Here is a 53,852-nt window from a genome sequence, read left to right as displayed (position 1 = left end):
ACCGCCGCCGCGAACGGCGCGATCTTCGCCTCCGCCAGCGCACGCACCGACTCCCGGAGCATGTCGTGCTCCTCGGAAGGCCGATACAGGTCGAAGTCCTTGCCCATGATGTGGAGCTCCCCTAGACGCTTGTGGCACTGAGTACCCTCAGCAAAGCACACTCAGTGCCACAAACGCCAGAGCGCCCCGACGCGTCATGCGTCGGGGCGCTCGGAGAACCGCGCGGTCGATCGTGTCAGCGGGAGGACGCCGTGAGGTTCTCGCCGTCCTCGGCGAACCGCTTCTCGTCGTACTCGACGGCGAGCCTCCGTGCGTGCTCCTCGGTCATTTCCAGGCGGATCAGCACGGCCGGGGTGCATATGGTCGGCAGCACGTACCGGAGCAGCACCAGAACCCGATGAGTGAGGTCATTGCGGTCGCACAGGATCTGGGACATCGCCTGAATTCCGGAGAAGGACCCCGCGAAGAGTTCGGCCGTGTCCGTCACGTTCACGTGGAGGAGGAGTTCCCCCCGCACCTTCGCGACGGTGAGGATCTCCGCCACCTGGTCGATCCACGCCCGGAAGGGAGCGGCCCGGTCGACCCCGGTGGCGCCGCTGTCCAGGGCCAGTGCGACGCTCGCCCGCACCAGCGGATCGCGCTGCAGCCGGTGGGTGAGCAGGAAGGCCTGGTCGACCAGCTCCTGGAGCTTGACGGGCTGCGGGGTGAGCGGTTCGTCGAGCATCTGGGCGTCCAGCACGCCGAGGGCGAGGTCCTCCTTGGAGGCGAAGTGGAAATACAGCGCCCCCTTGGTCACCCCGGCGCGCACCAGGATCTCCCCGATGGTCGTCCGCTCGTAGCCGCGCTCGGCGAAGACCGCGGCAGCCGACTCCAGGATGAGCCGCCGGGTCCGGATTGCACGCGCTTGCTGCGCCAAGGCGCCTCCCGCTGTCTCGCTGTCTGTGCTCACTCTGTGACGTGAAGCATTGAAAAGAAAACCGCGTTCTACGTACCCTACGCCGGACGGATTTGCCGTTCGGGGTGTGCAGGGACTGCGAGGGGAAGCCATGGAACAGCACCACCGCGGGGGAACGACACCCGTCCCGGGGGAGTTCGTCCATCGGGCCGACCCCGCCGACATCATTCCCACGGCCTGGACACAGGTGCGGGAGAACCGTTACTCCGTCTCCGCTCGCTGGCCTGCTTCGCATCCCTTCTTCTCCCCGGTGGCAGGTGACCGGCACGACCCCGTGTTGGTGGCCGAGACGATACGTCAGGCCACCATGCTCGTCCTTCACGCCGAACTCGGGGTACCCGTGGAGGATCAGTTCGTCATGTGGGAGCTGAACTACACCGCCGATCCCGCCGAACTCGCCCTCGACGGACCCTCGTCGGAGATCGTCGCCGAGATCTCCTTCCCCGAGCTGGAGCTGCGCGCGGGCAGGGTGCGCGGCCTGCGCACCAGCGTCGTCATGACCCGCGACGGCCGGCGGGTCGCCACCGGCGACAGCACGGCGCGCTGCACCCCGGGCCCGGCGTACCGCCGGATGCGGGGCGAGCGGATGGCGGCCCTCGGCCGCCCGGTCCCCCTGATACCCGGGGTGGACCCGCGCCTGGTCGGCCGCGAGGACCCCAAGGACGTCGTCCTGGGCCCCGGCGACCGCCCCGACCGGTGGCAACTGCGGATCAACACCGCCCACCCCACGCTCTTCCGCCGCCCGAACGACCACGTCCCCGGGATGCTCCTCCTCGAAGCGGCCCGGCAGGCGGCGATGCTGGCGACCGGCGACACCGCCTACCTCCCCGCCGCCATGGAGCTCTCCTTCTCCCGTTACGTGGAACTCGACAGCCCCTGCTGGATCGAGGCCGAGGTCCTGACCGCCGCCGGTCCGGCGACCGCCGTCCGGATCACCGGCCACCAGGACGGCACGCCCGTCTTCCTCTGCACGCTCACCTCCCCGTCCCGGGAGCCGGCGGTGGCCGGACTCGGCCCCGCCGCCCGGTCGGCGGGCTGACCCGGAACGCACGATGGGCCTCCGCATCCTGATCACCGGCGCGTCCGGATTCATCGGCGGCCGGGTGACGGCCGCCGCCATGACGACGGCGGAGGCCGGGCACGTACGCCTGCTCGCCCGCCGCCCGCTCGACGTCCCGGCCACCGGGCCGCAGGGGACTCCGGCGGTCGAGACCGTCCGGGGCGACCTCCGGGACCCCGACTCCCTGCGCCGGGCCTGCGAGGGCGTCGACGTGCTGATCCACTGCGCCTCCGCGATCGGCGGCGACGAGGAGACGGCCCGCGCCGTCAACGACGAGGGCACCCGGGCCCTGGTCGACGCCGCCGTACGCGCCGGGGTGGGCCGGATCGTCGCCCTGGGCACGGCCTCGGTCCACGGCCGCGGCCCCTTCCGCGGCGCCGCCCCCGGCACCCTGCCGATCGCCCCCGCCTCGGCGACCAGCCGCACCCGCGCGGCGGGCGAGCGGCACGTCACGGAGGCGGGCGGGACCGTCCTGCGCCCCCACCTCGTATACGGGGCCGGGGACCGGCAGATGGTGCCGGGCCTCGTCAAGCTCCTCGGCGCCCTGCCCGGTCCGCTCGACGGCGGGGCCTCGCGCCACTCCCTGATCGACGCGGACAGCCTGGCGGGCGTCCTGCTCGGCGCGGCGCTCTCGCCCCGGACCCAGGCCGGCCCGTACCACGTCGACCACCCCGAACCGGTGCCGGTCGCGGACCTCCTCGCGGCGGGCGAGGAGCTGCTCGCCCACCGGGCCGGACCGCGCCGGGGCCCGGCGGTGGACATCGCCGAGGCGCGCGCCCTCCTCGCGGCCCACCCCTTCGCCCTCCACCACCTCGACATGCTCGCCACCGACCACTGGTTCGCCGACGACCGCACCTGGCGGGACCTTGGCCGCGACCCGGGTCCGGCCTTCACCGAGGGGTTCGCCCGTCACGCGGAGTGGTACCGGAGCTTCCTCGGCCCCTCCTGAACGGAACCTCCCGTCCCTCCCGAACAGAAGCCGTCCGCGCCCGAGACCCCCTCGCACGCCCCTCCTCCGGGCGGTTCCCGGTGGATAAGGTGGGCCACGATGACACGTTTCCGCGAGAGCGTCCGCTCCCTGCTGCGCGAGCAGGTGCTCGACGCCGCCTACCGCCTCGTCGCCGCCGAGGGCTGGAGCGGGCTGCGCATGACCTCCGTCGCGCGGGCCGCGGGCATCAGCCGCCAGACCCTCTACAACGAGTTCGGCTCGAAGGAGGCCATCGGCAACGCCCTGGTCCAGCGCGAGCTGGAGGGCTTCCTGATCGGCATCGAGCGCGAACTCGACGCCCACCGGGGCGCGTTGGAGGAGGCCGCGACGGCCGGCGTCGGCTACACGCTCCAGCAGACCGTGGACAACCCCCTCATCAAGAGCGTCCTGGTCGCGGCCCGGGGCGGCGAGGACGACCTCCTCGCCTACCTCACCACCCGCACGGAGCCGGTCTTCGGCACGGCGATGGCGATGCTCCACGCGTACGCGGTCGAGGCCTGGCCCGACGTGGACGAGGAGTCGCGCGGCCTCGCCGTCGAGACGGTCGTGCGGCTCACCGTCAGCCACATCGTCCAGCCGGTGGCCTCCCCGGCGGAGACGGCGACGCGCATCGCCAGGATCACGGCGAGGATCGCGTACCCGGGCGGCGCCTGAGGCGCACCCCGCCCGGGCCCGGAGGCCGTACCCCGTTCCGGATCGGACGCCGTACCCCGTCCCGGCCCGGACGTGCGACGAGGCCCGGTGCCGAACACGGGGGATCTTCGGCACCGGACCTCTGTTGAAGATTCTACGAGATCCTCCGGGGTGCTCGCGCACGGCCGCCGGCCGACGGGCGAAGGGCGGGCGGACGGGGTACACCTCCCCTGAGACGCGGACCCGGCCGCACCCGGCCGGGACGACTCCCGCCCGCGTCGCCGACGCCGAGGAGGAGGCCGCCGTGGAAAGCAGGAGCAAGGGTTTCGTGCAGTCCTTCAACCGTCTCGGGGGATACGGGTTCGTCGTCCCCGTCGGCTCCGAGGACCAGGTCTGGTTCAGCGCGGAGGACATCGAGGACGAGAGCCGGACCGTCTCGGAGGGGCAGCAGGTCTCCTTCGTCCTGGTCCTCGGGGACGGCCGCTTCGAGGCCAAGGAGCTGCGCGTCTGACGCCCCCCGCGCCCCGGGGCACGCCCCCGGGCCGGTGGTACTGTGCCGGGGCCAGTCGCACCTTTGTACGCACCCGAACGGGTGCGTGCACGGGTCAGGGAATCCGGTGCGAGACCGGAACTGACGCGCAGCGGTGAGGGCGACGGGCGGAGCATCGGCCACTGGGCGGCGACGACGGCCCGGGAAGGCGCCCCGTCCGGCTGACCCCGAGTCCGAAGACCTGCTGGCGGCCCCGGCGGCACGCCCGCCCGGGGAGCACCGTACGACAGGCTCCGCGTATGAGCCGTGGCCGCAGAAGGAAGTCCCGTGCCGCTCGCACACCCCGTCCGCTCCGCCGTGCTGTTCCTCACCGGCGCCCTGCTCCTGACCGCGACCGGCTGCGGCACGGGCACGACCCCCGCCCCCGGCCGGCCCGCGGACGGCGCCGGGGAGGCGAAGACCGGATACCCCGTCACCCTCGACGACAACTGCGGACGGCCCGTCCGCGTCGAGCGCGCGCCGGAGCGGGCCGTCGCCCTCGACCAGGGCGCGGCGGAGATCATGCTCTCCCTCGGCCTCGCCGACCGCATGGTGGGCACCGGCACCTGGACGGACCCCGTGCTCAAGGGCCTGGAGGAGGAGAACGCCGGGGTCCCGCGCCTCGCCGACCGCTACCCCTCCTTCGAGAAGGTCCTCGACACCGAACCCGACTTCGCCGCCGCCTCCTTCACGTACACCCTAGGCAAGGGCGGGGTGGCGCCCCGCGAACGGTTCGAGCAGCTCGGCGTCCCCACCTACCTCTCGCCCACCGACTGCGTCGGCAAGGACAACAGCGGCGACGGCGACGGCGTCCGCGTCCGGCCGCTCACCATGGAGACGGTCTACGGCGAGATCCGCGACCTGGCCCGGATCTTCGGGGTCCGGGAGCGCGGCGAGAAGCTCGTCGGGGAGCTCAAGGGCCGCGTGGCGAAGGCGACTTCGGGCGGCGGCTTCGAGAACGCCACGGTCCTCTACTGGTTCGCCAACTCCGAGGCGCCCTACATGGCGGGCTGCTGCGGCGCCCCCGGCATCGTCTCCCGCGAACTGGGCGCGAAGAACGTCTTCGACGACACCAAGGAGGAGTGGCCCCAGATCAACTGGGAGACCGTCGCCGACCGCGACCCCGACGTCCTCGTCATCGGCGACCTCACCCGCCGCTCGCAGTCGGCCGAGAGCGCCGCCAAGAAGATCGAGTTCCTGGAGTCCGACCCCGTCACCCGCAGCATGACGGCCGTGAAGAACAAGCGGTACGTCCTCCTCAGCGGCCAGGCGCTCAACCCCACGATCCGCACGGTCGAGGCCGTCGAGAAGGTGGCGGCCGCCCTCCGCTCCCACGGTCTCGCCAAGTGACCCCCGTCCCTCCGGCGACCGCCCCGGTACGGAAGGGAGCGACGGCCCTGCTGGGGACGGCGGCCGGGCTCGCGCTCCTGGCCGCCTCGGTGGCCGCGGCCATCACCATCGGCCCGGCCCGCATCGGCGTGGCCGACGTGTGGTCGACGGTCGCCGCCCACCTCGGCGGGGGTGCCCCGGCGCTCTCCCCGATCCGGGACGGGATCGTGTGGGACCTGCGGCTTCCCCGCACGCTCCTCGCCGCCGTCTGCGGCGCCGGCCTCGCCCTGTGCGGCGCGGTGATGCAGTCGCTGCTGCGCAACCCGCTGGCCGACCCCTTCGTCCTCGGGGTCTCCTCCGGTGCCTCGACCGGCGCGGTCGCGGTCGTCGTCCTCGGGATCGGCGGGGGAGCCCTCTCCGTCACCGGCGGCGCCTTCCTCGGGGCGGTCTGCTCCTTCGCGCTCGTGCTGCTGCTCAGCCACACCCTCGGCGGCTCGACGGACCGCGTGGTCCTCTCCGGGGTCGCCGCCATGCAGCTCTTCTCCGCCCTCACCTCCTTCGTCGTGATGACGGCCGCCGACGCGGAGACCACCCGGGGCGTCCTCTTCTGGCTGCTCGGCTCGCTCGCCGGGGCCGGCTGGACCGACGTGTGGGTGTGCCTGGGGGTCCTCGCGGCGGCCCTGGTGATCTGCGTCGGCCACGCGCGGACCCTGGACGCGTTCGCCTTCGGGGAGGAGGCCGCCGCCTCGCTCGGCGTCGCCGTCGTCCGGACCCGGCTCGTCCTCCTGTGCGTCACCGCGCTCCTGACGGCCGCCCTGGTCTCCGCCGCCGGGGCCGTCGGCTTCGTCGGGCTCGTCCTGCCGCACGCCGCCCGCGCCCTCGCGGGCCCCGGACACGCCCGGCTCCTGCCGGTCACCGCCCTGGCCGGAGCGGTCTTCCTGGTCTGGGCCGACACCCTCGCCCGTACCGTCCTCGACCCCCAGGAGGTCCCGGTGGGCGTGGTCACCTCGCTGGTCGGCGTACCGGCCTTCGTCCTCGTCCTCTACCGCACGCGAAGCGCACGAAGCACGTGAGGCGCACGAAGCACGTGAGGCACACGAAGCACGTGAGGCACACGAAGCACGAGGAGCACGCGATGATCCCGACGCCCCCCGGGACGGAAGGCCTGCGCGCCGACCGGGTCTCGCGCACCGCCGGCGGCACCCTCGTCCTCGACGGCGTCGGCATCGCCCCGGTCCCCGGCACCGTCACCGGCCTCCTCGGCCCCAACGGCTCCGGCAAGTCCACGCTCCTGCGCCTGCTCGCCGGCGTCCTCGCCCCCGACTCCGGGGTCGTCACCCTCGACGGCGAGCCGCTGTCCGGACTCGGCCGCAGGACCGTCGCCCGGCGCCTCGCCACGGTCGAGCAGCAGTCCGACACCCAGACCGACCTGACCGTCGTCGACGTCGTGCGCCTCGGCCGCGTCCCGCACCGCAGGGCCTGGACCCCGCCCTCGGCGGCGGACGAGGCCGCCGTCCGCTCCGCCCTCGCCCGCACCGGGCTCGCCGACCGCGCCCGCCAGCCCTGGCGGACCCTCTCCGGCGGCGAGCGCCAGCGCGTCCAGATCGCCCGCGCCCTCGCCCAGGAGCCGCGCGAGCTCCTCCTCGACGAACCCACCAACCACCTGGACGTCCAGCACCAGCTCGACCTCCTGGAGCTCGTCGCCGGACTGCGCCTCACCGCCGTCGTCGCTCTGCACGACCTGAACCTCGCGGCGATGTACTGCGAGCGGCTCGTGGTCCTCTCCGGCGGCCGCGTGGTGGCCGGCGGCACGCCGGACGAGGTGCTCACCGAGGAGCTGATCGCGGACGTCTACCGGGTCAGGAGCGTCGTGACCCGGCCGGACCCCGGCGGCCGCCCCCACGTCCGCTTCCTGGGGACCGCCGGGCCCCCTCACTCCCCTTCGCCGGGCTCCGGCGTCAGCGCGTCCATGAAGGAGCTGACCGAGAACACCGCGCGGCCGGGACCGGCCGGACCGTAGCCGGGCGGGGCGGTGAGGTCGTTCTCCCGGAGCGTCTCCGTGTACGCCTCCAGGAGCCGCAGGTGGTATTCGAGCGGGGCGCCGTCCGGGTTCTCGCGGCCCAGCGGCGTCGTCGGCTCCGGGCACCAGGTGGTGAACCGGGGCGTGATCCCGCGCGACATGAAGAACCGCAGGCCCTCCCGGGTGGAGGCGATGGCCTCGTCCACGGTCAGGAAGCCCGAGGGGCGCGCCATCTCGACCCCGGCGACGAAGTTCGGGATGACGTTGCGCGGCCCGAAGACCTCCGCCGAGTCCAGGATCCGGCGGTGCCACTCGTCCCGGCCGATGTAGCGCTCCTTGCCGGGGCAGTACAGCTCGAACAGGCGCCGGTCCCACACCTCGTAGTTCGGGTGGTAGATCCGGATGCCGTAGTCGTGGAAGCGCCGCACGTCCTCCTTGGGCAGGGCCTGCGCGACGACCTTGCCGATCCAGCGGCCGGGGAAGCGCTCCTCGATGGCCTGCGCGTACTGCCCGTAGAAGTCGGCCTCGTCCTTCCCGCCGACCTTCGAGGTGACGGCCCCGCCCGTCAGGGTGTAGGCGGTCGACGCGCGGGCCGTGTCGTGCCGGTCGATGATCTCCAGGGCCTCCAGGACCTCGTCCACCGGCTTCACCCCGGTGTACGGGCGGCCCGCCGCCTTGTGCTGGCGCCAGTTGTGGTTGATGTCGCAGTACTGGCACTCCTCCTTGGCACCGAAGTACTGGCACACCCGGAAGACCGTCAGGTAGATCAGGTAGCCCCACTGGATCGTCGGCGCCACCTCCATCACGGACTTGCCGTTCGACAGCGGGTGCCGGTAGTACTCCGGCATCGGCGGCAGACCGACGTCCGCGATCCGCGCCCCGTCCAGGAAGAGGGCGAGCGCCCCGTCCTCGCCCGGCGCGACCCGGTACGGCGAGGACGGGTTGACCCGCACCGACACCACCGTGCGCCGCAGCCCGTACGGGCCGCCGGTCAGCACGATCTCCTCCGGCGGGCGGTTCAGCGCCGCCTCCCCGAGCTCCGGCAGCGTCCGGTGGTCGAAGGAGAAGATGAAGTACGACTTCGGCTTCACCTCGCCCCCTTCGTTGCCGGACAGGGCGGCGGGGTCGAAGGCGACCCCGCCGCGCAGCAGGTCCTCCTTGAGCACGGCCTCCCGGGGAATCCCCGGGAAGCGCTCCATGAGGGACTCCACGACGGACGTGCGGGTGGGTGCGACGCTGGACACAGGCGGGTCTCCGGAGGTGAGGGGGCTCTTGGAGCCGACGTGTACCCCACGCTACGCGCGCGTAGCGGTGACGGGGCGGCCGGGGCCGCTCGACTTGATAGGCAAGTGAATGCTTGCCTATGCTGGCGGGGTGACGGACGACGTTTTCAAGGCGCTGGCCGACCCGACCCGCAGGCTCATCCTCGACGGGCTCGTCGAACGGAGCGGCCAGTCCCTGTTCGAGATATGCGCCCGACTGGCCTCCCGGCACGGCCTCGGCATGTCCCGGCAGGCTGTCAGTCAGCACCTCGCCGTCCTCGAAGCCGCGGGCCTCGTCGTCACGCGGCGCGAGGGGCGCTACAAGTTCCACGACCTGAACACCGAACCGCTGGAGCGCATCGCGACGCGATGGCTCGTGCCGGAGAAGCCGGAGAACACGCCATGAGGATCCACCTGTCCAGCGTCTTCGTCGACGACCAGGACAAGGCCCTGCGCTTCTACACCGACGTGCTGGGCTTCGTGAAGAAGGAGGAGGTCCCGATCGGGGAGCACCGCTGGCTGACCGTGGTCTCGCCGGAGGACCCCGACGGCACCGAACTGCTCCTGGAGCCCGACGCCCACCCGGCCGTCAAACCGTACAAGGACGCCCTGGCCGGGGACGGCATCCCGGCCGCCTCCTTCGCCGTGGAGGACGTGCGCGCCGAGTTCGCCCGGCTGAGCGGGCTCGGGGTCCGCTTCACCCAGGAGCCCGTGGACATGGGCCCGGTCGTCACCGCCGTCCTCGACGACACCTGCGGCAACCTGATCCAGATCGCCCAGCGCGTCTGAGGCCCGGACCGCCGGGTCCGGGGCGCGCGGCCCCGGACCCGGCGGCGGACGCCGTCACGAGCCGGACAGCTCCTCCCGCACGGTGCGGGCGGCGGCGACCAGGTTCTCCAGGGAGGCCCGGGTCTCCGGCCAGGCGCGGGTCTTCAGACCGCAGTCCGGGTTGACCCACAGCCGCTCGGCGGGGATGGCCTCCAGGCCGGTGCGCAGCAGGGCGGCCGCCTCCCCGGCGCTCGGCACCCGGGGCGAGTGGATGTCCCAGACGCCGGGGCCGGCCTCGCGCGGATAGCCGTGGGCGGCGAGCTCCCGGGCCACCTGCATGTGGGAGCGGGCCGCCTCCAGGCTGATGACGTCGGCGTCGAGGTCGTCGATCGCCTGGACGACGTCCCCGAACTCGGCGTAGCACATGTGGGTGTGGATCTGGGTGTCCGGCCGCACCCCGCCGGTGGCCAGGCGGAACGCCTCCGTCGCCCAGTCGAGGTACGCCGGGCGGTCGGCGGCCCGCAGCGGCAGCGTCTCGCGCAGCGCCGGTTCGTCCACCTGGATGACGGAGGTGCCGGCCGCCTCCAGGTCGTTCACCTCGTCGCGCAGGGCGAGGGCGACCTGCCGGGCGGTCTCGCCCAGCGGCTGGTCGTCGCGGACGAACGACCAGGCGAGCATGGTGACGGGGCCCGTCAGCATCCCCTTGACGGGCTTGGACGTGAGGGACTGGGCGTACGAGGTCCAGCGCACCGTCATCGGCTCGGGCCGCGAGATGTCACCGGCCAGGATCGGCGGGCGGACGTATCGGGTGCCGTACGACTGGACCCAGCCGTGCCGGGTGGCGAGGTAGCCGTCGAGCTGCTCGGCGAAGTACTGCACCATGTCGTTGCGCTCGGGCTCGCCGTGCACCAGGACGTCGACACCGGTCTTCTCCTGGTACGCGACCACCTCCCGGATCTCGTTCCTGATCCGCTCCTCGTACCCGGCCGTGTCGGTCCGGCCGGCCCGCAGGTCGGCGCGGGCCGCGCGCAGCTCGTCGGTCTGCGGGAAGGAGCCGATGGTGGTGGTCGGGAGCAGCGGGAGGCCCAGGTGGGCGCGCTGGGCGGCGGCCCGCTCGGCGTACGGCTGCGAGCGGCGGGCGTCGGCCCCGGTGACGGCCCCGGCGCGGGCCCGCACGGCCGGGTTCCGGGTGATGGGGGAGCCGGCGCGGGAGGCGAGGGCGGCGCGGTTGGCGGCCAGTTCGCCGGCGATCGCGTCGGTTCCCCGCGACAGGCCCCTGGCCAGCGTCGTGATCTCGGCGGTCTTCTGCTTCGCGAAGGAGAGCCAGCGCAGGATCTGCGGGTCGACGTCCTTCTCGGCCGCCGCGTCGAGCGGCACGTGGAGCAGGGAGCAGGAGGCGGAGACGTCGACCCGGTCGGCCAGGCCGAGGAGGGTGCCGAGGGTGGCCAGCGACTTCTCCAGGTCGTTGACCCAGATGTTGCGCCCGTCCACCACACCGGCGACGAGCCGCTTCCCGGGCAGTCCGCCGACGGCGGCGAGCCCCTCCAGGTGGGCGGCGGCCGGGCCGGTGAAGTCGAGCGCGAGGCCCTCGACGGGCGCCTCGGCCAGGACGGGCAGGGCGTCGCCGAGCCGGTCGAAGTACGAGGCGACGAGGAGCCGGGGCCGGTCGGTGAGCGCGCCGAGGTCGCGGTAGGCGCGCGCGGCGGCGTTCAGCTCGGCCGGGGTCCGGTCCTGGACGAGCGCGGGCTCGTCGAGCTGCACCCACTCGGCGCCGGCCGCGCGCAGGTCGGCGAGGACCTCCGCGTACACCGGCAGGAGCCGGTCGAGCAGGGTCAGCGGGTCGAAGCCGGCGGCCGCGCCGGGCGCGGGCTTGGCGAGCAGCAGGTAGGTGACGGGTCCGACGAGGACCGGACGGGCCGTCAGCTCCAGGGCGAGGGCCTCCCTCAGCTCCGCGACCTGCTTCGAGGAGTCGGCCGAGAAGACCGTGTCCGGGCCCAGCTCCGGCACCAGGTAGTGGTAGTTGGTGTCGAACCACTTCGTCATCTCCAGCGGAGCGACGTCCTGGGTGCCGCGCGCCATGGCGAAGTAGCCGTCCAGCGCGTCGGCGGCGACGGCCTCGCGGTGCCGGGCCGGGATCGCGCCCACCATGACGGTGGTGTCCAGGACGTGGTCGTAGTACGAGAAGTCGCCGGTCGGCACCTCGTGGACGCCGGCGTCGGCGAGCTGCCGCCAGTGCGTGCGGCGCAGTTCGGCGGCGGTGGACCGGAGGGCGCCGGCGGTGACGCGGCCCTTCCAGTAGCCCTCGATCGCCTTCTTCAGCTCCCGGTCCCGGCCCTGACGGGGGTGGCCGTACACGGTGGCCCGTGCTGCCGCGGCTGCGGACTTCGTGGTCACGGAGATCTCCTTCGCGAGATGAATCCCTGAGGTCCCGGGGACGGGACGAGGACGCGAAGGGGCGACGGACCGGACGGTACGGGTGCGCGCGACGGGGCGCGGTCGTCCGTCGGTGTGTACGCCGACCCGCCCTCGAGGTCACCGGGATGTCCGCGCGCGGAATCGTCCGCGTGCGGGCAACGGGCAGGTCTTCGGACTCGCGGGCACGTCGCGCTGTACGCGACTCCTACTGGCCGTCGCTTCCCAGACCCTTCCCGGGCCCAGTGCGTATGACGGCGGTCGTTCCCACTCACCGCTGCGGGGCAGTCCCGGATTCCCACCGGGTTCCCTCTTACGACGCGTCCCGCCTGGCGGACGGGGCGAACCAGTTGCCCGGCCAGACTACGGGGTCCGCCCCGGGAGCGGGGGCGGGTATCTCGCCATTCGGACGAGGGGATGGGACGTGCGGGTGAACGACCGGCCGGGCGGGCGGGAGGCGCGGGGCGTGGGGGACGGACGTTCGGGGTGGACGGACGGGGCGGGCGCGTGCGGCGGGCGCACGGCAGCGGGGCGTGGGGCACGCGGGGCGGGCGCACGGCAGCGGGGCCGGGGACGGCACCACCCGTCCCCGGCCCCTCGCCGTACCGCCGCCGGGTCCTCTCCCGGGGCCCTTCGACCGGGCCCCTTCCCCGGCGGCGGGCGCCGGTCCCCTCAGACCGGCCGTCCGGGCGTCTCCGCCCGGTCGTACACGTGGAACCCCCGGCCGGTCTTCCGGCCGAGCAGCCCCGCCTCCACCATCCGCAGGAGCAGCGGCGGCGGGGCGTACAGCGGCTCCTTGAACTCCTCGTACAGCGAGTCCGCGATGGAGGCGACCGTGTCGAGCCCGATCAGGTCCGCCAGCCGCAGCGGCCCCATCGGGTGGGCGCAGCCCAGCTCCATGCCGCGGTCGACGTCCGCGGCGGTGGCGAAGCCCGACTCCGTCATCCGGATCGCGGACAACAGGTACGGGACGAGCAGGGCGTTGACGACGAACCCGGCCCGGTCGCGGGAGCCGATGGCGGTCTTGCCCAGGGTCACGGTGGCGAACTCCGTCACCGCGGCCGTCGTCGCCGCCGAGGTGTGGAGGGTCGTGACGATCTCCACGAGCGGCAGCACGGGCACGGGGTTGAAGAAGTGCAGCCCCACGACCCGGTCGGCGTGCTCGGTGGCCATGCCGAGCCGCATGACGGGCAGGGAGGAGGTGTTGGTGGCGAGGACCGCCGCCGGGTCGGTGACGATCTTGTCGAGCGCGGTGAACACCCGGGTCTTGACGGCGGCGTCCTCGACGACCGCCTCGACGACGAGCTGCCGGTCCGCGAGGTCGGACAGTTCGGCGGTGGCCGTGATCCGGTCGAGCGCCGCCTCGGCGGAGGGGCGGTCCAGCTTGCCGCGCCGGACGGCCCGTTCGAGGGAGACGGCGACGCGCTCGCGGGCGGCGCGCGCCGCCGGGCGGTCGGCCTCGCAGATCACGGTGGAGAGCCCGGCCCGCGCGCACACCTCCGCGATGCCCGCGCCCATCTGCCCGCCGCCCACGACCCCGACGCGCCGGATGCCGCCGCCCGGACCGGGACCCGTACCGGCCCCCGCGCCGCCGCTCACACCGTCACGTCCGCGGTCGCGACGGTCCGGACGAGGTGGCGGGAGTACGCCTCCGGGGTGAAGAAGAGGGGCAGTTCGGCGGCGAGCGCGGTGCTCTCGAAGAGCTCCCGCACCTCGTCGAGCGCCGCCCAGGGGAACTCGGCGCCGAGCGCGGCCAGTTCCCGGTCGAGCAGTTCCAGGACGGTGTCGCGCTCCAGGACCCGGCGCCGGAGCCACTGCCAGATCTGGACGCGGGCGATCTCGGCGGTCGCGGCGTCCTCCACCAGACCGTCCAGGGCGACGGCGCCCCGGCCCCGGATCCAGGCGTCGTAGTAGCGCAGCACCACGGCGATGTTGGCGCGGACCCCCTCCTCGGTCGGCGGGCCGCCGATCCGCCGCACCGCGAGCAGGTCCCCGGGCGTCACCCGCACGTCCTCGCGGGTCCGGTCGAGCTGGTGCGGGCGATCCCCGAGGACCCCGTCGAAGACCTCGCGGCAGACCGGCACCAGACCCGGGTGGGCCACCCACGAGCCGTCGAAGCCGTCCTCCGCCTCCCGCTCCTTGTCCAGGCGGACCGCGGCGAGCACGGCCTCGTGCGCCGCCGGGTCCCCGGCGGGGACCTGGGCGGCCATGGCGCCGATCGCGTGGGCGCCGCGCCGGTGGCAGGTCCGCACGAGCAGCTCGGTGTACGCCCGCATGAACGGCGCCGTCATCGTCACCTTCGCCCGGTCGGGCAGCAGGAAGTCGGAGCGGTGGCCGAACGTCTTGATCAGGCTGAACAGGTAGTCCCAGCGGCCCGCGTTGAGCCCGGAGCTGTGCTCCCGCAGCTCGTGCAGGATCTCCTCCATCTCGAACGCGGCCGTGATCGTCTCGACGAGGACGGTGGCGCGGACGGTGCCCCGGGGGACGTCCAGGAGCTCCTGGGCCAGGAGGAACACGTCGTTCCAGAGGCGCGCCTCGTACCGGTTCTCCAGCTTGGGGAGGTAGAAGTACGGGCCGTACCCGGCGTCGATCTGCCGCCGGGCGCAGTGGAAGAAGTACAGGCCGAAGTCGACGAGCGCGGCCGGCACCGGGCCGCCGTCGAATTCCAGGTGCTCCTCGTCGAGGTGCCAGCCGCGCGGCTGGACCACGATCGTGGGGAGCCGGCCCTCGCGGAGCCGGTACTCCCGGCCCTCGTCGGTGGTGAAGTCCAGGCGCCGTCCGATCGCGTCGAGCAGGACGATCTGCCCCCCGATCACGTTCTCCCAGGTGGGCGCGGTGGCGTCCTCGAAGTCCGCCATCCACACACGGGCACCGGAGTTGAGCGCGTCGACGGCCGCCCGCCGCTCCGGCGGGCCGGTGATCTCCACCCGGCGGTCGGCCAGTCCGGGCGCGGGCGGGGCGATCCGCCAGCCCGGGTCGGCGCGCACGGCGGAGGTCGTGAGCGGGAAGTCGAGCGGCGAGCCGGTGGCGAGCCGGATGGCCTGCCGGCGCCGCTCCTTCAGGAGCCACCGCCGGCGCTCGGTGAAGGCGGTGGCGAGACGGCCGACGAAGTCCAGGGCGTCGGCGGTGAGGATCTCGTCGTGGCGGTCGCCCGGGGCCGCGAGCACGCGGACCTGGCGGGTCGGGACGGCGCTGGTGGTCATCGGTGTCTCCTGAGGGGGAGCGGAGGAGCGGGGTGGTGCGGGGAGGGGTGCGGGGACGGGTGACGTGGACACCCGCCCCCGCGGCGCGGGAGGCCCTAGTGGAACTGCTCCTCCTCCGTGGACCCGGCGAGCGCGGTCGTGGAGGAGGTGGGGTTGACGGCGGTGGAGACCAGGTCGAAGTAGCCGGTGCCGACCTCGCGCTGGTGCTTGACGGCGGTGAAGCCGTGCTCCTGCGCGGCGAACTCGCGCTCCTGGAGGTCCACGTACGCGGTCATGCCGTGCTCCGCGTAGCCGCGGGCCAGGTCGAACATGCCGTGGTTGAGCGAGTGGAAGCCGGCCAGGGTGATGAACTGGAACTTGTAGCCCATGGCACCCAGTTCACGCTGGAACTTGGCGATCTGGTCGTCGTCCAGGGCCGCCTTCCAGTTGAAGGACGGCGAGCAGTTGTACGCCAGCATCCGGTCGGGGTGCTCGGCGTGGATCGCCTCGGCGAACTCGCGGGCCTGCGCCAGGTCCGGGGTGCCGGTCTCGACCCAGATGAGGTCGGCGTACGGGGCGTAGGCCAGGCCGCGGGCGATGACGGGGCCCATGCCGTTCTGGACGTGGTAGAAGCCCTCGGCGGTGCGCTCGCCGGTGACGAAGGGGGCGTCGCGCTCATCGATGTCGCTGGTGAGCAGGGTGGCGGCGAGGGCGTCGGTGCGGGCGATGATCAGGGTCGGGGTGCCGGCGATGTCGGCGGCGAGCCGGGCCGCGTTGAGGGTGCGGACGTGCTGCGAGGTGGGCACGAGCACCTTGCCGCCGAGGTGGCCGCACTTCTTCTCCGAGGCGAGCTGGTCCTCGTAGTGGATGCCCGCCGCACCGGCGGCGATCATCGCCTTGGTCAGCTCGAAGGCGTTCAGCGGACCGCCGAACCCGGCCTCGGCGTCGGCGACGATCGGCGCGAGCCAGTCGGTCGTGTCGGTGCCGCCCTCGGCGGTGGCGATCTGGTCGGCGCGCAGCAGCGCGTTGTTGATCCGGCGGACCACCTGCGGCACCGAGTTGACCGGGTAGAGGCTCTGGTCGGGGTAGGTGTGGCCGGCCTGGTTGGCGTCGGCGGCGACCTGCCAGCCGGACAGGTAGATCGCCTGGAGCCCGGCCCGGACCTGCTGCACGGCCTGGCCGCCGGTCAGCGCGCCGAGCGCGTGGACGTAGTCGAGCTCGTGCAACTGCCGCCACAGGCGCTCCGCGCCGCGCCGGGCGAGGGTGTGCTCCTCGCGGACGCTGCCCGAGAGGCGGACGACGTCCTCGGCGCCGTAGGTGCGCTCGATCCCCTTCCAGCGGGGGTCCGTGGCCCACCGCCGCGCCAGCTCTTCGGCCGCCTGGTTTCCTGCCTGCGCCATGATGGTCTCTCCCGGGGAGTGTCGAACTTTGCGAAGTCCCGCGAAGGCTCGCGAAGCTCCGTGCGAGGTGACGGGCGGCCCGCCGGGCCCCGGGCGGAGACGACCGGGTCCTACGACGTCAGGGCATGAGCCGCGCCCCGAACTCCGCCTCCTGGTGGGGCACGGCGGGCCGTGGTTCGACTTTCGCAGTGGCACTCCGTGCCATCAACCATGGCCGCGTGCCAACTTCTGCGAATCTTCCGACCCGGTTCTGCCAAGTTTGCGAAGCCCCGTGCGGACGCGGATTGACCTAGGGTGTGCCCCACGTACGACCCGAGGGAGAACGGCCGTGAGCAAGATCTACGCGGGGGCCCGGCTGCGACGCCTGCGCGAGGAGCGCCGGCTGAGCCAGGCGGACCTGGCCAGGGTGCTCAGGATCTCGCCCAGCTACCTGAACCAGATGGAGCACGACACCCGCCCCCTCACGGTCCCCGTCCTCCTGCGGGTCACCGAGTCGTTCGGCGTCGACCCCGACTTCTTCTCCGAGCGGGACACCGGCCGGCTCCTGGCCGACCTGCGCGAGACCTTCGCCGACGAGCTCGACCGCGCCGCCCTCTCCGCCGCCGACCTCGCCGAACTCGCCTCCCGCCTCCCGCACGTGGCCGCCGTCCTCCTCGACCTCGGCCGCGGCCGCCAGGCCCTCACCGAGCGCCTCGCCGCCCTGACCGGCGACCGCGACGACTCCCCCGCCCCGGACGCGGCGCGCGCCCGCACGCCGCACGAGGAGATCCGCGAGTTCTTCTACCGGCGCCGCAACTACCTCCACGACGCCGACCTCGCCGCCGAGGAACTCGCGGAGGAGATCGGCGTCCGCCCCGGCGAGGTGCGCCGGGCCCTCGCCGCCCGGCTCGACGAGCGCCACGGCGTCCGGATCGCCGCCGACGCCGAGGCCGACCGGCAGCTCCACCGCTACGACCCCGCCGCCCGCATCCTGCACCTCTCGCCCCGGCTGCGCCCCGGCCAGCAGGCCTTCCGCATGGCCACCCAGCTCGCCCTGCTCGAACAGGACGCCCTGCTCTCCGCGTACGCCTCCGAGGACTACGAGGAGGGCTCCCGCACCTGGTCCCTGGCCCGCATCGGCGTCGCCCACTACCTCGCGGCCGCGCTCGTCCTCCCGTACCGCGCCTTCCACACCGCCGCGGAGGAGACGCGCTACGACATCGAGCGGCTCACCGACCGCTTCGGACTCGGCTACGAGACCGTCTGCCACCGCCTCAGCACCCTCCAGCGCCCGCGCCTGCGCGGGGTCCCGTTCTCCTTCGTCCGGGTGGACCGGGCCGGGAACATGTCCAAGCGGCAGTCCGCCACCGGCTTCCACTTCTCCCGCGCCGGCGGCACCTGCCCCCTCTGGAACGTCTACGAGGCCTTCGCCGCCCCCGGCCGCATCCACGTCCAGGTGGCGGCCATGCCCGACGGACAGCGCTACCTGTGGACCGCCCGCACGGTGACCCGCCACCGCGGCGGCTGGGGCGACCCCGGCAAGACCTTCGCCATCGGCCTCGGCTGCGAACTGCGCCACGCCTCCCGGCTCGTCTACTCCGACGGCCTCGACCTCGACAACAGGGCCGCCGCCACCCCGATCGGCATGGGCTGCCGCGTCTGCGAACGCCTCGACTGCCCCCAGCGGGCGGTCCCCCCGCTGGGCCGCACCCTCGCCGTCGACGAACACACCAGCACGTTCGTGCCGTACGCGGTGGAGGGGTAGGGCCCGCCCGACCCCGATCCGCCGGACGGGACCCAGGTCCCGTCCGGACCGGATACTGTCCGGACGATCTCGGAACGGTGGGGGACACGGTGGACTGGACGACGCTCCTCGGCGGGGTGGCCGCCGGGCTGCTGATCTCCGTCGTGACCGCCCCGGCCGGGGTGTCGGGTGCGGTGTTCCTGCTCCCGGTCCAGCTCAGCGTCTTCGCCGTGCCGAACCCGTCCGTCACCCCGACGAACCTGCTGTTCAACGTGGTCGCGGGCCCCGGCGCCCTGTGGCGCCACAGCAGGACGGGCGCCCTGCGCGGACCGCTCGTCCGGCACCTGGTGGCGGGCACGCTCCCCGGGGTGGTGATCGGCGCCGTCGTGCGCGTCTTCGCCCTCCCGGGCCCCACCGTCTTCCGCGCCCTCATCGCCGCGCTCCTGCTGCCCCTGGGCGTGTGGCTGTGCGTCCGCACCCTGCGCCCCGCCCGGAAGCGGCCCGCCGCCGAGCCCTCGCCCCGCACCGTCACCGGACTCGCCCTGGCCGTCGGGGTGGTGGGCGGGATCTACGGCATCGGCGGCGGCTCCCTCCTCGGCCCGGTCCTGGCGGGCCGGGGCGTCCCCGTCGCCCGCGTGGCCCCGGCCGCCCTCGCCGCCACCTTCACCACCTCCGTCGTCGGGGCCGCCACCTTCGCCCTGCTCTCCCTCACCACCACCGAGGCCGCCGCCCCGGACTGGGCCCTGGGCCTCGCCTGCGGCCTGGGCGGCCTGATCGGCGGCTACCTCGGCGCCCGCCTCCAGCCCCACCTCCCCGAAACCGCCCTCCGCCTCCTCCTGGGCACCCTCGCGACGACCCTCGGCGGGCTGTACGCGGTCCAGGCACTGTTCTGATCGGGGGAAACGGAAGGCGGCGCGCGCATCGGACCGGAAGGCGCGGGTAACAGAGGTCACCTCTACCGCATTCCGGGAGGAACCGCGCATGGCCGAGATCACCGCCCACCACGGGCTGTTCCGCGACACCGCACTGCACGTGGACGACACCGGCGGGCCGGGCCGGCCGGTCGTCCTGATCCACGGCTGGCCGCTGTCGGGCGAGTCGTGGAAGTACCAGGTGCCGGCCCTCGCCGAAGCCGGGTACCGCGTGGTCACCTACGACCGCAGGGGGTTCGGCCGCAGCGACAAGCCCGTCCTGAACTACACGTACGACACGCTGGCCGACGACCTGAACGCCCTGCTGACCGAGCTGGACCTGCGCGACGTCACGCTGGTCGGCTTCTCGATGGGCGGCGGCGAGGTGGCGCGCTACGTCTCCTCGTACGGCACGGACCGGCTGCGCGGCGTCGTCCTCGCCTCCGCCGTGACGCCCTACATGCTCCAGACCTCCGGCAACCCCGACGGGCCCCTGACCAAGACGGAGGCCGCGAAGATGGGGGCCTCGCTCACCAAGGACCAGGACGCGTTCTACGACGGGTTCATGCGGGACTTCTTCTCGGCCGACGGCGAACTGAAGGTCACCGAGGAACAGCTCCGCGAGGCCCGCGCCCTGTGCGACCAGGCGGACAAGAAGGCCGCCCTGGCGTGCATGGGGCTCTTCGGCACCACCGACTTCCGCGACGACCTGGGGAAGTTCGGCACGCTGCCCACCCTGGTGCTGCACGGGGACGGCGACGCCACGGTCCCGTTCGAGGGCTCCGGCGCCCGGACCCGCGACGCGCTGCCCCACAGCCGCGTCCACCTGGTCCCGGGCGGCCCGCACGGCGTGAACGTCAGCCACGCGGCGGAGTGGAACCGGGTGCTCCTCGACTTCCTGGAGTCCTGAGCCCCCCGGAGCCGTAAGGGCGCCCTACGGCAGCGCCCCCGCCCTCCGCGCCGCCACCACCGCCTCCATCCGGGTGTGCGCCCCCAGCCTCCGCATCGCCGAGCGCAGATAGCCCTTCACCGTCTCGGGGCGCAGCCCGAGCCGCGCGGCCGCCGTCGCGTTCGTCGCGCCCGAGGCCACCGCCGCCAGGACGTCCGTCTCGCGCGGGGTGAGGGTCACGCCCGGGAGGGAGGCGGGGAAGGCGGAGGCCGTCTCCAGGCGGCCGCAGACCGCGAGGAGCCGTTCGCGCAGTTCCGGGTCCGCGACCTTCGGGGCCAGTGCGCGCAGTTCGCCGTACGCCTGCCGGACCTCCTCCCAGGAGGGGCCCGGCGGGGGCGGGGCCAGGAGTTCTCGGACCTCGTCCCGTACCGCGAGCGCCTGTTCCACGTCCCGGGCCGCCGCGACCGCCGCGTCGAAGACCCGCTCGCCGACCGGCAGCGCGTCGCGCAGCGCCCCGTACAGCACGCCGCGCACCTTCCGGCGCACGACGACCGGCACCGCGATCACCGACCGCAGCCCCTCCGCCGACACCGGCCCGTCGTACTCGTGGGTGATGTGCCGCGCCGAGCGGTAGTCCGTCACCGCGCACGGCCGCCCCAGCGCCAGGCACTTCCCGCCGAGACCGGACCCCGCCGAGATCGCGAGCCCGTGCAGGGCCGGCGTCGCCGCGCCGTTCAGCTCCCCGATCCGCAGCCCCCGGGTCTCGTGCAGCAGCCCCCCGAAGACCACCGGGAGCCCGGTGGCGCGGCGCAGCCTCAGCAGCGCCCCGCGCAGCTCCACCGACGATTCGACGTGCTCGCGCACCGTGCTCTCCTTCATGGCCGCCAACCCCGTCAGCCCCAGGGGGTGTCCGCCGGTTCACCCCCGAACGGGGGTAGTGAGACCCGGGTCACTGATTACACGATGTCCGTGACCGGTCCCGCAACGAGGAGGACACATGACGGCAACCAGCGCGACCGAGGAGTTCCGGGCCGCCCGGGACTTCCTCCTCGCACACCGGGAGGACTACGAGGCGGCCCGCGCGGGCTTCGCCTGGCCCCGGCCCGAGCGGTTCAACTGGGCGCTCGACTGGTTCGACGTCGTCGCGGAGGGCAACGACCGCACCGCCCTGCACATCGTCGAGGAGGACGGCTCCGAGACGAAGGCGTCCTTCGCGGAGATGTCCGCCCGCTCGAACCGGGTCGCGAACCGGCTGCGGTCCCTGGGCGTGCGCGCCGGCGACCGGATCGTGGTCATGCTCGGCAACCAGGTCGAGCTGTGGGAGACCGTCCTCGCCGCGATGAAGCTGCGGGCCGTCGTCATCCCCGCCACCCCGCTCCTCGGCCCCGCCGACCTGCGCGACCGCGTCGACCGGGGCCGCGCCCGCCACGTCCTCGTGCGCGCCGGGGACACCGCCAAGTTCGACGACGTCCCCGGCGACTACACCCGGATCGCGGTCGGCGGCGACGGGACGGGGGAGTGGCTGGAGTACGAGCCCGCCGCCCGCGATTCCGCCGCCCGCGCGTCCGCCGACTTCGAGCCGGACGGCGACACCCTCGCCGACGACACCCTGATGCTGTACTTCACCTCCGGCACGACCGCCCGCCCCAAACTGGTCGAGCACACCCACACCTCGTACCCGGTCGGCCACCTCGCCACCATGTACTGGATCGGGCTCAAGCCCGGCGACGTGCACCTCAACATCTCCTCGCCCGGCTGGGCCAAGCACGCCTGGTCCAACCTCTTCGCCCCGTGGAACGCCGAGGCGACCGTCTTCGTCCACAACTACACGCGCTTCGACCCGGCCCGCCTCATGGACGAGATGGAGCGGAACGGCATCACCAGCTTCTGCGCCCCGCCGACCGTGTGGCGGATGCTGATCCAGGCCGACCTGGGGCAGCTCAAGACCCCGCCGCGCGAGGTCGTCGCCGCCGGCGAACCGCTCAACCCCGAGGTCATCGAGGCCGTCCGACGCGCCTGGGGCACCACCGTCCGGGACGGCTTCGGCCAGACCGAGACCGCCGTCCAGGTCTCCAACAGCCCCGGCCAGCGCCTCAAGGAGGGCTCCATGGGCCGCCCCAGCCCCGGTTACCGGGTCACCCTGGTCGACCCGGTGACCGGCCGCCCGGACGCCGACGAGGGCGAGATCTGCCTCGACCTGTCCGACCGCCCGGTGGGCCTGATGGCCGGCTACCACGGCGACCCGGAGCGCACGGCGGAGGCGATGGCCGGCGGTCACTACCGCACCGGCGACATCGGAGCGCGGGACGAGGACGGTTACATCACCTACATCGGGCGGTCCGACGACGTCTTCAAGGCCTCCGACTACAAGATCAGCCCGTTCGAGCTGGAGAGCGCGCTCCTGGAGCACGAGGCCGTCGCCGAGGCCGCCGTCGTCCCCGCCCCCGACCCGCTGCGGCTCGCCGTCCCCAAGGCGTACGTGGTCCTCGCGGCGGGCTGGGAGCCGGGCCCGGAGACCGCGCAGGCCCTCTTCGCGCATTCGCGCGCGGTCCTCGCCCCGTACAAGCGGATCCGGCGGATCGAGTTCGCCGACCTGCCCAAGACCGTCTCCGGCAAGATCCGCCGGGTGGAGCTGCGCCGCCTCACCGCCGAGGGCGGCGGCACCGAGTACACGGAAGGGGACCTCGCGTGAGCACGCCGAAGGAGATCGCGTACGCCCACGGCACCTCCACCACCCCGCTCCTCGGCGACACCATCGGCGCCAACCTGGACCGGGCCGTCGCCGCCTGGCCCGACCGCGAGGCGCTCGTCGACGTCCCCACCGGACGCCGCTGGACGTACGCGGAGTTCGGCGCGGACGTGGACCGGCTCGCCGGGGCGCTGCTCGGCAGCGGCGTCCGCAAGGGCGACCGGGTCGGCGTCTGGGCGGTGAACTGTCCGGAGTGGGTCCTCGTCCAGTACGCCACCGCCCGTATCGGCGCCGTCATGGTGACCGTCAACCCGGCGTACCGCGCCCACGAGTTGGCGTACGTGCTGAACCAGTCGGGCGTCTCCCTGCTCTTCGCCTCGCTCGCCCACAAGACGAGCGACTACCGGGCGATGGTCGAGCAAGTGCGGGGAGAATGCCCGGGGTTGCGCGAGACGGTGTACTTTGGGGACGCGAGCTGGGACGCGTTCCTCACCCGGACGGCCGGGGAGCTGCGTCCGGAGCCGCTCTCCTGCGACGAGCCCGTCAACATCCAGTACACCTCGGGGACCACGGGCTTCCCCAAGGGGGCCACGCTCTCCCACCACAACATCCTCAACAACGGTTACTTCGTCGGGGAGACGATCGCCTACGACGAGCGGGACCGAATCTGCGTCCCGGTCCCGTTCTACCACTGCTTCGGCATGGTCATGGGCAATCTCGCGGCCACCTCGCACGGCGCCTGCACGGTGATCCCCGCCCCCTCCTTCGACCCCGCCGCCACCCTCCGGGCGGTCCAGGAGGAGCGCTGCACCTCGCTGTACGGGGTGCCGACGATGTTCATCGCGGAGCTGAACCTCCCCGACTTCGCGGCGTACGACCTCTCCACCCTCCGCACCGGGATCATGGCGGGCTCGCCGTGCCCGGCGGAGGTGATGAAGCGGGTGGTCACCGAGATGAACATGGCGGAGGTGTCGATCTGCTACGGCATGACCGAGACCTCCCCCGTCTCCACCCAGACCCGCCGCGACGACGACCTGGAGCGCCGCACCGGCACCGTCGGCCGGGTCCTGCCGCACGTCGAGGTGAAGGTCGTCGACCCGGCGAGCGGACTGACCGTGGAGCGCGGCGCGGCGGGGGAGCTGTGCACCCGCGGCTACGGCGTGATGCTCGGCTACTGGGACGAGCCGGAGAAGACCGCCGAGGCGATCGACCCGGGCCGCTGGATGCACACCGGCGACCTGGCGGTGATGCGCGAGGACGGCTACGTGCGGATCGTCGGCCGCATCAAGGACATGATCATCCGGGGCGGGGAGAACGTCTACCCGCGCGAGATCGAGGAGTTCCTCCACGGCCACGCCAAGATCGCGGACGTCCAGGTGGTCGGCGTCCCCGACGAGCGGTACGGCGAGGAGATCCTGGCCTGCGTGATCCCGCGCGACCCGGCCGACCCGCCCACCCCGGAGGAGATCACCGCCTTCTGCCGCGACCGCCTCGCCCACTACAAGGTCCCGCGCCGGGTGGAGATCCTCGCGGAGTTCCCCATGACGGTGAGCGGGAAGGTGCGGAAGGTGGAGCTGCGGGAGCGGTACGCGGAAGGCTAGGGGCGCGGTCAGGAGGCGTCGGTGAGATCCCTGCGCATGCAGACGCGGGGCCAGGCCGCCAGGCCGTGGGCCGCCTCCGCGCGGGCGATCGCGCGCAGGCCCTCCGTGAGCGCCGGGTCGGAGCCGGCGAGCGGGCGGAAGCCGAGCCGGGCGTAGTACGGGGCGTTCCAGGGCACCTCGGCGAAGGTCGTCAGGGTCAGCGCCGTCAGGCCCTCCTCCCGGGCGACCGCCGCCAGGTGCTCGATCAGCGCCCGGCCGACGCCCCGGCGGGCGGCGTCCGGATGCACCGACACCTGCTCGACGTGCGCGGCGCCGTCGACCGCCTCGGCGAGCAGGTACGCCACCGGGCGGTCGGCTTCGTCCACCGCGACCCAGACCCGGCCCGCCCGGCGGTACGCCTCCAGGGCCTCCAGGGACGGCGGGTCGTCGTCGGCGATCGCCGCCATGCCGAGGGAGCGGAACGGTTCGCCCGCCGCCCGCTCGATGTCCTGGAGCAGCGGGAGTTCGGCCGCGACGGCCGCTCTGATGCGCATACGACAGTATGGCCCGGGACCCCGGGACGGGTGCGGCGCGCCCCTCAGGGGCGGACGGCGCCGCCCGGCGGCGGCCGGTTCCGGTCGGCGTCCCCGGGCCGGTCGAGCAGCCCGCCGTCCCGCGAGAAGCGGGGCAGGAACAGGGCGAGCGCCGGGTCCCCGTACAGCGCCACGTAGAGCTGGACGAGGCGCCCGTCCGTCACCTCCCGCCGGTGGGCCGGCAGCGGGTACCGCTCCCGCAGCCCGGCGAGCAGCCGCCGCGCCGCGCCGGTCGTGACGGGCAGCCGCAGCAGCACCGCCACCGCCCCGAGGACCGGCGGAACCCCGACCGCGAGGACCCCCGGCAGGTCCGCGCCGGCCGCCCCGGTCGCGAACGGCCCCACGAGGACCGTCAGGACGACGCAGCCGAGCAGCGCCCGCACCACCCACAGTTGCGCGACCGGCCGCAGCAGCCCGGCCCCGCGCAGCTCGCCGCTCAGCGCGTCCACGGGCCGCCGCGTCTCGGGGCGCTGGGTGAGGTCCCCCAGGGCGAGGGCCCGGCGGAGCGCCCCGTGCACCCCGAGCTGCACGGGGTCGCGGGTCCGGCCCGGTCCGCCGTTGGCCCGAATCGTATGTTTGCGGCCCGCCGCGACCGCTCCGCGCTGGTGCAGCGCCACGAGCGCCACGGTGACGGCCGCCCGCCGCCCGCCGCGCAGCAGCGCGAGCGCCTGCGGCGCCGGCACGGCGTCCGCGTCCGGCGCCCCGCTCTCCCGGCTGCACGTTCGCATCAGCGCGGCGGCGAGCAGGAGTTGGGTCCAGGCCGCTCCGATGAACCACCACATCCCCGTCGGCATGACGCCCACCCCCCAAGGGAGTTGTGCCCGGTGGAGTGTGCTCCTCACGCGTGAATGGCCGATTTCGGATGCCGAGGTGTTGTGGGGGGAGGCCGGGGGCGCGCTCCGGCGAGACCGGGCGCCGGGCGCGGGCGCGGAGGAGCGCGGGCGCGGGGTCAGGCGCCGCCCGCGGCCAGGCCGTCGGCGGCGCGGTTGACCGGCTGCGGGGTGCCGGTCAGGTCGAGGACGAAGAGCGGGAGCCCGATCTCGGCTGCGCGCGCACGGGCCTCCGGGGTGTAGCCCGCGAGCGAGAAGAACACGCTCGTGGCCGAGGCGCTCAGACCGTTGAGCCAGAGGCACTCGACCGCCCGCGGCCCGGTGGGACGGGTGCTCGGGTCCACCTGGGCGACGAGCCCCGGCGCCCGCAGGTCCACCCCGGACGGGGGCCGCTCCTCGGGCTGGACGACGTCCCGGAAGCCGAGCCAGCGCAGGTACCCGGCGGCTGCGGCCACCGCGTCCCGCCCGGTCCGGATCGTCACGGGCCGGAAGGCGCCCCGCACCGGGGCCGGGGCCGCGGGCGGCGGCGGGACGTGCGCGGGGTAGCGCTCGGCGAACGGACGGTACGGCTTCGCGCGCGGCGGCACTCCGGGCCTCCGGGGGCCGGCGTCGCCGGAGCCCGTACGGCTTGGGTCCGTACAGCCGGATTCCGTACCGGAGAAGCCTTGGTGCGGGCCGTCCGGCCGGGACGGGCCCGGACCGTGCCCGCTCGCGCCGGGACCCGCCGTCCGGGGCGGGGCCGCGCCGGGGTACGGGCCCGCGTCCGGACCGTCCTGAGCACCCTGAGCACCCGGAGCATCCGGAGTACTCGAAGCGCCCGGAGCGCCCGGAGCGCCCGGAGTGTCCGCCGTCCGGACCGGTACCCGCAGGACCGCGCCGCACTGGCAGCCGAGCTCCGGGTGGGGCCAGTCGTCCTCGCGGCCGCAGGCGCCGCAGCGGACGGTGACCCACGCGTCCGTCCAGTTCCGGTGCGTGATCGGCTCCGCCACCGCGTCCGCCGCCACCGTCGGGGCCACGGGGCTCCCGCACGCGCAGGGGAAGACGGGTGCCGCGTACGCCTGCGTGCTCAGGCATTCCGGGCAGCGCACCGGTACCGAATCGCCCACGGTCCAACCCCCTGTCGTCCGCTCCCATCGTCCACCCATCCCCCACGCCGGGGGAGGGTGTTCGGCCACTTCGGCCGCCCGGAAACGCCTCCGAACCGTCCTCGAACCGCCCCCGAACCGTTCCGGCACGCGGACCTCCCTTGACGGTTCTTCGCCACCCCACCTACATTGCTTCCACATAGCAGAACAGCTTTTCCGTATTACGGAAACGAGCGGTGAACCTCCGAGACGAGAGGGAAGCCCGCCCGGTTCCGCCCGGCCGAAGCAGGAGCACTCCCATGCCTCGTATGACCGCCGCCGCAGCGGCCGTTGAGATCCTCAAGCGCGAAGGCGTCACCCAGGCGTTCGGCGTCCCCGGCGCGGCGATCAACCCCTTCTACCGCGAGCTCAAGAACGTGGGCGGCGTCGGCCACACGCTCGCCCGCCACGTCGAGGGCGCGTCCCACATGGCCGAGGGCTACACCCGCGCCAAGGCCGGCAACATCGGCGTCTGCATCGGCACGTCCGGCCCCGCCGGCACCGACATGATCACCGGCCTGTACTCGGCGATCGCCGACTCGATCCCGATCCTCTGCATCACCGGCCAGGCGCCGGTCTCGAAGCTCCACAAGGAGGACTTCCAGGCCGTCGACATCGCCAGCATCGCCAAGCCGGTCACCAAGGCCGCCACCACCGTCCTGGAGGCCGCGCAGGTCCCCGGCGTCTTCCAGCAGGCCTTCCACCTCATGCGCTCGGGGCGCCCCGGCCCGGTCCTCATCGACCTGCCGATCGACGTCCAGCTCACCGAGATCGAGTTCGACCCGGAGACGTACGAGCCGCTGCCGGTCTACAAGCCGCGCGCCACCCGCGCCCAGGCCGAGAAGGCCCTGTCCTTCCTCCTGGAGTCCGAGCGCCCGCTGATCGTCGCCGGCGGCGGCATCATCAACGCCGACGCCTCCGACCTGCTCGTCGAGTTCGCCGAGCTGACCGGCGTCCCGGTCATCTCCACCCTCATGGGCTGGGGCACCATCCCGGACGACCACGAGCTGGCCGCCGGCATGGTCGGCGTCCAGACCGCGCACCGCTACGGCAACGCGACCTTCCTGGAGTCGGACTTCGTCCTCGGCGTCGGCAACCGCTGGGCCAACCGCCACACGGGCTACAACCTGGACGCCTACACCAAGGGCCGGAAGTTCGTCCACGTCGACGTCGAGCCCACCCAGCTCGGCAAGATCTTCGCCCCGGACTACGGCATCGCCTCCGACGCCAAGGCCGCCCTGGAGCTCTTCCTGGAGATCGCGAAGGAGTGGAAGGCGGCCGGCCGCCTCCCCGACTTCACCGCCTGGGCCGCCTCCGCGCAGGAGCGCAAGGCCACCCTCCAGCGCCGCACGCACTTCGACAACATCCCGATGAAGCCGCAGCGCGTCTACGAGGAGATGAACAAGGCCTTCGGCCCGGAGACCCGGTACGTCACCACCATCGGCCTCTCCCAGATCGCCGCCGCGCAGTTCCTGCACGTCTACAAGCCGCGCCACTGGATCAACTGCGGCCAGGCCGGCCCGCTCGGCTGGACCATCCCGGCCGCCATCGGCGCCGCCACCGCCGACCCGGAGACCCCGGTCGTCGCGCTCTCGGGCGACTACGACTTCCAGTTCATGATCGAGGAGCTGGCGGTCGCCGCCCAGCACAAGGTCCCCTACGTCCACGTCCTCGTGAACAACGCCTACCTGGGCCTCATCCGGCAGGCGCAGGGCGGCCTCGGCATCAACTTCGAGGTCAACCTGGAGTTCGAGAACATCAACACCCCGGAGATCGGCGTCTACGGCGTCGACCACGTCAAGGTCGCCGAGGGCCTCGGCGTCAAGGCCATCCGCGTCGAGGACCCGGACAAGCTGGGCGAGGCCCTGGAGCAGGCCAAGAAGCTGGCCGTCGAGCACCGGGTTCCGGTCGTCGTCGAGGCGATCCTGGAGCGCATCACCAACATCGCGATGAGCAAGACGGTCGACATGAGCGACGTCACCGAGTTCGAGGACCTGGCCACCGAGCCCGGCCACGCGCCGACCGCGATCAGGGCCCTCCAGGTCTGATCCCGGAGCCGTGAGACGGCCCCCGCCCCGAGGAGCACCGGGACGGGGGCCGCTTCACGTCCCTTCCGGGCCTCACGCCCCTCACGTCCCTCCCGCGTCCCGCGCCCCTCCCGCGCCCTGCGCCCGTACGAGCACCGCGCCCGCCTCCGTCCACTCGTACAGGACCGACCGGCCCGCCCGTCCCCGCCGGACGAGACCCGCCTCCCGCAGCACCTTCAGGTGCCGGCCCACCGAGCCGAGGCCCTGTCCGGTCAGGGCCACCAACTGGCTGGTGGACTTCGGCGTGCCCAGGCGCACGAGCACCCCCGCCCGTCCCGGTCCGAGCAGCGCGCCCAGCGCCTGCGGCACGACCGGGCCCGAGGCGTCCGCCAGGACGCCCGCGCAGGGGTACACCACCGCGAACCGCGCCGCGCCCTCCCAGGACACCCAGCCCGTCACCGAGGTCACCGGCACGAAGAGCAGACGGCCGCCGTCCACCGAACGCGGCGGATAGGACCGGGCGTTGACCTGGAGCCGGCCGTCGCCGAGCCAGCGCGTCCGGCCCGGGTCCAGTTCGTCCAGGGCCGCCGCCCAGCCACCCCGCCCCAACCGCGCGGTCCGCGCCGTCACGTCGGCCTCCAGGATCCGCCGCCGGCGGGGCCACTCCGGAAGCACCGTCTCCCGCCACACCCACGTCAGGACCTCCGCCATCCGCCCGGGCAGGTCCCGCGCCGAACGCAGCGGCTCCGGCACGGGCCCGCCGAGCGCGACGGCCAACTGCGGCACCGCGTCGGCCGGATCGGCGGCGCGGACGGCCTCCACCTCCTCCTCGAAGGGGCGCTCGCCCTCGCCGAGCGGCGTCGGCGTCAGGAAGTCCGCGTTCCAGGTGGGGCCGATCGCGGCCCGGACGAGCAGGGCGTCGAGCGGTTCGGCCGCCAGGCGAGCGCGGTAGGCGGGCAACGCCGCGGTCAGCCAGGCCCGTTCGCCCGGGTGGCTCGCGGCGGCCGCGTGCAGGACCTTGAGCGCGGCGATCGCCTCGGCCAGCGGCGACACCACGAAACGGCCGCCCGCGAGCGAGTCGGTCCCGATCCGCCACCAGCCCATTCCGCCGCCCTCCCCCGCCCTTTCGCCCGCTCTCCGGGCGCATTGGTTTCGCCCCCGCGCGAAACGGTAACGGCATGCGCCGGGCGCCCCCGAGACTCCCCGCATGTCCCGCCACCGCTCCCGTCACGACACCCGTCAGGGCCCCCGCTACCGCACCCTCTTCCGTACCCCCGAATTCACCCCGCTCTTCCTCACCGGCTCCGCCCACACCGCCGCGCAGACGGTGGCCGGGCTCGGGCTCGCCACCCTCGTCCTGCGCACCACCGGCTCGCCGTTCCTCTCCGCCCTCGCCCTCTTCGGGCCCTCGCTCGCCCAGTTCCTCGGCGCGACCACACTGCTCTCCGCCGCCGACCGGCTGCCGCCGCGCGCCGCGCTCTCCGGGATCGCCCTCCTCTTCGCCGCGGGCACGGCCGTCCTGGCGATCCCCGCCCTGCCCACCTGGGCGGTCTTCGTAGTCCTCTTCACCGAGGGGCTCGCGGCCTCGCTGGGCGGTGGGGTGCGGTACGGCCTCCTGAACGAGATCCTGCCGCGCGAGGCGTACCTCCTCGGCCGCTCGGCGACGAACATGGCCACCGGCGCCTGCCAGATCGGCGGCTTCGCGGCCGGCGGGCTCCTCGTCGCCCTGCTCTCGCCGCGCGGCGCGGTCCTCGTCGGCGCAGGGCTCTATCTCGCCGCCGCCCTCCTGGCCCGCCTCGGCCTGGGCGCGCGTCCGCCGCGCGCCGGAGGGCGGCCCTCGGTCGCCGCGACCCGGCGCGCCAACGCCCTGCTCCTGTCCGTGCCCGCCCGCCGCCGCTGCTACCTCGCCCTGTGGGTGCCCAACGGGCTGATCGTGGGCTGCGAGTCGCTGTTCGTGCCGTACGCCCCCGAGCGCGCCGGACTCCTCTTCGTCTGCGGGGCGTTCGGGATGCTGGTGGGGGACGTCGTCGTCGGCCGCTTCCTGCCGGAGCGGCTGCGCGGCCGGCTCCGCTTCCCGCTCCAGGCGCTGCTCGCCGCCCCGTTCCTCCTCTTCGCCCTCGACCCCGGCCTGCCGCTCGCGCTCGCCGCCGTGACCGTGTCGGCGGTGGGGTACGGGGCGACCCTGCTGCACCAGGAGCGGCTGATGGCCCTGGTGCCGGAGGAGGCGAGCGGTCACGCCCTGGGCCTGCACTCCTCGGGGATGCTCGCGTTCCAGGGGGCGAGCGCGGCCCTGGCCGGCGCCCTCGCCCAGTACACCTCACCGCGGACCGGGATGGTGCTCCTCGCCCTGGCCTCGCTCGCCGTGACGTTCCTCCTCGCGCGGGCCGGCCGGCGGGAAACGAAGAAGAGCGCGGAACCAGGGACCGTAAACCTGGTTCCGCGCTCTTCCGTCTGATGACCGCCCGACGGTGCGAGGCTGGCGCGACAGGACGTTCGCGCCGCCGGGCGGAGTCTCGGGATTCCCCTCCGGAGAGGGGGCGTTGGGACCGCGGCGGTACCGACGGGCGGGGCGGCCGTCCCTTCCTTCAGGTCAGGAAGGGGGCCGTCGCCCTTACCACCGCACTGGCTCGGAGCCGCCGCGGTCCTCACGCTGTCCGGTCCACCGGCCACCCCTCATTCGGGCCGGTGATCCGGACCGCGTACGGCGCTGACCTCCCGTCAAGTGCCGTACGCAGCTCGGGTGCTGCCGTGGATCAGTCGCGCAGGGCGGCGACCGCCTCGGCCACGCGCCTGCCGTACTCCGGGTCGGCGGCGGCGAAGTGCGCGACGTTCTTCTCGACGACGTCCTCGCGGGACACCTGGGAGAGGCTGCCGGCGATGTTGGCGACCAGACGGGCCTTCTCGTCCTCGGACATCAGGCGGTAGAGCTCGCCGGCCTGGAAGAAGTCGTCGTCCTTGACGTGCGCGGGCGCCTCGTGGGTGCCGGTCCAGCCGTGGATCGCGAGCGGCGCGGAGAGCGCGGCGTCGGTCTGGGCCGGGCCCTGGTACGAGTTGGGCTCGTAGTTCTTGTCGTGGCGCGAGCCGTTGCGGGTGGCCATGAGGCCGTCCCGGCCGTAGTTCTGCGCCGTGGTCGCCCTGGGGGCGTTCACCGGCAGCAGGGTGTGGTTCACGCCGAGGCGGTAGCGGTGGGCGTCCGCGTAGGCGAAGAGGCGGCCCTGGAGCATCTTGTCCGGCGAGGGACCGATGCCCGGGACGAAGTTGTTCGGGGAGAACGCGGCCTGCTCGACCTCGGCGAAGACGTTGTCCGGGTTGCGGTCGAGGACCAGGCGGCCCACCCGCTGGAGCGGGTAGTCGGCGTGCGGCCACACCTTGGTGAGGTCGAACGGGTTGAAGCGGTAGTCCACCGCCTCGGCGGCCGGCATGACCTGGACGTAGAGGGTCCAGGAGGGGTTGACGCCCCGCTCGATCGCCTGGAGCAGGTCGGTCTGGTGCGAGTTGGCGTCCTTGCCGACCAGCTCGGCGGCCTGCTCGGCGGAGAGGCTGCGGATGCCCTGGTTCGTCTTGAAGTGGTACTTGACGAAGAAGGCCTCGCCCGCCTCGTTGGTCCACTGGTAGGTGTGCGAGCCGAAGCCGTGCATGTGGCGGTACGAGGCGGGGATGCCGCGGTCGCCGAAGAGCCAGGTGATCTGGTGGGTGGACTCGGGGGAGTGCGCCCAGAAGTCCCAGACGTTGTCCGGCTCCTGCTTGCCCGTGAACGGGTCGCGCTTCTGCGAGTGGATGAAGTCGGGGAACTTGATCGGGTCCTTGATGAAGAACACCGGGGTGTTGTTGCCGACGAGGTCGTAGTTGCCCTCCTCGGTGTAGAACTTCAGCGCGAAGCCGCGGGGGTCACGCACCGCGTCCGCGCCGCCGAGCGAGTCGGCCACGGTGGAGAAGCGGATGAAGGTCTCGGTCCGCTTGCCGACCTCGGAGAGGAAGGCCGCCTTCGTGAAGCCGGTGACGTCGTCGGTGACCTCGAAGTACCCGTACGCGCCGGAGCCGCGGGCGTGCACCACGCGCTCCGGGATCCGCTCACGGTTGAAGCGCGCGAGCTTCTCCAGCAGGTGCTGGTCCTGGAGGAGGAGGGGGCCACCGACGCCGGCGGTGGCGGAGTTCTGGTTGTCGGCGACGGGGGCGCCGGACTCGGTCGTAAGCACGCGCTTCGACATCGTGACCTTCCGTACGGGAGCTGCACTGAGTGACGGTGCCAGGAGCGTAGGTACGCCCTCCGAAAAACGTCAACAGTTTGTTGAAAATGAAGTGTGGTGTTCCGGTCGGCGGCGGCGCCTGGGCGCGACAGGACAGTTGTCAGCGCCGCCGCCGACCGGAAATCGGGGGCCCCGGGGAAGCGGGGGCGGGGTCAGACCTGCTGGCCGGAGAGGCGCTCGACGGCGCGCAGCAGGGCCGAGTGGTCCAGGCCGCCGTCACCCTGCGCGCGCAGGGAGGCGACGAGCTGGGCGACGACCGCGCCGACCGGAAGGGCGGCGCCCACGTTGCGGGCGGCGTCGGTGACGATGCCCATGTCCTTGTGGTGCAGGTCGATGCGGAAGCCCGGCTTGAAGTCCCGGTTCAGGAAGTTGTCCTTCTTGCGGGTCAGCACGGTCGAGCCGGCCAGGCCGCCGTTGAGGACGTCGAGGGCCGCGGTGAGGTCCACACCGGACTTCTCCAGGAAGACCACGGCCTCGGCGCAGGCCTGGATGTTGACCGCCACGATGAGCTGGTTGGCGGCCTTCACCGTCTGGCCGGAGCCGTGCGGGCCGCACAGCACGATGGTCTTGCCGAGGGCCTCCAGGATCGGCAGGGCCTCGTCGAAGTCAGCCCGCTCGCCACCGACCATGATCGAGAGCACGGCCTCGATGGCACCGGCCTCGCCGCCGGAGACCGGGGCGTCGATGACGCGGATCCCCTTCTCGGCGGCGTTCTTGGCGAGGTCGACCGAGGTCTGCGGGGTGATCGACGACATGTCGATGATCAGCGCGCCCTGCCTGGCGTTCTCCAGGATGCCCTCGGGGCCGTAGGAGATCGCCTCGACCTGCGGGGAGGCGGGCACCATCGTGATGACGACGTCGGCGTCCTCGACGGCCTCGGCGATCGAGCCCGCGGCGGAGCCGCCGGCCTTGGCGAGGCGGTCCAGCTTGTCCTGCTCCAGGGTGAAGCCGGTGACCGAGTAGCCGGCCTTGAGGAGGTTCTCGGACATGGGGGAGCCCATGATGCCGAGGCCGATCCAGGCGATCTTGGGGAGGTTGTTGCTCATGGTGAGGGTGCCTCTCGGGAAACTCTGGTGGTACGGGGGAGGGGGCGCGGGTCGGCCGGTCAGCGGGCCGCGCGGGCCTCGGCCGGGAGCCACGCGAAGGACGCGGCGGCGTCGGCGGCCTTGTACTCCAGGCCGACCCAGCCGTCGTAGCCGGCCTTCTTCAGCTCGTCGAGGAGCTGCTCCAGGGGCAGGTCGCCGGTGCCCGGCGCGCCGCGGCCCGGGTTGTCCGCGATCTGCACGTGGCCGGTCTTGTCCGCGTACTGGGCGATGACCGCGCTCACGTCCTCGCCGTTCATCGACAGGTGGTAGACGTCGAGCAGGAACTTGGCGTTGCCGAGGCCGGTGGCCGCGTTGACCTTGTCGACGACCTCGATCGCGGCGGGGGCGCTCACCAGCGGGTAGAGCGGCGATTCCGGCTTGTTGAGGGTCTCGACCAGGAGGATCGCGCCGACGCGGTCGGCGGCCCGGGCGGCAAGGACCAGGTTCTCCAGGGCGAGGGTGTCCTGGATCTGCGGGTCCACGCCCTCGACGCGGTTGCCGTAGAGCGCGTTGAGCGCCTTGCAGCCGACCGAGGCGGCGAAGTCGGCGGCCACGTCGATGTTGGCGCGGAAGCGGTCCGACTCCTCGCCCGGTACGGAGAGGGCCCCGCGGTCCGGGCCGGGGAGCTGTCCGGCGTAGAAGTTCAGCCCCACCAACCGGGTGCCGGCGTCCTCGAGGGCCTTCTTGAGGGCGTCGAGCTCGCTCTGCTCGGGGGTGGCGGTGTCGATCCAGGGCCACCACAGCTCGACCGCGGTGAAGCCCGCCGCGGCTGCGGCCGCGGGGCGCTCCAGGAGCGGGAGTTCCGTGAAGAGGATCGACAGGTTCACATCGAAGCGCTGATCGGAGTATCCCATGAGGGGTATGCGCTCCTTCCGTATCGCGGAAGTAAGTTTCTGTCTGACGGAATGTTGCAGGCGGGTTGCCGCGCTTGTCAAGGGGTCCCCGCAGGTCCGGGGCTCCCGCGGGGCCCGGGAGGGGCCGTAGCGTGGGGCCATGGTGCGTTTGAGAGTGGAGTTCACGACCGAGCCGTTCGACCTCGACGAGGCGCCGGCGCACGCGGTCGTGGCCCGTGAGGTCATCCAGTCGGCCGACCTGGACGCGGTCGACGTCGGTCCCTTCGGCAACACGGCGGAGGGCGGCGCCGACGCGGTCCTCACCGCCGTCGACGCGCTGCTCCGCGAGTCGCTCGCGGCCGGCGCCACGCGCGTCTCGCTCCAGGTCAACGTGATCGAGGGGGGCGAGAAGTGAACGAACACCCCTTGGTCGCCGCGGTGAAGCCCCTGGTCGACGCCATGGGCGCCGAGCTGCTCGGCCCCGAGCTCGCCGGGGCCGACGACGTCGTCCTGTCCTGGGAGGGCGAGGACGTGCTCGCCGTGCGGCTCCCGCAGCTCTCGGAGTCCCTGGACCACATCCTGGCCGCCCTGGAGCGCCGGCACGGGACGCCGCTCGCGCGGCTCGACCGCAAGTCCAAGCAGGAGATCGTCCGGCTCCTGGAGGGGCGCGGGGCCTTCTCCGTGCGCCACGGGGTGGAGACGGTGGCGGGCGCGCTCGGCGTCAGCCGCTTCACCGTCTACAACTACCTGAACCGCGAGACCGCGCTGAACAGGGAAAAGACCGTCGAGGCCGACTAGTTGATCACGCGTGTCCACGAGCCGTCGTCCGCATGTCGGGACGACGGCTTTTGTGTCACCGACTTTTCAACAAAGTGTTGACGTTGTGTTGCGGAGGGCGTTAGCTATCCGCAGCCCGTCCGACGCACAGCGAAAAACAGCCACGGAGGCTTCCCGTGACTTCAGGTACGACACCGGGCCTGGCCCGGTTCAACACCTCGGCGGACAGCGAGGCCCTCGCCGCGCTCCACGAGGTGTGCTCCAGCTCGGCGTGGGGGAGCAAGATCCTCGCCCAGCGCCCGTACGCCACCGCCGAAGCCCTCTTCCTCGCCAGCGACGCCGCCATGGCCGAGCTGACCGCGGAGGACCTGGCCGAGGCGATGGCCGGGCACCCGCCGATCGGTCGTCCGAAGGCCGGGGACCCGACCTCCTCCCGCGAGCAGAGCGGGATGGCCGGCGCCTCCGAGGAGCTCAAGGCCGAGATGCTCGAACTCAACCTGGCCTACCAGGACACGTTCGGTCATGTCTTCCTCATCTGCGCCACCGGCAAGAGCGGCGAACAGATGCGCGACGCGGTCCGCGAGCGGATCGGCAACTCGCCCGAGGCGGAGCGCGAGATCGTCCGCACCGAACTGGGCAAGATCAACCGCATCCGGCTGGCCCGCCTCACCGAGGGCCCGCAGGCCCCGTAGGGGACTCGTCAGAGCGAAGAGGAAGAGAACTCCGCAATGAGCACCGACACCACGGCCTCGGTGTCCACCCACATCCTGGACACCAGCATCGGCCGCCCCGCCGAGGGCGTCGCCATCACCCTCGCGGCCCGCGCCGGCTCCGACGCGGAGTGGACCGCGCTCGGCGGCTCCGCCACCGACGCGGACGGGCGCTGCAAGGACCTGCCGGCCCTGCCGGAGGGCACCACCCACGTACGCCTCGACTTCGAGACCGAGGCGTACTTCTCGACCCAGCACAGTGTGAAGAAGCAAGCCGAGGCGCAGCAGGACGCCCCCCGCGTAAGGGACAGCGGTGCGTTCTTCCCGGAGGTGGCGATCACGTTCGCCGTCACCCCGGGCGAGCACTACCACGTACCGCTGCTGCTCAACCCGTTCGGCTACTCCGTATACCGAGGGAGCTAGCAGACATGCCCACGATTCTCGGCCAGAACCAGTACGGCAAAGCAGAGAACCGCGTCGTCAAGATCACGCGGGACGGCGCCACCCACCACATCAAGGACCTGAACGTCTCCGTCGCCCTCTCCGGCGACCTCAGCGACGTCCACCTCACCGGCTCCAACGCCCACTGCCTCCCCACCGACACGACGAAGAACACCGTCTTCGCGTTCGCCAAGGAGTACGGCATCGAGTCCGCCGAGCAGTTCGGCATCCACCTCGCCCGCCACTTCGTGACGAGCCAGGAGCCGATCAAGCGCGCCCGGATCCGGATCGAGGAGTACTCCTGGGAGCGCATCGCCTCCTCCGACGCCAACTCCAAGTTCATCGGCTCCGACGAGGTCAACCACTCCTTCGCCCGCAAGGGCCAGGAGACCCGCGTCACCCAGATCACCTACGACGGCGAGAAGTGGGAGGTCATCTCCGGCCTCAAGGACCTCGTCGTCATGAACTCCACCAACTCGGAGTTCTGGGGCTACATCAAGGACCAGTACACGACCCTCCAGGAGGCGTACGACCGCATCCTGGCCACCCAGGTGTCCGGCCGGTGGCGGTTCAACTGGACCGACGACGACCAGCGCATGCCCAACTGGGAGCGGTCCTACGAGCAGACGAAGAAGCACATGCTCGAGGCCTTCGCGGAGACCTACTCGTACTCCCTCCAGCAGACGCTGTACCAGATGGCCACCCGGATCATCAACCACCGCTCGGAGATCGACGAGGTCCGCTTCTCGCTCCCGAACAAGCACCACTTCCTGGTCGACCTCGAGCCCTTCGGCCTGAAGAACGACAACGAGGTCTACTACGCCGCCGACCGCATGTACGGCCTCATCGAGGCCACCGTCCTGCGTGACGGAGCCACGGCGCAGATCCCGGTCGACATGACCAACCTCTAAGCGGCATCTGAGTGACCGGCCCCCGCCCGCCCGCAGTCGGGCGGGGGCCGCACCAGACCGGAGGGAACCTTCCCATGGCACAGCCTGCAAAGGGGCCGGCAACCGCCGAAGGCCCGTGTTCCACCCCCTCGCCCACCCCGGCCCCCTGCCACCCGGTGGACGAGAAGCTCCCCGCCTCGCGGCTCGTCCCCGCGGCGCTCCAGCACATCGCCGCCATGTACGCCGGCGTCGTCACCCCTCCGCTCATCATCGGCCAGGCCGTCGGCCTGGACGCGGCCGGCATGACCCGGCTCATCGCCGCCGGCCTGCTGATCGCCGGCTGCGCGACCCTCCTGCAGACCCTCGGCGCCGGACGGTTCGCCGGCAACCGGCTCCCGTTCGTCAACGCCGCCTCGTCCGCCGGCATCGCCCCGATGCTCGCCATCGCCGAGACCAGCGCCCCCGGTCACCAACTGCCCGCCATCTACGGCGCGGTGATGGTCGCCGGAGTCTTCTGCCTCGCCGTCGGCCCCTTCTTCGGCCGGCTCCTGCGCTTCTTCCCGCCGCTCGTCACCGGCGTCGTCATCACCCTCATCGGGGTCACCCTGATGCCCGTGCCCGTCGCCTGGGCCCAGGGCGGGGACCGGACCGCCGCCGACTTCGGCGCCATGCGGTACCTGGCCCTCGCCGGCTTCACCCTCGTCGTCATCCTGCTCTTCCAGCGCTTCGGCAAGGGCTTCGTCAAGCAGATCGCCCTGCTCCTCGGCCTCTTCATCGGCACCCTCGCCGCGATCCCCTTCGGGATGGCCGACTTCGGCGCCCTGCGCGAGGCGCCCGTCGCCGCCCTGCCCGCGCCCTTCGCCTTCGGCGCCCCCGAGTTCCAGCCCGCCGCGATCCTCTCCCTGTGCATCGTCATGCTGGTCCTGATGACGGAGTCCAGCGCCGGCATGCTCGCCCTCGGCGAGATCTGCGAGCGGCGCACCGACGGCCGGACCATCACCCGCGGCCTGCGCACCGACGGCGTCGCCACCCTCCTCGGCCCCGTCTTCGGCGGCTTCCCGACCTCGGCCTTCGCCCAGAACGTCGGCGTCGTCTCGCTGACCCGGGTCCGCTCCCGGTACGTGGTCGCCGCCGCCGGCGGCGCCCTCCTCGTCCTCGGCGCCTTCCCGGTCCTCGGCGCGGTCGTCTCCACGGTCCCGATGCCCGTCCTCGGCGGCGCCGGCATCGTCCTCTTCGGCTCGATCGCGGTCAGCGGCATCCGCACCCTCTCGGAAGCCGGACTCGACGACAGCTCCAACATCATCCTGGTGGCCGTCGCGCTCGGAGCGGGCATCATCCCGCTCGCCGCCCCCACCTTCTACGCCGGCTTCCCGGCCTGGGCGCAGACCGTCCTCGGCTCCGGCATCAGCGCGGGCGCGCTCGTCGCCGTCCTGCTCAACCTGTTCTTCCACCATCTCGGCACCCGGAGCCGTCAGGCGGCCCCGGCACTCAAATCCTCCTAGGGTCCTGCCGTGCCCACACCACTCCCGAGGAATGAAGGAAGCACCGCCATGGCAGCACCTTCGGCAGCCCCCCAGCGGATCGTCGTCGAGAACGCGGCGATCGCGACCGTCGACGCGCACGACACCGAGTACGCCTCCGGGTACCTCGTCGTCGCCGACAACAGGATCGAGTCCATCGGCGCCGGCAAGGCCCCCGAGAACCTGGAGAACGTGGTCCGGCGCATCGACGCCACCGGCCACCTGGTCACGCCCGGCCTGGTCAACACCCACCACCACTTCTACCAGTGGATCACCCGCGGCCTGGCCACCGACCACAACCTCTTCAACTGGCTGGTGGCGCTCTACCCGACCTGGGCGCGCATCGACGAGCAGATGGTGCGCGCGGCCGCGCAGGGCTCGCTGGCGATGATGGCCCGCGGCGGCGTCACCACCGCCATGGACCACCACTACGTCTACCCGGTGAACTCCGGCGACCTCTCCGGCGCCATCATCGGCGCCGCCTCCGAGATGGGCGTCCGCTTCACTCTTGCCCGCGGCTCCATGGACCGCAGCGAGAAGGACGGCGGCCTGCCGCCGGACTTCGCCGTCGAGACCACCGAGGGCGCGCTCGCCGCGACCGAGGAGACGGTGAAGCGCCACCACGACGCCTCCTTCGACGCGATGACCCAGGTCGCCGTCGCCCCCTGTTCCCCGTTCTCCATCTCCACCGAGCTGCTCCGCGAGGGCGCGGCGCTCGGCCGCCGCCTGGGCGTGCGCATGCACACCCACGGCTCGGAGACCGTGGAGGAGGAGAAGTTCTGCCACGAGCTCTTCGGCATGGGCCCGACGGACTACTTCGAGTCCACCGGCTTCCTCGGCGAGGACGTGTGGATGGCGCACTGCGTCCACATGAACGACTCCGACATCGCCGCCTTCGCCCGCACGAAGACGGGCGTGGCGCACTGCCCCTCCTCCAACGCGCGCCTCGCCGCCGGCATCGCCCGCGTACCGGACATGCTCGCGGCGGGCGTCCCCGTCGGCCTCGGCGTCGACGGCACCGCCTCCAACGAGTCCGGCGAACTCCACACCGAGCTGCGCAACGCGCTCCTCATCAACCGCCTCGGCGCCCACCGCGAGGCCGCGCTCAACGCCCGCCAGGCCCTGCGCCTCGGCACCCACGGCGGCGCGCAGGTCCTTGGCCGCGCCGACAGCATCGGCTCCCTGGAGGCGGGCAAGCTCGCCGACTTCGTCCTGTGGAAGATCGACGGCCTCGGCCACTCCACGATCGCCGACCCGGTCACCGCCATCGTCTTCGGCGCGGCGGCCCCGGTCACGGCCTCCTTCGTCAACGGCCGGCAGATCGTCGAGAACGACCGGCTGCTCACCGTCGACGAGGACGCCATCGCGCGCGACGCGCGCACGGAGGCGCAGCGCCTGGCCCGCATCGCGGCCCGGGCCTGACCCTCCCCACGGAGTCCGGCCGAGGGGGACGGCCCTCGGCCGGTCGCCGCGGATCCGAGCGGGATCCGCGGCAGCCCGACCGGGAGGTGTCGTACGCAGAAGCCTTACGGCACCTCCCGGGACGGTGACACCGCCCGCACCCCCACCGGGCGCCCCGTCCACCCGCCGCGCCCCCGCGGCAGCACTTCCCGGAGCCCCGCCCGCCGGAGCCCCACCCCCGCGACGAGCCGCACCTCCCGCACCCCGCACCGCATCGCACCACCTCCCAGACACCCGCGTCGCCGCCGACGCGTAACCGACCGGAGGAACCGCCGTGGCCGCCAAGCCCCAGGTTCGCAATGCACAAGACGCAGGCTCCGCTCCCGAAGACCGCGAGAGGCATCCGGTCGACGAGACGCTGCCCCCCGTGAAGATGCTCACCAGTGGGCTCCAGCACGTGGCCGCCATGTACGCGGGAGTCGTCGCCCCGCCCCTGATCGTCGGAGCGGCCGTCGGCCTCTCCGGCACCGAACTCACCTTCCTCACCGGCGCGAGCCTCTTCACCGCCGGCCTCGCCACCTTCCTCCAGACGCTGGGCGTCTGGAAGATCGGCGCCCGTCTGCCGTTCGTCAACGGCGTCACCTTCGCCGGCGTCGCCCCGATGCTCGCCATCGTCGACACCACCGACGACAAGGCCGACGCGCTCCCCGTGATCTTCGGCGCGATCATCGTCGCCGGACTCCTCGGCTTCCTCGCCGCCCCCTGGTTCTCCCGGCTCGTCCGGTTCTTCCCGCCGGTCGTCACCGGCACCGTCATCACCCTCATAGGCGTGTCCCTGCTCCCGGTCGCGTTCGGCTGGGCCCAGGGACCCAACCCCCAGGCGAAGGACTACGGTTCGACGACCTTCCTCTCCCTCGCCGGCATCACCCTCGTCGTCGTCCTGCTCCTGCGCCGCTTCACCCGGGGCTTCCTCAAGCAGGTCGCCGTCCTGGTCGGCCTCGTCATCGGCACCCTCATCGCCATCCCGTTCGGCGTCACCGACTTCTCCCCGGTGACCGAGGCGGACATCGTCGGCTTCCCGTCCCCCTTCCACTTCGGCGCCCCGCAGTTCGCCCTCGCCGCGATCATCTCCATGTGCGTGGTCATGCTGGTCTCCATGACCGAGTCGACCGCCGACATGCTGGCGCTCGGCGAGATCGTCGAGCGGCCCGCCGACGAGAAGACCATCGCCGCCGGACTGCGCGCCGACACCCTCGGCTCCGCGCTCAGCCCCCTGTTCAACGGCTTCATGTGCAGCGCCTTCGCCCAGAACATCGGCCTGGTCGCCATGACCAGGATCCGCAGCCGCTTCGTCGTCGCCTGCGGCGGCGGCTTCCTGGTCCTCATGGGCCTCTCGCCGGTCGCGGCCTCGCTCATCTCGGTCGTGCCCCGCCCGGTCCTCGGCGGCGCGGGCGTCGTCCTCTTCGGCTCGGTCGCGGCCAGCGGCATCCAGACCCTCGTCAAGGCGGGCCTGGAGAAGGACAACAACGTCCTGATCGTGGCCGTCTCGCTGGCCGTCGGCATCATCCCGATCACGGCGCCGGAGTTCTACCACGCCTTCCCGGAGACCGCGAAGATCATCCTGGACTCCGGCATCTCGACCGGCTGCGTCGCCGCCGTCCTGCTCAACGTGGTCTTCAACCACCTGGGCCGGCGCCGGGACGACGACGAGGTCACCGCGCCGATGGAGCCCGGCGAGGAGATCTCGGGCAGCCGCGCCGCGAAGGCGGCGCACGTCCACTGAACCCGCACCTCGCTCCACCGGCAGCCCCGGCTCCCGCCCACCCGGCGGGGGCCGGGGCCGCCGCGCGCGCGACGGCCCCGGGAACGGCCGGGGGCGCCGCGGGAGCCGGGACCGGGACAGGGACCGGGACCGTCGTCCTGATCAACCCCAACACCTCCGCCACCACCACCGCGATGATGACCGCCATCGCCCGGCGGACCCTGGGACCCGCCCTCCCCGTCCGGGGCGTGACCGTCGCCCGGGGCCCGCGCATGCTCACCGATCCGGCCGCCCTGCGGGCCGCCGTCCCCGAGGTCCTCGCGGCGGGAACCGCCGCCACCGCCGGGGACGGCTGCGCCGCCCTCCTCGTCGCCGCCTTCGGGGACCCGGGCCTGGACGCCCTGCGCGCGGCGACCGGACTCCCCGTGGCCGGCCTCGGCGAGGCGGCGCTCCTGGAGGCGGCCGCCGACGGCACCCCCTTCGGCGTCGCGACCACCACCCCGCTCCTGGCCGACGCCATCACCGCCCGGGTGGCGGAACTCGGACTCTCCGACCGGTACACGGGCCTGCGGCTCACCGCCGGCGCCCCCGAACGCCTCTCCGCCGACCCGGTGGTGCTCCTCGACCGCCTGGAACGGGCGGTCCGCGCCTGCGCCGAACGGGACGGGGCCCGCGCCGTCGTCATCGGCGGCGGCCCGCTCGGCGAGGCGGCCGAGCGGCTCCGGGCCCGGTGCGCCGTGCGGATCGTCGCCCCGATCCCGGCGGCCTGCCGGTCGCTCGCCCGCCTCCTGGCGGGGGTGACGGCCGAAGACCTGACGAAGTGACGGCCGGAGGCGCCCGCCCCGGCGGTCCCGCTCACCCCTCCACCGCGATCCGGCGCCGGCACTCCCGGGCCAGGGACGGGTAGGCGGCGCCGATCGCCTCGTACAGGCGCTTGCGCAGCAGCCGTTCGGCCTCGCCGCGCCCGGTCTCGCCGTACAGGCCGTCGAGCAGCGCCTCGTACCGCGAGAGGGCGTGCCGCAGATAGCTCACCTGCCACCGCGCGAGCGACCCGACGGGCGCCCCGGCCGTCCGCGCCCCGCCCTTGCCGGCCGGCCCGGGCGTCCCGCCCGCCCGCACCCCGTCCCCGCCCTCCGGCCCGGCCGTCCCCGGGCTCCGGGCGCCCAGCAGGTGCCGGTGGCGGACGGCGCGGCGCTCCAGTTCGGGGCCGGGCAGCCGGGGCACCTCGATCGGCTCCGCGCGGATCGCGGTCAGGACGGCGGCCCGCCGCCGCTCGGCACAGGCCCCGGCGGCCGAGGAACGGGCCCGCGAGAACTCCGCGGCCCCGGCGAACTCGGGCGTCCGCTCCACGGTCTCCACCCGGGCGAGCAGATAGAGCCGCACCGGCGCGAGGGACCAGCGGCGCGGGTCGCGCCCCTGCACGTCGGGCGTGCCGAGCAGGTCCCGGACCATCGCGTCGGTCCAGCCGCGCCGGCGCACCCCGGCGAGCGACACGTAGGTCGTACGGTCCGTCATGTTTCCCCCAGAACTCGATTACGGAGAGTGACGAATCCAGTGAAGCGCATCCCACTGACAACGCCCCCTCCGGCACCCCGCCGACGTCCCTTCCGGCGTCCTTTCCGCCGCCCCTTCCGGCCTCCTCTCCGCCGTCCTTTCCGGCGCCCCCTTGTCCCACCCGCCCCGACTGTGCGATATAGGTCTGGACCTTTCCCACGGACGGAGGCCGTACCGTGCAACGCCCGTTCCCCCCACGCCGCTTGCCCGCCCTGGTGGCGCTCCTCGCGCTCGCCCTCACCGCCTGCTCCACCGCCGGGGCCGCCCCGAAGGACACCCGCGCCCCCACCGCGCCCACCGGCGTCACCGCCACCTCGGGCAGCTCGACCACCGTCCACGTCATGTGGAGCGCCGCCACCGACGACCGCGCCGTCACCGGCTACGAGGTCCACCTCGACGGCCGCAAGGTCAAGGACCTCCCCGCCACCACCCTCATGACCGACGTCGTCGGCCTCGCCCCGGCCACCCCCCACCGCTTCACCGTCCGCGCCCGCGACGCCGCCGGCAACGCCTCGCCGCCCAGCGCCACCGTCGCCGCCACCACCCTCCCGGCCGCCACCGAGGACCGCACGCCCCCCACCGCCCCGGCCGGCCTCCGCGTCGCCCCCGACGGCAGCCGCGCCGCCACCCTCCGCTGGTCCCCGGCCCGCGACGACACCGAGGTCACCGCGTACGACGTCTACCAGGCCGACACCCGCGTCCACACGGTCCCGGGCACCGCCACCGACGCCCGCCTCACCGGCCTGCGCCCCGGCACCGCTTACGCGTTCACCGTCCGCGCCCGCGACGCCGCCGAGAACTCCTCCCCGGACAGCAACGCGGTCGACCTCACCACCGCCCCGGCCCCGGGCGCGCCCGCGAACACCGCCCCCACCGACCTCGTCGCCACCGCCGCGAAGGGCGGCGAGATCACCCTCACCTGGACCCCGCCGACGACGGGCGCCCCGGTCACCCACCACGAACTCCACCTCAACGGCCGCTTCGCCACCACCATCGTCTGGGGCGCCGAACCGCCCCCCGGCCGCGCCACCTACACCTTCCCGGTCACCGACCCCCCGGGCACCCGCTACACGCTCACCCTCCGCGCCCGGCTGCCCGACGGCACCTGGGGCGACTTCTCGGCCCCGCGGACGGTGACCGTGCGCTGAACCCCGCCCCCGAACTGCGGCGACACACCTGGCCCCTGGTCCTTGCGGCCCGGAACCGCCCACCCGGAACTACCCTGAGAGCGTGGCCGAGACCGTTCTCACCAACACCGGACTCGACAGGTTCCTCGAACTCGTCGACGGAGCGCCCGAGCACCACGACCCCGCGTTCGCGCGTGCCGCCGAGGCGGTGCTCGGGCTCCTCGCGCTGCGGGGGGCCGACCGGGGGACGGGGCTGCCCGAACCGACGCCCGAGCTGACGCGGCAGCTCCTCGTGGAGGACCTGCCGTCGTTCGTGTACGTTCCGCCCGGCGAGCTCGCGCTCTACCCGGCCGTGCTCGGGGCGCTCGCCGCGCGGTTCGACGGGGACCGGGCCGAGCGGATCGCCGCGGTGGTCGCGGAGACCGCGCCCGACTTCGAACGGGCCATGAACGACCCCGGCAACCTCACCTGGCACCGCTGGTACGCCTCCCTCCTGCACGCCTGCGGCGCCGACCTCACCGACCCCGGGGACGTACGGCACAGGCTCGCCGCCCTCGACGGCGCGCCCCTGCCCGACGGCGCGCGCCGGGCCGACCTCATGGGGCGGACCGCCCTCGCGGACGTCCTGCTCACCGAGGCCCTCACGCGCGCGTACGTACGGGACGCCGAGGCGCCGCCGCCCGTCGGGCCGCTGCTCACGGACCACGCCGTCGCGACCGGCATCGGACAGGTGGCCACCGCCCTCCAGGACCGGTGGACCGCCGCCGGACTCGCCGGACAGCTCGCCGGACCGTACGCGCACTACGCCCCGGGCCCCGACGCCTTCCCCCACCTCGTCCTGGCCGACGCCCTCCTCGACGAGCACCTCGACCACCACGGCGACCCCGCCGCCCCCGTGCCCCCGCCGCCCGCGATCGAGCGCGCTCCCTCCGAGGGCGTCGAGGACGACGCGGACACCCTCCTCACCGCCGTCGAGGAACTCGCCGAGGAGGAGTTCGAACCCTACGGGGGCGAGGCCCCGCACCTCCTCTACGTGGTTTACCAGCGCGGCTGCTCCGCCGAGTCCGTCGCCCGCAAGGCCGCCGAGTACGAGGACTGGACCGTCGACCCGGCCCTGGAGGACCTGCCCGTCGCGGTGCCGGACGGCATGCCCGGCGCGTACGCGGTCCCGCCCGTGCCGGAGCTCGTCCGGCTCCTGGGCACGCCGGGTCTGACCGAGGCCGACCGCGCCCGGCTCGAAGGGCCCGCCCGGGACCTGGCCGCCGTCCTCGACCGGCTCGCCGCCACCGGCCTGGTCTTCCGGAGCGGCGACGCCTTCGGCCTCACCCCGCGCGGCGCGGGCGCCGTGCGCTACCTGCTCGCCGTGCGCGGAGTCGCCGCACCCGACGGCGCCGAGGCCGCCGCCTGGCCCGCGTCCGTCCTGGTCGCCGCCGCCGGGAGCTGGTCCGCCCCCGTCGCCGCGCGCGTGCTCGCCGACTGGCTCCACGCGCGCGTGGACACCGCCCACGCCTGGACCGAACTGCTCGACGCCCTCGGCACCGTCCACGCCGGCACCTCCGAAGCGGCCGCCACCCGGGGGCTCTTCCCCCTCCTGGACACCACCACCGCCCCGCCCGGGGTGCTGCGCGCCGCCCTCCGCGACCCGGTGCTCGGCGCGTACGCCCTCCGGGCCCTGGAGGACCGGGGCGAGGAGGCGGACCCGGTCCAGGTGCCGACCTCGGCCCGTGCCCTGTACGTACTCGACGGACTGCCCGCCAAGAAGGGGCCCCTGGAGTCCCGCCGCGCCGCCTTCGACGAGACGGCCGCCACCTGGCCCGGCGGCTCCGCCGCCCTGGTCCGCGCGATGGCCGGGGCGGACCGGCACGCGACGGAACGCGTCCTCGGCCCGCTCGGCATCGCCCTGCCCTGACGCGGGGCAGGCGGAAAAGGGACGGGCCCCGCTCCCGGTGCTGTGCGACACCAGGGGCGGGGCCCGTCCGCAACGCCGTCCGACGACTGTGCGGGCAGCCGGATCAGCAGTACGGGTCGAGTCAGCCGACGAGCTGCTCGTACGCGGGGAGGGTCAGGAAGTCCGCGTAGTCCGCGTCCAGGGAGACGCGGAGCAGCAGGTCGTGGGCCTGCTGCCACTTTCCGGCCGCGAAGGCCTCCTCGCCGATCTCGGCGCGGATCGCGGCCAGTTCCTCGGCGGCGACCTTGCGGGCCAGCTCGGGAGTGGCCGCCTCGCCGTTCTCGAAGACGACGCCCGCGTTGATCCACTGCCAGATCTGGGAGCGGGAGATCTCGGCGGTGGCCGCGTCCTCCATCAGGTTGAAGATGGCGACGGCGCCCAGGCCGCGCAGCCACGCCTCGATGTAGCGGATGCCGACCTGGACGGCGTTGCGCAGGCCGTCGTAGGTGGGCTTCGCGTCGAGCGAGTCGATCGCGATCAGGTCGCCGGCCGCGACGGAGACGTCCTCGCGCAGGCGGTCCTTCTGGTTCGGCTTCTCGCCGAGGACGGCGTCGAAGGAGGCCATCGCGATCGGCACCAGGTCGGGGTGGGCGACCCAGGAGCCGTCGAAGCCGTCGCCGGCCTCGCGGTCCTTGTCGGCCTTGACCTTCTCGAACGCGACCTTGTTGACCTCGGCGTCCTTGCGGGACGGGATGAAGGCCGCCATGCCGCCGATCGCGTGCGCGCCGCGCTTGTGGCAGGTGCGCACGAGGAGTTCGGTGTACGCGCGCATGAACGGGGCCGTCATCGTGACCGCGTTGCGGTCCGGCAGGACGAACTTGGCGCCGCCGTCGCGGAAGTTCTTGACGATGGAGAAGAGGTAGTCCCAGCGGCCGGCGTTCAGGCCCGCCGCGTGGTCGCGGAGCTCGTAGAGGATCTCCTCCATCTCGTACGCGGCCGTGATGGTCTCGATGAGGACCGTGGCGCGGACGGTGCCCTGCGGGATGCCGACGTAGTCCTGGGCGAAGACGAAGATCTCGTTCCAGAGGCGGGCCTCCAGGTGCGACTCCGTCTTCGGCAGGTAGAAGTACGGGCCCTTGCCGAGGTCGATCAGGCGCTGGGCGTTGTGGAAGAAGTACAGGCCGAAGTCGACGAGCGCGCCGGGCACCGGCCGTCCCTCGAAGGTGAGGTGACGCTCCTCCAGGTGCCAGCCGCGCGGCCGCATGACGACCGTGGCCAGCTCCCCGGCGGGCTTGAGGGCGTACGACTTGCCGGAGCGCGGGTCCGTGAAGTCGATGTTCCGGGTGTACGCGTCGATCAGGTTGAGCTGGCCCAGGACGACGTTCTCCCAGGTCGGCGCCGAGGCGTCCTCGAAGTCGGCGAGCCACACCCGCGCGCCGGAGTTGAGCGCGTTGATCGTCATCTTGCGGTCGGTGGGGCCGGTGATCTCGACCCGGCGGTCGTTCAGGGCCGCCGGGGCCGGCGCGACCCTCCAGGAGTCGTCGGCGCGGATCGCGGCGGTCTCCGGCAGGAAGTCCAGGGTGGACGTGCGGGCGATCTCGGCGCGGCGCTCCGCCCGGCGGGCGAGGAGCTCGTCCCGGCGCGGGGTGAACCGGCGGTGCAGTTCGGCGACGAAGGCCAGGGCGGCCTCGGTGAGCACCTCTTCCTGGCGCGGCAGGGGCTCGGCATCGACGACGGCCAGGGGGGACGGCGCTGGTGCGGACATGAACTGTCACTTCCTTCAGCGGACTTCGCGGGCGGTGCCAGACGGCCGCCGGGCGTCACGGGAGGGCACGGAGTGCCACCGAAGCCGAGATACGGCCGTGAGCGCCCTCTGGACTCACAGGCGCTTCTGAACAGTGGATACTAGTTTCCTCATGGTGGAAGTTCAATGGTTTGTTGACATCGAGATTCTCCGGATCGACAGAACGCGGCGCTCAGTGCCAGGCCGCTCACTCCGGGTCGTCCACTCCGGGGCGCCGGCTCCAGGGTGCTCACTCCGGGTCGCTCACTCCAAGCGGTACAGGTCCGCCTCCGTGTCGATGTCGTAGGGCTCGGCCACATCCGAACAGTCCACCGGCGTGATCGCATCCCGGTGCGCCGCCAGATAGTCCCGCGCGCCCCGGTCGCCCACCGCCGTCTCCACGACCCCCGCCCAGCGCCCGGCGCCGAACAGCACCGGATGCCCCCGCCTCCCGTCGTACGAGGCCGCCGCGAGCGAGGCCCGCGAGCCGTACGCCGCCCGGACCCGGGCCACCGCCTCCGCCCCGATCCCCGGCTGGTCGACCAGGGACACGAGCGCCGCGTCCACCCCGCGCGGATCGGCGGCGAGCGACGCGAGCCCGGCCCGGAGCGAGGAACCCATCCCCTCCGCCCACTCCGGGTTGTCCACCAGGACGCATCCGGGCAGCTCCGCCCGCTCCCGCACGACACCGGCCGACGCCCCGAGCACCACGTGCACCACCTCGCACCCGGCCGCGCGCAGCACCCCCACCGCGTGCTCCACCAGGGGGCGGCCCCGGTGGGTGAGGAGCGCCTTCGGGCGGCCCCCGAGCCGCCGCCCGCCCCCGGCGGCGAGCAGCAGGCCAGCCACGACGGGGGAACGGTCGGAGGCGGACGGAGCGGTGAGGTCTTCCGGAGTCGTCATGAGGACTGCATACCGCATTCGGACGGAAACACACGGTCGCGCGAATCAGCCTTGCGGGGGGTGGCGCGGCGGGGTGGCGAAGGAGTTAACTGGCCCGACTCGCGGCGCCCGACCGTCGTCCGGAGGACCGGTCCGGGGCGTTCCGCGTGTTCGGGGTGTGGAGTTCTGCGCACAGTGTCGTGCGAGGGGGAGAGCCATGTTGCGAAGCGTGGAGCAGAGGCCGGTGGGCATCGAGGGCGTGGACCCCAGGGTGGCCGAGCTGAGGTCGGCCGTGTCCCGGCTCCGGCGCGAACTGGCCGCGCACCGCGCCGAGTTCGCCGACCGCGAGATCGCGGAGGGGGAGCTCGCGGCGCTCGACGCCATGGCGCTCGGCGGCGCTCCGGAGGTGCGGCGGCTGCGCCGCTCCCTGCTGATCGTCGCGGGCTGCGTCGGCTCCGTCAGCGCGCTCGCCGAGGCCCTCGCCGGGGTCCGCCGCGCCGTCGAACTCTTCGGCGCGCCGCCGGAGCGCGGTACGGAGAACTGAGGACCCGTCAAGCGGCCGCGCGGAAGCGGAGGATCACCGTCTGATCAGCCGCCGCGCCGTCGCCGCCGCCACCGCCGCCGTGCGGGAGTCCACGCCCAGCTTCGCGAAGACGTGGACCAGATGGGACTTCACCGTCGCCTGGCTCAGGAACAGCGCCTTGCTGATCTGCGCGTTCGACAGGCCCTCGCCGACGAGCTGGAGCACCTCCAGCTCCCGCTTGGTCAGCGCCTCCGCCGGGGTCCGCATGCGGTCCATCAGCCGGTGCGCCACCGCCGGCGCGAGGGCCGACTGCCCGGCCGCCGCCGTCCGCACCGCCGCGGCCAGCTCCTCCGGCGGCGCGTCCTTCAGGAGGTAGCCCGAGGCGCCCGCCTCCACCGCCGCCAGGATGTCCGCGTCCGTGTCGTACGTCGTCAGGACCAGCACCTTCGGCCCGCCCGGCGCCGCCGTGATCGCCGCCGTCGCCTCCGAGCCGTGCATCCCCGCGCCGAACTGGAGGTCCATCAGGACCACGTCCACGCCCCCGCCGGCGGCCAGCTCCACCGCGCGCTCGGCGGTGGCGGCCTCCGCGACGACCGCGAAGTCCGGCTCGGTGTCCAGGACCGCGCGCAGACCCGCCCGTACCACCGGGTGGTCGTCGGCGAGCAGAAGGCGGATGGTCATGCGGAACCTCCGGCGGGAAGGGAACCCTTGTCGGACAACGGCAGGGAGACGGCGACGGCGGTGCCCTGGCCCGGCGCGGACTCCACGGTGAACGTGCCGCCGAGCGACTCCGCCCGCGACCGCATCGCCGGAAGTCCGAAACCGCCCTCGGACGAGGGGCGTACGGAACCGGGCTCGAAGCCCTGCCCGTCGTCGACCACGTCCAGGGTCACCGACGCGTCCATGAACGACAGGGTGATCTCCGCGCGCGAGGCCGAGGCGTGCCGCACCGTGTTCGCGAGGGCCGACTGCGCGATCCGCAGCAGCGCCACCTCGTACGGGGTCGGCAGCTCCACCGGCGTCCCGCTCACCGAGAACCGGACCCGGGGCCCCGCGCCCGGCCCGCCCGCACCCGGCCCGTACAGCCCCGCCCCCGGCTCGCACAGGCGTTCCAGGGCCGCCGCCAGGGACCCGTGCTCCAGGTCCGACGGCGTCAGGGCCCGCACGAAGCGCCGCGCCTCCGTCAGGTTGTCCTGCGCGGCCCGGCGCGCCCGTTCGATGTGCCCGGCGGCGGGGGAGTCCGGCGGCAGCGCCCGCTCGGCCGCCCGCAGCAGCAACTGGATCGAGGACAGGCCCTGCGCGAGCGTGTCGTGGATCTCCCGCGCGAGCCGCTCCCGCTCGGCCAGCGTCCCCGCGTGCCGCTCCGCCGCCGCCAGCTCCGCCCGCGTCGCGATCAGCTCCTCGATGAGCCGGCGCCGCCGCTCGCTCTCCCGGTAGAGGGCCTGGTAGCCGAGGACTGTCGCCACCGCGACCGCCGCGCCGAGCAGCGGCCCGATGAAGACCCCCGGGTTGAGCGCGGCGCCGTGCCCCACGTACGACAGGATCGCCGCGCCCGCCGTGAGCGCCACCGCCGGCAGCGACCAGCGGGCGGGCAGCAGGTGGAGCTGGAGGAAGTACAGCGGGAACGCCACCCAGAGCGCCTCCGCCGTCAGACAGAGCATCACCAGCCAGGACGCCCCCAGGACCCCCAGCCACACGGCGGCCGCCTGCCGGGAGGTCCGGACCGGAGGCAGGTGCGACCCGGCCGCGTAGACCGCCCCCGTCACCGCGGCCGCCGCCGTCCCGGCCGCCGAGTGCGCCCGGACCGCCGCCAGGCCGAGCAGGCCCGCCATCAGCAGGTGCAGACAGAGGCGCAGCACGAACGGGGCGGGGGTGAGGGAACGCCGGGCGGGGTGGGAGGAGGGGGGACGCATGATCCCTCCAGGGTAGACAGCGGGGGACGATCCGGACTCAACCGAAAGTTCGATCCCGGAGCCATCCGCCGCGCGATGCCCGCGAGGGGGTGCGCGGACCAGGCTGGTCGGCATGTTCGTGGCATGGAGAGACCTGAGATCCGCCAAGGGGCGGTTCACCCTCATGGGCACGGTGATCGTGCTGATCACCCTGCTCGTGGGACTGTTGTCCGGGCTGACCGCCGGGCTCGCGCGGGAGAACGTCTCCGCGATCACCGGGCTGCCCGCCGACCGGCTGGCCTTCGCGGCGCCGCCGTCCGGGCGCTCGGTCTCCTTCACCGACTCGACGGTGACGGAGGAGCAGTGGCGGGCGTGGGCGGAGCGGCCCGGAGTGACGGGCGCGGAGCCGCTCGGCATCCGCACGCTCAACGCCGTCGCCGGTGACCGCACGGCCGCCGTCTCCGCCTTCGGCGCGGAACCGGGGTCGGGGCTCGCGCCCGGCCCGGTCGGCGCGGGGAAGGCGGTCCTGTCGGAGCCGGCGGCCGAGGAACTGGACGCGGCCGCCGGCGACGCCGTGCGCCTCGGCCCCCTGGAGGTCACCGTCGCGGCGGTCTCCGGCGACGCCTCGTACAGCCACACGCCCGTGGTGTGGATCTCCCTCGACGACTGGCAGAAGCTCGGGCACACCGGCACCACCGTGCGGGAGCAGGCCACCGTCATCGCCCTGAGCGGGGGAGGAGGGGCCGACTGGGCGGCCGGGGACGCGGCCGCCGGCACCGAGGCGCGGACCGTCGACGACGCCCTGGACGCCATCGGGTCCCACCAGGCGGAGAACGGCTCCCTCCAGCTCATGCGGGGCTTCCTCTTCGCCATCTCCGCCCTGGTCATCGGCGCCTTCTTCACCGTCTGGACCGTCCAGCGCGCCGGTGACGTCGCCGTCCTCAAGGCGCTCGGCGCCTCCACCCCGTACCTCCTGAAGGACGCCCTCGGGCAGGCCGTCCTCATGCTCACCGCCGGGACCCTGCTCGGCACCGCGCTCGCGGTCGGCATCGGCGCCCTGGTCGGCGGCGGGGACGTGCCCTTCGTCCTGGAACCGCTCACCGTCCTCGGCCCGGCCGCCGTCGTCGTCGCACTCGGCCTGCTCGGCGCGGCCCTGGCCGTTCGGCGGATCACCGCCGTCGACCCCCTCACGGCCCTGGGCAGCGCCCGGTGAGCCCCCGCACCACGCACCGGAGCACCCGATGAGCCTCGTCCTCGACGACGTCACCCTCACCTACCCCGACGGCGACGGCCGGCTCACCGCCCTCGACGCCGTCTCCCTCACCGTCCCCGCCGGGACGCTCACGGCGGTCGTCGGCCCCTCGGGGTCCGGCAAGTCCAGTCTGCTCGCGGTGGCCGCCACCCTCGTCACCCCGGACCGGGGACGGGTCGTCGTCGCCGGTACGGACACGGGGGCGCTCACCCCGGCCGCCAAGGCGGAGCTGCGGCGCGAGCACATCGGGATCGTCTTCCAGCAGCCCAACCTGCTGCCCTCGCTGAGCGCGGCGGAGCAGGTGCAGGTGATGGCCCACCTGTCGGGCCGCTCCCCGAAGGCGGTACGGGGCCGGGCCCTGGAACTGCTCGACGCGGTGGG

At 73.5% G+C, this 53,852-nt stretch carries 49 protein-coding genes and 2 riboswitches (1 of these 51 running past the window's edge); of the genes, 30 read left to right on the top strand and 19 right to left on the bottom strand.

Annotated elements, in window-relative coordinates:
• Window positions 1–235: 235 nt before the first annotated feature.
• Window positions 236–916: a ScbR family autoregulator-binding transcription factor gene (locus tag ACFYNX_RS25975; protein ID WP_388664523.1), complete on the bottom strand. Its 681-nt coding sequence runs from the start codon at window positions 914–916 to the stop codon at window positions 236–238.
• Between the two features lie 130 nt (window positions 917–1,046).
• Here ACFYNX_RS25975 and ACFYNX_RS25970 point away from each other — a divergent pair, with 130 nt between their 5' ends.
• The 7 genes from ACFYNX_RS25970 (at window position 1,047) to ACFYNX_RS25940 (ending at window position 7,514) form a co-directional block, all read left to right on the top strand.
• Window positions 1,047–1,994 carry a ScbA/BarX family gamma-butyrolactone biosynthesis protein gene (locus ACFYNX_RS25970; protein WP_388664521.1) on the top strand — a complete coding sequence of 316 codons (948 nt, stop codon included), beginning with the start codon at window positions 1,047–1,049 and terminating at the stop codon, window positions 1,992–1,994.
• Window positions 1,995–2,007: 13 nt separating this feature from the next.
• Entirely contained in the window at window positions 2,008–2,964 is a 957-nt protein-coding gene (locus ACFYNX_RS25965; RefSeq protein WP_388664519.1) for an NAD-dependent epimerase/dehydratase family protein, read from the top strand.
• Window positions 2,965–3,063: 99 nt separating this feature from the next.
• A complete protein-coding gene (locus ACFYNX_RS25960; RefSeq protein ID WP_365549818.1) occupies window positions 3,064–3,657 on the top strand; it encodes a TetR family transcriptional regulator in 594 nt (197 codons plus the stop codon).
• A 283-nt stretch (window positions 3,658–3,940) separates the two neighbouring features.
• Entirely contained in the window at window positions 3,941–4,147 is a 207-nt protein-coding gene (locus ACFYNX_RS25955) for a cold shock domain-containing protein (RefSeq protein ID WP_365549815.1), read from the top strand.
• A gap of 96 nt (window positions 4,148–4,243) precedes the next feature.
• A riboswitch (cobalamin riboswitch) is annotated at window positions 4,244–4,369 on the top strand.
• An 84-nt stretch (window positions 4,370–4,453) separates the two neighbouring features.
• Entirely contained in the window at window positions 4,454–5,515 is a 1,062-nt protein-coding gene (locus ACFYNX_RS25950; protein WP_388664516.1) for an ABC transporter substrate-binding protein, read from the top strand.
• Window positions 5,512–6,567: a FecCD family ABC transporter permease gene (locus ACFYNX_RS25945; RefSeq protein ID WP_388664514.1), complete on the top strand. Its 1,056-nt coding sequence runs from the start codon at window positions 5,512–5,514 to the stop codon at window positions 6,565–6,567. Before ACFYNX_RS25950 ends, ACFYNX_RS25945 begins: the two co-directional genes overlap by 4 nt.
• A 62-nt stretch (window positions 6,568–6,629) precedes the next feature.
• Window positions 6,630–7,514 (top strand): ABC transporter ATP-binding protein, encoded by an 885-nt coding sequence (locus ACFYNX_RS25940; protein WP_388664512.1) that lies wholly within the window; start codon window positions 6,630–6,632, stop codon window positions 7,512–7,514.
• Here the strand turns inward: ACFYNX_RS25940 and ACFYNX_RS25935 are convergent.
• Entirely contained in the window at window positions 7,427–8,713 is a 1,287-nt protein-coding gene (locus ACFYNX_RS25935; protein ID WP_365549843.1) for a radical SAM protein, read from the bottom strand. The genes ACFYNX_RS25940 and ACFYNX_RS25935 overlap by 88 nt on opposite strands.
• A 175-nt stretch (window positions 8,714–8,888) precedes the next feature.
• On the opposite strand from ACFYNX_RS25935, the gene ACFYNX_RS25930 reads away from it, so the two are divergent.
• Both ACFYNX_RS25930 and ACFYNX_RS25925 read left to right on the top strand, forming a co-directional pair.
• Entirely contained in the window at window positions 8,889–9,182 is a 294-nt protein-coding gene (locus ACFYNX_RS25930; RefSeq protein WP_365549809.1) for a metalloregulator ArsR/SmtB family transcription factor, read from the top strand.
• Window positions 9,179–9,565, top strand: coding sequence for a VOC family protein (locus tag ACFYNX_RS25925; protein WP_383318988.1), 387 nt, complete (start codon window positions 9,179–9,181; stop codon window positions 9,563–9,565). Before ACFYNX_RS25930 ends, ACFYNX_RS25925 begins: the two co-directional genes overlap by 4 nt.
• A 54-nt stretch (window positions 9,566–9,619) precedes the next feature.
• Here ACFYNX_RS25925 and metE read toward each other — a convergent pair whose 3' ends face one another.
• The 4 genes from metE to aceA all read right to left on the bottom strand — a co-directional run bounded on the left by metE (window position 9,620) and on the right by aceA (window position 16,538).
• A complete protein-coding gene (gene metE / locus ACFYNX_RS25920) occupies window positions 9,620–11,938 on the bottom strand; it encodes a 5-methyltetrahydropteroyltriglutamate--homocysteine S-methyltransferase (RefSeq protein ID WP_388664509.1) in 2,319 nt (772 codons plus the stop codon).
• Between the two features lie 164 nt (window positions 11,939–12,102).
• Window positions 12,103–12,322, bottom strand: a riboswitch (cobalamin riboswitch).
• 306 nt (window positions 12,323–12,628) lie between these two features.
• Window positions 12,629–13,555, bottom strand: coding sequence for a 3-hydroxybutyryl-CoA dehydrogenase (locus ACFYNX_RS25915; protein ID WP_388664507.1), 927 nt, complete (start codon window positions 13,553–13,555; stop codon window positions 12,629–12,631).
• Entirely contained in the window at window positions 13,552–15,159 is a 1,608-nt protein-coding gene (gene aceB, locus ACFYNX_RS25910; protein WP_388664505.1) for a malate synthase A, read from the bottom strand. Before aceB (ACFYNX_RS25910) ends, ACFYNX_RS25915 begins: the two co-directional genes overlap by 4 nt.
• A 95-nt stretch (window positions 15,160–15,254) precedes the next feature.
• Complete coding sequence (aceA, locus tag ACFYNX_RS25905; RefSeq protein ID WP_388664503.1) at window positions 15,255–16,538, bottom strand: isocitrate lyase; 1,284 nt, start codon at window positions 16,536–16,538, stop codon at window positions 15,255–15,257.
• Between the two features lie 328 nt (window positions 16,539–16,866).
• Between aceA and ACFYNX_RS25900 the strand changes: the two genes are divergently transcribed.
• The 3 genes from ACFYNX_RS25900 (at window position 16,867) to ACFYNX_RS25890 (ending at window position 20,082) form a co-directional block, all read left to right on the top strand.
• Window positions 16,867–18,282 (top strand): short-chain fatty acyl-CoA regulator family protein, encoded by a 1,416-nt coding sequence (locus ACFYNX_RS25900; RefSeq protein WP_388664501.1) that lies wholly within the window; start codon window positions 16,867–16,869, stop codon window positions 18,280–18,282.
• An 89-nt stretch (window positions 18,283–18,371) separates the two neighbouring features.
• The gene (locus ACFYNX_RS25895) at window positions 18,372–19,154 is read left to right on the top strand and encodes a TSUP family transporter (RefSeq protein WP_388664560.1); all 783 of its coding nucleotides are present in this window, start codon (window positions 18,372–18,374) and stop codon (window positions 19,152–19,154) included.
• Window positions 19,155–19,242: 88 nt separating this feature from the next.
• Window positions 19,243–20,082, top strand: coding sequence for an alpha/beta fold hydrolase (locus tag ACFYNX_RS25890; protein ID WP_388664499.1), 840 nt, complete (start codon window positions 19,243–19,245; stop codon window positions 20,080–20,082).
• 24 nt (window positions 20,083–20,106) lie between these two features.
• Here ACFYNX_RS25890 and ACFYNX_RS25885 read toward each other — a convergent pair whose 3' ends face one another.
• Complete coding sequence (locus ACFYNX_RS25885; RefSeq protein ID WP_388664497.1) at window positions 20,107–20,940, bottom strand: response regulator transcription factor; 834 nt, start codon at window positions 20,938–20,940, stop codon at window positions 20,107–20,109.
• A 118-nt stretch (window positions 20,941–21,058) separates the two neighbouring features.
• On the opposite strand from ACFYNX_RS25885, the gene ACFYNX_RS25880 reads away from it, so the two are divergent.
• A complete protein-coding gene (locus tag ACFYNX_RS25880; protein ID WP_388664495.1) occupies window positions 21,059–22,753 on the top strand; it encodes an AMP-binding protein in 1,695 nt (564 codons plus the stop codon).
• A complete protein-coding gene (locus ACFYNX_RS25875; RefSeq protein ID WP_388664493.1) occupies window positions 22,750–24,351 on the top strand; it encodes an AMP-binding protein in 1,602 nt (533 codons plus the stop codon). The genes ACFYNX_RS25880 and ACFYNX_RS25875 overlap by 4 nt, the downstream gene beginning before the upstream one ends.
• An 8-nt stretch (window positions 24,352–24,359) precedes the next feature.
• Here the strand turns inward: ACFYNX_RS25875 and ACFYNX_RS25870 are convergent, their stop codons facing one another.
• From ACFYNX_RS25870 to ACFYNX_RS25860, 3 genes are all read right to left on the bottom strand, one after another.
• Window positions 24,360–24,884, bottom strand: coding sequence for a GNAT family N-acetyltransferase (locus ACFYNX_RS25870; protein WP_365549779.1), 525 nt, complete (start codon window positions 24,882–24,884; stop codon window positions 24,360–24,362).
• A 44-nt stretch (window positions 24,885–24,928) separates the two neighbouring features.
• Window positions 24,929–25,717 carry a TIGR04222 domain-containing membrane protein gene (locus tag ACFYNX_RS25865; protein WP_388664491.1) on the bottom strand — a complete coding sequence of 263 codons (789 nt, stop codon included), beginning with the start codon at window positions 25,715–25,717 and terminating at the stop codon, window positions 24,929–24,931.
• A 155-nt stretch (window positions 25,718–25,872) separates the two neighbouring features.
• A complete protein-coding gene (locus ACFYNX_RS25860; protein WP_365549774.1) occupies window positions 25,873–26,340 on the bottom strand; it encodes a hypothetical protein in 468 nt (155 codons plus the stop codon).
• 797 nt (window positions 26,341–27,137) lie between these two features.
• Here ACFYNX_RS25860 and gcl point away from each other — a divergent pair.
• Window positions 27,138–28,925, top strand: a complete 1,788-nt coding sequence (gene gcl, locus ACFYNX_RS25855) for a glyoxylate carboligase (protein WP_365549771.1) — start codon at window positions 27,138–27,140, stop codon at window positions 28,923–28,925.
• 81 nt (window positions 28,926–29,006) lie between these two features.
• Here gcl and ACFYNX_RS25850 read toward each other — a convergent pair whose 3' ends face one another.
• The gene (locus ACFYNX_RS25850) at window positions 29,007–30,008 is read right to left on the bottom strand and encodes an ArsR family transcriptional regulator (protein WP_388664488.1); all 1,002 of its coding nucleotides are present in this window, start codon (window positions 30,006–30,008) and stop codon (window positions 29,007–29,009) included.
• Between the two features lie 103 nt (window positions 30,009–30,111).
• On the opposite strand from ACFYNX_RS25850, the gene ACFYNX_RS25845 reads away from it, so the two are divergent.
• Window positions 30,112–31,359, top strand: coding sequence for an MFS transporter (locus ACFYNX_RS25845; protein WP_388664486.1), 1,248 nt, complete (start codon window positions 30,112–30,114; stop codon window positions 31,357–31,359).
• Between the two features lie 298 nt (window positions 31,360–31,657).
• On the opposite strand, the gene ACFYNX_RS25840 is transcribed toward ACFYNX_RS25845, so the two are convergent.
• From ACFYNX_RS25840 to ACFYNX_RS25830, 3 genes are all read right to left on the bottom strand, one after another.
• Entirely contained in the window at window positions 31,658–33,112 is a 1,455-nt protein-coding gene (locus ACFYNX_RS25840; RefSeq protein ID WP_125664790.1) for a catalase, read from the bottom strand.
• 191 nt (window positions 33,113–33,303) lie between these two features.
• The gene (locus ACFYNX_RS25835) at window positions 33,304–34,197 is read right to left on the bottom strand and encodes a 2-hydroxy-3-oxopropionate reductase (protein ID WP_365549762.1); all 894 of its coding nucleotides are present in this window, start codon (window positions 34,195–34,197) and stop codon (window positions 33,304–33,306) included.
• Window positions 34,198–34,256: 59 nt separating this feature from the next.
• Window positions 34,257–35,090: a TIM barrel protein gene (locus ACFYNX_RS25830; protein ID WP_125664794.1), complete on the bottom strand. Its 834-nt coding sequence runs from the start codon at window positions 35,088–35,090 to the stop codon at window positions 34,257–34,259.
• Between the two features lie 142 nt (window positions 35,091–35,232).
• On the opposite strand from ACFYNX_RS25830, the gene ACFYNX_RS25825 reads away from it, so the two are divergent.
• From ACFYNX_RS25825 to ACFYNX_RS25785, 9 genes are all read left to right on the top strand, one after another.
• Window positions 35,233–35,484: a hypothetical protein gene (locus ACFYNX_RS25825; protein WP_062756771.1), complete on the top strand. Its 252-nt coding sequence runs from the start codon at window positions 35,233–35,235 to the stop codon at window positions 35,482–35,484.
• A 44-nt stretch (window positions 35,485–35,528) separates the two neighbouring features.
• Entirely contained in the window at window positions 35,529–35,867 is a 339-nt protein-coding gene (locus ACFYNX_RS25820; protein ID WP_388664557.1) for a helix-turn-helix domain-containing protein, read from the top strand.
• A 155-nt stretch (window positions 35,868–36,022) separates the two neighbouring features.
• Window positions 36,023–36,538, top strand: coding sequence for a 2-oxo-4-hydroxy-4-carboxy-5-ureidoimidazoline decarboxylase (gene uraD / locus ACFYNX_RS25815; protein ID WP_365549756.1), 516 nt, complete (start codon window positions 36,023–36,025; stop codon window positions 36,536–36,538).
• 36 nt (window positions 36,539–36,574) lie between these two features.
• Window positions 36,575–36,979, top strand: coding sequence for a hydroxyisourate hydrolase (uraH, locus tag ACFYNX_RS25810; protein ID WP_388664483.1), 405 nt, complete (start codon window positions 36,575–36,577; stop codon window positions 36,977–36,979).
• A 5-nt stretch (window positions 36,980–36,984) separates the two neighbouring features.
• Window positions 36,985–37,908, top strand: a complete 924-nt coding sequence (pucL, locus tag ACFYNX_RS25805) for a factor-independent urate hydroxylase (protein WP_125664800.1) — start codon at window positions 36,985–36,987, stop codon at window positions 37,906–37,908.
• A 74-nt stretch (window positions 37,909–37,982) separates the two neighbouring features.
• A complete protein-coding gene (locus ACFYNX_RS25800; protein ID WP_388664481.1) occupies window positions 37,983–39,389 on the top strand; it encodes a nucleobase:cation symporter-2 family protein in 1,407 nt (468 codons plus the stop codon).
• Between the two features lie 48 nt (window positions 39,390–39,437).
• The gene (locus tag ACFYNX_RS25795) at window positions 39,438–40,829 is read left to right on the top strand and encodes an 8-oxoguanine deaminase (protein WP_125664804.1); all 1,392 of its coding nucleotides are present in this window, start codon (window positions 39,438–39,440) and stop codon (window positions 40,827–40,829) included.
• 412 nt (window positions 40,830–41,241) lie between these two features.
• Window positions 41,242–42,591 (top strand): nucleobase:cation symporter-2 family protein, encoded by a 1,350-nt coding sequence (locus ACFYNX_RS25790; RefSeq protein ID WP_260607070.1) that lies wholly within the window; start codon window positions 41,242–41,244, stop codon window positions 42,589–42,591.
• A gap of 137 nt (window positions 42,592–42,728) precedes the next feature.
• On the top strand, window positions 42,729–43,394 hold the full coding sequence (locus tag ACFYNX_RS25785) for an aspartate/glutamate racemase family protein (RefSeq protein WP_388664554.1): 666 nt from the start codon (window positions 42,729–42,731) through the stop codon (window positions 43,392–43,394).
• A gap of 31 nt (window positions 43,395–43,425) precedes the next feature.
• On the opposite strand, the gene ACFYNX_RS25780 is transcribed toward ACFYNX_RS25785, so the two are convergent.
• Window positions 43,426–44,085 (bottom strand): hypothetical protein, encoded by a 660-nt coding sequence (locus tag ACFYNX_RS25780; protein WP_388664479.1) that lies wholly within the window; start codon window positions 44,083–44,085, stop codon window positions 43,426–43,428.
• Window positions 44,086–44,300: 215 nt separating this feature from the next.
• Here ACFYNX_RS25780 and ACFYNX_RS25775 point away from each other — a divergent pair, with 215 nt between their 5' ends.
• Both ACFYNX_RS25775 and ACFYNX_RS25770 read left to right on the top strand, forming a co-directional pair.
• Window positions 44,301–45,272 (top strand): fibronectin type III domain-containing protein, encoded by a 972-nt coding sequence (locus ACFYNX_RS25775; protein ID WP_388664477.1) that lies wholly within the window; start codon window positions 44,301–44,303, stop codon window positions 45,270–45,272.
• An 82-nt stretch (window positions 45,273–45,354) separates the two neighbouring features.
• A complete protein-coding gene (locus tag ACFYNX_RS25770) occupies window positions 45,355–47,160 on the top strand; it encodes a hypothetical protein (protein ID WP_388664475.1) in 1,806 nt (601 codons plus the stop codon).
• A 121-nt stretch (window positions 47,161–47,281) separates the two neighbouring features.
• Here ACFYNX_RS25770 and aceB (ACFYNX_RS25765) read toward each other — a convergent pair whose 3' ends face one another.
• Entirely contained in the window at window positions 47,282–48,904 is a 1,623-nt protein-coding gene (gene aceB / locus ACFYNX_RS25765; RefSeq protein WP_365549738.1) for a malate synthase A, read from the bottom strand.
• A gap of 282 nt (window positions 48,905–49,186) precedes the next feature.
• The gene (locus ACFYNX_RS25760) at window positions 49,187–49,825 is read right to left on the bottom strand and encodes an NTP transferase domain-containing protein (RefSeq protein WP_388664473.1); all 639 of its coding nucleotides are present in this window, start codon (window positions 49,823–49,825) and stop codon (window positions 49,187–49,189) included.
• 196 nt (window positions 49,826–50,021) lie between these two features.
• Between ACFYNX_RS25760 and ACFYNX_RS25755 the strand changes: the two genes are divergently transcribed.
• Window positions 50,022–50,348 (top strand): DUF5955 family protein, encoded by a 327-nt coding sequence (locus ACFYNX_RS25755; protein WP_365549732.1) that lies wholly within the window; start codon window positions 50,022–50,024, stop codon window positions 50,346–50,348.
• Between the two features lie 33 nt (window positions 50,349–50,381).
• Here ACFYNX_RS25755 and ACFYNX_RS25750 read toward each other — a convergent pair whose 3' ends face one another.
• Together ACFYNX_RS25750 and ACFYNX_RS25745 are read right to left on the bottom strand one after the other, a co-directional pair.
• Complete coding sequence (locus ACFYNX_RS25750) at window positions 50,382–51,008, bottom strand: response regulator (RefSeq protein WP_388664471.1); 627 nt, start codon at window positions 51,006–51,008, stop codon at window positions 50,382–50,384.
• Entirely contained in the window at window positions 51,005–52,240 is a 1,236-nt protein-coding gene (locus ACFYNX_RS25745; protein WP_388664469.1) for a sensor histidine kinase, read from the bottom strand. The genes ACFYNX_RS25750 and ACFYNX_RS25745 overlap by 4 nt, the downstream gene beginning before the upstream one ends.
• Before the next feature lie 112 nt (window positions 52,241–52,352).
• On the opposite strand from ACFYNX_RS25745, the gene ACFYNX_RS25740 reads away from it, so the two are divergent.
• Both ACFYNX_RS25740 and ACFYNX_RS25735 read left to right on the top strand, forming a co-directional pair.
• Window positions 52,353–53,432, top strand: a complete 1,080-nt coding sequence (locus ACFYNX_RS25740) for an ABC transporter permease (RefSeq protein ID WP_388664467.1) — start codon at window positions 52,353–52,355, stop codon at window positions 53,430–53,432.
• 28 nt (window positions 53,433–53,460) lie between these two features.
• Window positions 53,461–53,852: the 5' portion of an ABC transporter ATP-binding protein gene (locus ACFYNX_RS25735; RefSeq protein ID WP_365549720.1), read on the top strand. Its footprint extends 289 nt past the window's final position; 392 of the gene's 681 nt are visible here — the first part of the coding sequence; it begins with the start codon at window positions 53,461–53,463; its stop codon lies off the right edge, out of view.

Source organism: Streptomyces sp. NPDC007872 (assembly GCF_042868165.1).
In the GTDB taxonomy this organism is placed as follows: domain Bacteria; phylum Actinomycetota; class Actinomycetes; order Streptomycetales; family Streptomycetaceae; genus Streptomyces.
This window is presented reverse-complemented; position numbering and strand designations above follow the sequence as displayed.

Bases quoted from the DNA above. Each gene is read 5' to 3' on its own strand.
- ACFYNX_RS25800 (WP_388664481.1), top strand. From the start codon at position 37,983: ATGGCACAGCCTGCAAAGGGGCCGGCAACCGCCGAAGGCCCGTGTTCC.
- ACFYNX_RS25745 (WP_388664469.1), bottom strand. From the start codon at position 52,240: ATGCGTCCCCCCTCCTCCCACCCCGCCCGGCGTTCCCTCACCCCCGCC.
- ACFYNX_RS25820 (WP_388664557.1), top strand. From the start codon at position 35,529: ATGGGCGCCGAGCTGCTCGGCCCCGAGCTCGCCGGGGCCGACGACGTC.
- ACFYNX_RS25970 (WP_388664521.1), top strand. From the start codon at position 1,047: ATGGAACAGCACCACCGCGGGGGAACGACACCCGTCCCGGGGGAGTTC.
- ACFYNX_RS25760 (WP_388664473.1), bottom strand. From the start codon at position 49,825: ATGACGACTCCGGAAGACCTCACCGCTCCGTCCGCCTCCGACCGTTCC.
- ACFYNX_RS25935 (WP_365549843.1), bottom strand. From the start codon at position 8,713: ATGGAGCGCTTCCCGGGGATTCCCCGGGAGGCCGTGCTCAAGGAGGAC.
- ACFYNX_RS25840 (WP_125664790.1), bottom strand. From the start codon at position 33,112: ATGTCGAAGCGCGTGCTTACGACCGAGTCCGGCGCCCCCGTCGCCGAC.
- ACFYNX_RS25865 (WP_388664491.1), bottom strand. From the start codon at position 25,717: ATGCCGACGGGGATGTGGTGGTTCATCGGAGCGGCCTGGACCCAACTC.
- ACFYNX_RS25845 (WP_388664486.1), top strand. From the start codon at position 30,112: ATGTCCCGCCACCGCTCCCGTCACGACACCCGTCAGGGCCCCCGCTAC.
- ACFYNX_RS25870 (WP_365549779.1), bottom strand. From the start codon at position 24,884: ATGCGCATCAGAGCGGCCGTCGCGGCCGAACTCCCGCTGCTCCAGGAC.
- ACFYNX_RS25790 (WP_260607070.1), top strand. From the start codon at position 41,242: ATGCTCACCAGTGGGCTCCAGCACGTGGCCGCCATGTACGCGGGAGTC.
- ACFYNX_RS25755 (WP_365549732.1), top strand. From the start codon at position 50,022: ATGTTGCGAAGCGTGGAGCAGAGGCCGGTGGGCATCGAGGGCGTGGAC.
- pucL (WP_125664800.1), top strand. From the start codon at position 36,985: ATGCCCACGATTCTCGGCCAGAACCAGTACGGCAAAGCAGAGAACCGC.
- ACFYNX_RS25960 (WP_365549818.1), top strand. From the start codon at position 3,064: ATGACACGTTTCCGCGAGAGCGTCCGCTCCCTGCTGCGCGAGCAGGTG.
- uraH (WP_388664483.1), top strand. From the start codon at position 36,575: ATGAGCACCGACACCACGGCCTCGGTGTCCACCCACATCCTGGACACC.
- ACFYNX_RS25880 (WP_388664495.1), top strand. From the start codon at position 21,059: ATGACGGCAACCAGCGCGACCGAGGAGTTCCGGGCCGCCCGGGACTTC.
- ACFYNX_RS25940 (WP_388664512.1), top strand. From the start codon at position 6,630: ATGATCCCGACGCCCCCCGGGACGGAAGGCCTGCGCGCCGACCGGGTC.
- gcl (WP_365549771.1), top strand. From the start codon at position 27,138: ATGCCTCGTATGACCGCCGCCGCAGCGGCCGTTGAGATCCTCAAGCGC.
- ACFYNX_RS25780 (WP_388664479.1), bottom strand. From the start codon at position 44,085: ATGACGGACCGTACGACCTACGTGTCGCTCGCCGGGGTGCGCCGGCGC.
- ACFYNX_RS25750 (WP_388664471.1), bottom strand. From the start codon at position 51,008: ATGACCATCCGCCTTCTGCTCGCCGACGACCACCCGGTGGTACGGGCG.
- ACFYNX_RS25925 (WP_383318988.1), top strand. From the start codon at position 9,179: ATGAGGATCCACCTGTCCAGCGTCTTCGTCGACGACCAGGACAAGGCC.
- ACFYNX_RS25835 (WP_365549762.1), bottom strand. From the start codon at position 34,197: ATGAGCAACAACCTCCCCAAGATCGCCTGGATCGGCCTCGGCATCATG.
- ACFYNX_RS25740 (WP_388664467.1), top strand. From the start codon at position 52,353: ATGTTCGTGGCATGGAGAGACCTGAGATCCGCCAAGGGGCGGTTCACC.
- ACFYNX_RS25885 (WP_388664497.1), bottom strand. From the start codon at position 20,940: ATGAAGGAGAGCACGGTGCGCGAGCACGTCGAATCGTCGGTGGAGCTG.
- ACFYNX_RS25850 (WP_388664488.1), bottom strand. From the start codon at position 30,008: ATGGGCTGGTGGCGGATCGGGACCGACTCGCTCGCGGGCGGCCGTTTC.
- ACFYNX_RS25795 (WP_125664804.1), top strand. From the start codon at position 39,438: ATGGCAGCACCTTCGGCAGCCCCCCAGCGGATCGTCGTCGAGAACGCG.
- aceB (WP_388664505.1), bottom strand. From the start codon at position 15,159: ATGACCACCAGCGCCGTCCCGACCCGCCAGGTCCGCGTGCTCGCGGCC.
- aceA (WP_388664503.1), bottom strand. From the start codon at position 16,538: ATGGCGCAGGCAGGAAACCAGGCGGCCGAAGAGCTGGCGCGGCGGTGG.
- ACFYNX_RS25965 (WP_388664519.1), top strand. From the start codon at position 2,008: ATGGGCCTCCGCATCCTGATCACCGGCGCGTCCGGATTCATCGGCGGC.
- ACFYNX_RS25890 (WP_388664499.1), top strand. From the start codon at position 19,243: ATGGCCGAGATCACCGCCCACCACGGGCTGTTCCGCGACACCGCACTG.
- ACFYNX_RS25830 (WP_125664794.1), bottom strand. From the start codon at position 35,090: ATGGGATACTCCGATCAGCGCTTCGATGTGAACCTGTCGATCCTCTTC.
- aceB (WP_365549738.1), bottom strand. From the start codon at position 48,904: ATGTCCGCACCAGCGCCGTCCCCCCTGGCCGTCGTCGATGCCGAGCCC.